General features: G+C 46.4%; 43 protein-coding genes (2 of these 43 cut by a window edge). 12 read left to right on the top strand and 31 right to left on the bottom strand.

Translation table 11 applies throughout. The annotated features are described in order from the left end of the window. The 3 genes in view from QZ331_RS01525 to QZ331_RS01515 are tightly spaced (at most 17 nt apart) and all read left to right on the top strand, a layout consistent with a single transcriptional unit that may run on beyond the window. A protein-coding gene (locus tag QZ331_RS01525) for a glycogen debranching enzyme N-terminal domain-containing protein (protein ID WP_294627404.1) crosses the window boundary here: on the top strand, positions 1-1,825 show its 3' portion. 113 nt of this gene lie to the left of the window's left edge; the window shows 1,825 of its 1,938 coding nt (coding positions 114-1,938); its start codon lies off the left edge, out of view; its stop codon occupies positions 1,823-1,825. A 17-nt stretch (positions 1,826-1,842) separates the two neighbouring features. Further along, positions 1,843-3,111, top strand: coding sequence for a glycosyltransferase family 4 protein (locus tag QZ331_RS01520; RefSeq protein ID WP_294627401.1), 1,269 nt, complete (start codon positions 1,843-1,845; stop codon positions 3,109-3,111). Positions 3,112-3,128: 17 nt separating this feature from the next. Next, entirely contained in the window at positions 3,129-4,574 is a 1,446-nt protein-coding gene (locus QZ331_RS01515) for a glycoside hydrolase family 57 protein (protein ID WP_294627399.1), read from the top strand. Positions 4,575-4,735: 161 nt separating this feature from the next. Here the strand turns inward: QZ331_RS01515 and QZ331_RS01510 are convergent, their stop codons facing one another. Together QZ331_RS01510 and QZ331_RS01505 are read right to left on the bottom strand one after the other, a co-directional pair. Next, entirely contained in the window at positions 4,736-6,409 is a 1,674-nt protein-coding gene (locus tag QZ331_RS01510; protein ID WP_294627397.1) for a DUF4270 domain-containing protein, read from the bottom strand. Between the two features lie 19 nt (positions 6,410-6,428). Continuing rightward, positions 6,429-7,265, bottom strand: coding sequence for a glycogen/starch synthase (locus QZ331_RS01505; RefSeq protein ID WP_294627395.1), 837 nt, complete (start codon positions 7,263-7,265; stop codon positions 6,429-6,431). Between the two features lie 142 nt (positions 7,266-7,407). Between QZ331_RS01505 and panC the strand changes: the two genes are divergently transcribed. Together panC and panD are read left to right on the top strand one after the other, a co-directional pair. After that, the gene (panC, locus tag QZ331_RS01500; RefSeq protein WP_294627393.1) at positions 7,408-8,253 is read left to right on the top strand and encodes a pantoate--beta-alanine ligase; all 846 of its coding nucleotides are present in this window, start codon (positions 7,408-7,410) and stop codon (positions 8,251-8,253) included. An 18-nt stretch (positions 8,254-8,271) separates the two neighbouring features. Continuing rightward, positions 8,272-8,625, top strand: coding sequence for an aspartate 1-decarboxylase (gene panD, locus QZ331_RS01495; protein WP_294627391.1), 354 nt, complete (start codon positions 8,272-8,274; stop codon positions 8,623-8,625). Between the two features lie 87 nt (positions 8,626-8,712). Here panD and QZ331_RS01490 read toward each other — a convergent pair whose 3' ends face one another. The 20 genes from QZ331_RS01490 to QZ331_RS01395 form a co-directional block, all read right to left on the bottom strand. Further along, entirely contained in the window at positions 8,713-11,013 is a 2,301-nt protein-coding gene (locus QZ331_RS01490; protein ID WP_294627390.1) for a bifunctional dihydroorotate dehydrogenase B NAD binding subunit/NADPH-dependent glutamate synthase, read from the bottom strand. Between the two features lie 147 nt (positions 11,014-11,160). Continuing rightward, entirely contained in the window at positions 11,161-12,372 is a 1,212-nt protein-coding gene (locus QZ331_RS01485; protein WP_294627389.1) for an MFS transporter, read from the bottom strand. 138 nt (positions 12,373-12,510) lie between these two features. Then, complete coding sequence (gene serS, locus QZ331_RS01480) at positions 12,511-13,785, bottom strand: serine--tRNA ligase (RefSeq protein ID WP_294627387.1); 1,275 nt, start codon at positions 13,783-13,785, stop codon at positions 12,511-12,513. A gap of 146 nt (positions 13,786-13,931) precedes the next feature. Further along, positions 13,932-14,195 carry a 50S ribosomal protein L27 gene (gene rpmA / locus QZ331_RS01475; RefSeq protein ID WP_065537887.1) on the bottom strand — a complete coding sequence of 88 codons (264 nt, stop codon included), beginning with the start codon at positions 14,193-14,195 and terminating at the stop codon, positions 13,932-13,934. Between the two features lie 22 nt (positions 14,196-14,217). Further along, positions 14,218-14,535, bottom strand: a complete 318-nt coding sequence (gene rplU, locus QZ331_RS01470) for a 50S ribosomal protein L21 (RefSeq protein WP_294627384.1) — start codon at positions 14,533-14,535, stop codon at positions 14,218-14,220. An 845-nt stretch (positions 14,536-15,380) separates the two neighbouring features. Beyond that, entirely contained in the window at positions 15,381-15,893 is a 513-nt protein-coding gene (locus tag QZ331_RS01465; RefSeq protein WP_294627501.1) for an NlpC/P60 family protein, read from the bottom strand. A 25-nt stretch (positions 15,894-15,918) separates the two neighbouring features. Beyond that, entirely contained in the window at positions 15,919-16,623 is a 705-nt protein-coding gene (locus QZ331_RS01460; protein WP_294627382.1) for an ABC transporter ATP-binding protein, read from the bottom strand. Positions 16,624-16,661: 38 nt separating this feature from the next. Then, on the bottom strand, positions 16,662-18,155 hold the full coding sequence (locus QZ331_RS01455; RefSeq protein WP_294627380.1) for a DUF5687 family protein: 1,494 nt from the start codon (positions 18,153-18,155) through the stop codon (positions 16,662-16,664). Between the two features lie 22 nt (positions 18,156-18,177). After that, complete coding sequence (locus QZ331_RS01450) at positions 18,178-21,015, bottom strand: M16 family metallopeptidase (RefSeq protein ID WP_294627378.1); 2,838 nt, start codon at positions 21,013-21,015, stop codon at positions 18,178-18,180. An 81-nt stretch (positions 21,016-21,096) separates the two neighbouring features. After that, positions 21,097-21,897 (bottom strand): 3-deoxy-8-phosphooctulonate synthase, encoded by an 801-nt coding sequence (kdsA, locus tag QZ331_RS01445; protein WP_294627376.1) that lies wholly within the window; start codon positions 21,895-21,897, stop codon positions 21,097-21,099. Positions 21,898-21,910: 13 nt separating this feature from the next. Next, the gene (locus tag QZ331_RS01440; RefSeq protein ID WP_294627374.1) at positions 21,911-22,837 is read right to left on the bottom strand and encodes a YegS/Rv2252/BmrU family lipid kinase; all 927 of its coding nucleotides are present in this window, start codon (positions 22,835-22,837) and stop codon (positions 21,911-21,913) included. A gap of 52 nt (positions 22,838-22,889) precedes the next feature. Further along, positions 22,890-23,810, bottom strand: a complete 921-nt coding sequence (gene miaA, locus QZ331_RS01435) for a tRNA (adenosine(37)-N6)-dimethylallyltransferase MiaA (protein ID WP_294627372.1) — start codon at positions 23,808-23,810, stop codon at positions 22,890-22,892. Positions 23,811-23,925: 115 nt separating this feature from the next. After that, positions 23,926-25,131, bottom strand: a complete 1,206-nt coding sequence (locus QZ331_RS01430; protein WP_294627370.1) for an ABC transporter permease — start codon at positions 25,129-25,131, stop codon at positions 23,926-23,928. Between the two features lie 62 nt (positions 25,132-25,193). After that, complete coding sequence (locus QZ331_RS01425) at positions 25,194-25,838, bottom strand: ATP-binding cassette domain-containing protein (RefSeq protein WP_294627368.1); 645 nt, start codon at positions 25,836-25,838, stop codon at positions 25,194-25,196. Positions 25,839-25,847: 9 nt separating this feature from the next. Continuing rightward, positions 25,848-27,416, bottom strand: a complete 1,569-nt coding sequence (locus QZ331_RS01420) for a DUF4836 family protein (protein ID WP_294627366.1) — start codon at positions 27,414-27,416, stop codon at positions 25,848-25,850. Between the two features lie 53 nt (positions 27,417-27,469). Next, a complete protein-coding gene (locus tag QZ331_RS01415) occupies positions 27,470-28,168 on the bottom strand; it encodes a 16S rRNA (uracil(1498)-N(3))-methyltransferase (protein ID WP_294627365.1) in 699 nt (232 codons plus the stop codon). A gap of 24 nt (positions 28,169-28,192) precedes the next feature. Further along, entirely contained in the window at positions 28,193-29,443 is a 1,251-nt protein-coding gene (locus QZ331_RS01410) for a nucleoside permease (protein ID WP_294627363.1), read from the bottom strand. 714 nt (positions 29,444-30,157) lie between these two features. Further along, positions 30,158-31,336 carry a class I SAM-dependent rRNA methyltransferase gene (locus QZ331_RS01405; RefSeq protein WP_294627361.1) on the bottom strand — a complete coding sequence of 393 codons (1,179 nt, stop codon included), beginning with the start codon at positions 31,334-31,336 and terminating at the stop codon, positions 30,158-30,160. Positions 31,337-31,376: 40 nt separating this feature from the next. Then, complete coding sequence (locus tag QZ331_RS01400; RefSeq protein ID WP_294627359.1) at positions 31,377-31,979, bottom strand: 3'-5' exonuclease; 603 nt, start codon at positions 31,977-31,979, stop codon at positions 31,377-31,379. A gap of 9 nt (positions 31,980-31,988) precedes the next feature. Beyond that, positions 31,989-32,600: a DUF5063 domain-containing protein gene (locus QZ331_RS01395; protein ID WP_294627357.1), complete on the bottom strand. Its 612-nt coding sequence runs from the start codon at positions 32,598-32,600 to the stop codon at positions 31,989-31,991. A 124-nt stretch (positions 32,601-32,724) separates the two neighbouring features. Here QZ331_RS01395 and QZ331_RS01390 point away from each other — a divergent pair, with 124 nt between their 5' ends. The 3 genes from QZ331_RS01390 to trxB are packed head-to-tail and all read left to right on the top strand — an operon-like array spanning position 32,725 to position 36,920. Continuing rightward, positions 32,725-35,247 carry a DNA translocase FtsK gene (locus tag QZ331_RS01390; protein ID WP_294627356.1) on the top strand — a complete coding sequence of 841 codons (2,523 nt, stop codon included), beginning with the start codon at positions 32,725-32,727 and terminating at the stop codon, positions 35,245-35,247. Positions 35,248-35,283: 36 nt separating this feature from the next. Continuing rightward, complete coding sequence (locus tag QZ331_RS01385) at positions 35,284-35,928, top strand: LolA-like putative outer membrane lipoprotein chaperone (protein ID WP_294627354.1); 645 nt, start codon at positions 35,284-35,286, stop codon at positions 35,926-35,928. 41 nt (positions 35,929-35,969) lie between these two features. Beyond that, positions 35,970-36,920 (top strand): thioredoxin-disulfide reductase, encoded by a 951-nt coding sequence (trxB, locus tag QZ331_RS01380; protein WP_294627352.1) that lies wholly within the window; start codon positions 35,970-35,972, stop codon positions 36,918-36,920. 110 nt (positions 36,921-37,030) lie between these two features. Here the strand turns inward: trxB and QZ331_RS01375 are convergent, their stop codons facing one another. Then, entirely contained in the window at positions 37,031-37,732 is a 702-nt protein-coding gene (locus QZ331_RS01375; RefSeq protein ID WP_294627350.1) for a Crp/Fnr family transcriptional regulator, read from the bottom strand. A gap of 116 nt (positions 37,733-37,848) precedes the next feature. After that, positions 37,849-40,038, bottom strand: coding sequence for a glutamine synthetase III (locus QZ331_RS01370; RefSeq protein ID WP_294627348.1), 2,190 nt, complete (start codon positions 40,036-40,038; stop codon positions 37,849-37,851). Positions 40,039-40,376: 338 nt separating this feature from the next. Here QZ331_RS01370 and QZ331_RS01365 point away from each other — a divergent pair, with 338 nt between their 5' ends. Next, positions 40,377-42,488: a DUF5686 family protein gene (locus QZ331_RS01365; RefSeq protein WP_294627499.1), complete on the top strand. Its 2,112-nt coding sequence runs from the start codon at positions 40,377-40,379 to the stop codon at positions 42,486-42,488. 59 nt (positions 42,489-42,547) lie between these two features. On the opposite strand, the gene QZ331_RS01360 is transcribed toward QZ331_RS01365, so the two are convergent. From QZ331_RS01360 to QZ331_RS01330, 7 genes are all read right to left on the bottom strand, one after another. Continuing rightward, positions 42,548-44,023, bottom strand: coding sequence for a thioredoxin family protein (locus QZ331_RS01360; RefSeq protein WP_294627346.1), 1,476 nt, complete (start codon positions 44,021-44,023; stop codon positions 42,548-42,550). Between the two features lie 20 nt (positions 44,024-44,043). Next, entirely contained in the window at positions 44,044-45,105 is a 1,062-nt protein-coding gene (locus QZ331_RS01355) for an FISUMP domain-containing protein (protein ID WP_294627344.1), read from the bottom strand. Between the two features lie 23 nt (positions 45,106-45,128). Beyond that, positions 45,129-46,157, bottom strand: coding sequence for a hypothetical protein (locus QZ331_RS01350; RefSeq protein ID WP_294627342.1), 1,029 nt, complete (start codon positions 46,155-46,157; stop codon positions 45,129-45,131). Positions 46,158-46,192: 35 nt separating this feature from the next. Beyond that, a complete protein-coding gene (locus QZ331_RS01345; protein ID WP_294627340.1) occupies positions 46,193-47,776 on the bottom strand; it encodes a RagB/SusD family nutrient uptake outer membrane protein in 1,584 nt (527 codons plus the stop codon). Positions 47,777-47,788: 12 nt separating this feature from the next. After that, the gene (locus tag QZ331_RS01340; RefSeq protein ID WP_294627338.1) at positions 47,789-51,382 is read right to left on the bottom strand and encodes a SusC/RagA family TonB-linked outer membrane protein; all 3,594 of its coding nucleotides are present in this window, start codon (positions 51,380-51,382) and stop codon (positions 47,789-47,791) included. 7 nt (positions 51,383-51,389) lie between these two features. Beyond that, the gene (locus tag QZ331_RS01335; protein WP_294627336.1) at positions 51,390-52,526 is read right to left on the bottom strand and encodes a FecR family protein; all 1,137 of its coding nucleotides are present in this window, start codon (positions 52,524-52,526) and stop codon (positions 51,390-51,392) included. 291 nt (positions 52,527-52,817) lie between these two features. Beyond that, positions 52,818-53,381, bottom strand: coding sequence for a sigma-70 family RNA polymerase sigma factor (locus QZ331_RS01330; RefSeq protein WP_294627334.1), 564 nt, complete (start codon positions 53,379-53,381; stop codon positions 52,818-52,820). Between the two features lie 269 nt (positions 53,382-53,650). Here QZ331_RS01330 and rpsA point away from each other — a divergent pair, with 269 nt between their 5' ends. From rpsA to QZ331_RS01315, 3 genes are all read left to right on the top strand, one after another. Beyond that, the gene (gene rpsA / locus QZ331_RS01325; RefSeq protein ID WP_294627333.1) at positions 53,651-55,447 is read left to right on the top strand and encodes a 30S ribosomal protein S1; all 1,797 of its coding nucleotides are present in this window, start codon (positions 53,651-53,653) and stop codon (positions 55,445-55,447) included. 229 nt (positions 55,448-55,676) lie between these two features. Further along, positions 55,677-56,612 (top strand): ribonuclease Z, encoded by a 936-nt coding sequence (locus QZ331_RS01320; protein WP_294627331.1) that lies wholly within the window; start codon positions 55,677-55,679, stop codon positions 56,610-56,612. Then, positions 56,609-57,671, top strand: the 5' portion of a protein-coding gene (locus QZ331_RS01315; RefSeq protein WP_294627330.1) for a L,D-transpeptidase family protein. The gene runs 488 nt beyond the window's last position; only the first 1,063 of its 1,551 coding nucleotides appear in the window; its start codon is at positions 56,609-56,611; the stop codon falls past the right edge of the window. The genes QZ331_RS01320 and QZ331_RS01315 overlap by 4 nt, the downstream gene beginning before the upstream one ends.

Genomic DNA, 57,671 nt, shown 5'->3' with positions numbered 1-57,671 from the left:
TTGTAACACACGCAAATATCACGGACTGTTGGTAATTCCAATTCCCAATCTCGATGATGAAAATCATGTGCTGCTATCTTCTCTTGATGAAACGGTAATTCAACACGGTGCGGAGTTTAACTTGGGATTGCATAAATATCAGGGAAACAATTTCAGTCCTAACGGACACAAATATATCCGTGAGTTTGATTGCGAACATATTCCGGCGACAACTTATCGTGTTGGAGGCGTGGTTCTCCGCAAAGAAAAAATCTTTGTACATCATGAAAACAGAATCCTGATTCGTTATACGCTGCTCGACGCACATTCGGCAACGACGTTGCGCTTCCGCCCCTTCCTCGCTTTCAGAAGCGTGCGCGAGTACACGCACGAAAACGCGCAGGCAAGCCGCGACTACCAGCTTGTGGAGAACGGTATAAAGACCTGTATGTATCCCGGCTATCCGGAACTTTATATGCAGTTGAACAAAAAATGTGAGTTTCACTTCCAGCCCGACTGGTATCGGGGCATTGAATATCCGAAGGAACAGGAACGGGGCTATGACTTCAACGAAGATTTGTATGTGCCCGGCTATTTCGAGGTCGATATAAAGAAAGGAGAGAGCATTGTTTTCTCTGCCGGAATCTCCGAAACCACTCCCCGAAAACTCAAACAGACTTTTGAAGCCGAAGTGGCCGACCGTACGCCGCGCGACAGTTTCTACCACTGTCTGAAGAACTCCGCCCATCAGTTCCACAACCGGCAGGAGGGCGAGCATTATATCCTCGCCGGTTATCCCTGGTTCAAATGCCGTGCACGCGATATGTTCATTGCTTTGCCGGGACTCACACTTGCCATTGATGAAGTGGAAGAGTTTGAAGATGTGATGAAAACGGCCGAAAAGGCGATTCGTAATTTCATGAAAGAAGAGCCGGTCGGCTACAGGATTTACGAAATGGAGCATCCCGATGTATTGCTTTGGGCCGTTTGGGCTTTGCAACAATATGCTAAGGAGACCTCCCGTGAGCAGTGCCGTCAGAAGTACGGCGAACTGTTGAAGGACATCATGGAATTTATCCGTCAACGGAAGCATGATAACCTCTTCCTTCACGAAAACGGATTGCTTTATGCCAATGGAACAGAGAAAGCGATTACGTGGATGAACTCCACCGTCAACGGCCATCCGGTAATTCCGCGTACAGGATACATTGTTGAATTTAATGCTTTGTGGTACAATGCACTGCGTTTTACAGCCGATTTGCTGTGTGAAGGCGGTGAGGTGCACTTGGCCGACGCGCTTGACGCACAGGCGGAAGTGACCGGCAAATCGTTTGTCGATGTGTTCCGCAACGAATACGGATATCTGCTCGACTATGTCGACGGCAATATGATGGACTGGAGCGTACGTCCCAATATGATATTTGCCGCCGCATTCGATTACTCTCCGTTAGACCGGGCGCAAAAGAAACAGGTGCTCGATATCGTGACCAAAGAACTGCTCACTCCGAAAGGAATCCGTTCTTTAAGTCCGAAGAGTGGGGGATACAATCCGAACTACGTTGGGCCGCAGGTGCAGCGCGACTATGCATATCATCAGGGAACGGCCTGGCCCTGGCTGATGGGATTCTATCTCGAAGCCTATCTCCGCATCTATAAAATGAGCGGACTGTCGTTTGTAGAGCGTCAGTTGATTGGATATGATGACGAAATGACAAGTCACTGTATCGCTTCCATTGCCGAACTGTTTGACGGGAATCCGCCGTTCAGAGGTCGGGGAGCCGTCTCTTTTGCAATGAATACGGCCGAAATCCTGCGTGTTTTGAAGCTGCTGTCTAAATATTATTAAAGAAAGGAGGAACGAAGATGAAAGTTTTGATGTTTGGTTGGGAATTTCCCCCGAAAATATATGGTGGTCTTGCAGTTGCTTCTTACGGAATAACCAAAGGGTTGAGCTTGCAGGGTGACATGGAGACTATCTTCTGTATGCCCAAACCCACAGGCGAAGAAGAACAGTTCTTGAAAATTGTCGGTATGAACCAAGTGCCTGTCGTATGGCGCGATGTTCACTACGATTACCTGAAATCCCGCTTGCAGGCAAATATGTCGCCCGAAGAATACTACTCTTACCGCGACCATATCTATGCCGATTTCTCTTATATGAATGTCAACGACTTGGGATGTATGGAGTTTGCCGGCGGTTATCCCGGAAATCTGCACGAAGAGATTAACAACTTTTCCATTATCGCCGGTGTGGTGGCTCGTCGGGAGCAATTCGACATTATTCATGCGCACGACTGGCTGACCTATCCTGCCGGAGTACACGCTAAGATGGTGAGCGGAAAGCCGCTTTGCATTCATGTTCATGCAACGGATTTCGACCGTTCGCGCGGGAAGGTCAATCCCACCGTTTATGCCATCGAGAAGAATGGTATGGATCATGCCGATTGCATCATGTGTGTGTCCGAACTTACCCGCCGCACGGTTATCAACGAGTATCATCAGGACCCGCGCAAGGTATTTGCCATGCACAATGCCGTCTATCCGTTGTCGCAGGAATTGTTGGATATTCCGCGTCCCGAGCATACGAAAGAGAAAGTGGTTACTTTCCTCGGACGTATCACCATGCAGAAAGGCCCCGAATACTTTGTGGAGGCTGCCGCACTTGTGTTGCAACGCACCCGTAACATCCGTTTTGTGATGGCAGGCTCAGGCGATATGCTGAATGCAATGATTAATTTGGCTGCCGAACGCGGTATTGCCGACCGTTTCCATTTCCCGGGCTTTATGAAAGGCCGGCAAGTGTATGAGGTTTACAAGAACAGTGATGTGTTTGTTATGCCATCTGTCTCCGAACCTTTCGGTATTGCTCCGTTGGAAGCCATGCAGTGTGGAACGCCTTCCATTATATCGAAGCAATCGGGATGTGGCGAAATTCTCGACAAGGTGATTAAAACCGATTACTGGGATATTCATGCTATGGCCGACGCCATTTATTCCATCTGTACCAATCCGTCGCTTTTCAGTTATCTGCAGGATGAAGGAAAGAAGGAAGTTGACGGAATTACTTGGGAGAAGGTCGGTCTGAGAATCCGTGCTCTCTACGAGGATGTGTTAAGAAACTATGGTAAATAACGAAACAATATATAAAAATGAGAACTATCTGTCTTTATTTTGAGATACATCAAATTATACATTTGAAACGTTATCGCTTCTTCGATATCGGTAACGACCATTACTATTACGATGATTATGCCAACGAAACGGGAATGAATGAGGTGGCCGAACGTTCCTATATCCCCGCTCTCAGCACTTTGATTGAGATGGCGAAGAATTCGGGCGGTGCTTTCAAGGTTGCATTGTCTATTTCGGGAGTGGCGTTGGAACAGCTCGAAATTCATGCTCCGGCAGTGATTGATTTGCTGCATCAGTTGAATGATACCGGTTGCTGCGAGTTCTTGTGCGAACCCTATTCGCATGGTCTGTCTTCGTTGGCCAATGAAGATTGCTTCCGTGAGGAAGTGCTTCGCCAGCGCGACAAGCTGAAACAGATGTTTGGAAAAGAACCGAAAGTATTCCGCAATTCCAGTCTGATTTATTCGGACGAGATTGGTGGTCTGGTGGCTTCTATGGGCTTCAAGGGTATGTTGACCGAAGGAGCCAAGCACGTGTTGGGATGGAAGAGCCCGCATTACGTGTACCACTGCAATCAGGCTCCGGGCCTCAAACTCCTGTTGAGGGACTTCAAATTGTCGGATGATGTAAGTTTGCGTTTTTCCAATTCGGATTGGGCGGAATATCCTTTGTTTGCCGATAAATACATCAGTTGGATTGATGCGCTCCCGCAGGAGGAACAGGTTATCAATATCTTTATGGAATTGAGTGCGCTGGGTATGGCCCAACCGTTGTCTTCCAATATTCTTGAGTTCCTGAAGGCTTTGCCTGAGTGTGCGAAAGCGAAAGGCATTACTTTCGCTACACCGACCGAAATCGTGACAAAGTTGAAATCTGTCTCTCAGCTCGATGTTCCCTATCCGTTGTCATGGATAGACGAGGAAAGAGATACGAGCTGCTGGTTGGGTAATGTGATGCAGCGTGAAGCCTTCAATAAGTTATATAGCGTGGCCGAACGGGTTCATTTGAGCGGCGACCGCCGCATCAAGCAGGACTGGGATTATTTGCAGGCAAGCAACAATTTCCGTTTTATGACTACGAAGAACAACGGTATGTGGTTGAATCGCGGTATTTATGATTCTCCTTACGATGCCTTCACTAATTATATGAATATTCTGGCCGACTTTATCAAGCGGGTAGATTCGTTGTATCCTGCGGATGTTGATAGCGAAGAACTCAATTCCTTGCTGACTACGATTAAGAACCAGGGCGACGAAATCACTGCGTTGGAGAAGGAGGTTGAGAAATTGCAGGCAAAGGTTGCAAAGGAAATGGTTAAAAAGACTACAACAAAGAAGTCTGCTGCTGCCAAAGAACCGGCTGCTAACCCCGCCGCTAAAAAAAAGGCTGCCAAATCTGCCACCGAGCCCAAGAAACCGGCTGGCAGACCCAAGAAAGCTGCTGCAAAGAAAGAAGAAAAGTAAGATAATTCTTCGTTCTCAAATAGAATAAAAAACCGTGAACTCGATTTCTATTGAGTTCACGGTTTTTATTATGTCTGCATCCATTTGGCTGCAATCAAAAAAATAACGCGGATTACATCAGGCAATCCGCGTTATTTTTTATATGGAAATCTCTATTGTTCTTATTTTGACTTTGTTCCGAAGTTGGTAGATACAACCTCAACTTTTAGTACGTTATTCGAATTCTTACCACCTTTCAAGCGTGCATAACTCGGTTTCAAATCATGTTGTATGCTGATAATCTGGCTGGAACTACTGCCATAGCCGTAATAGTTGTCACTTGAAGAAGAATCTTTGGTGACAAGTACGGGAATAAGTACAAATTTATTCCATTCGGTTAATTCTTTCCAAATTTCAATACTCTCAACTTTCCGTTCTGTTTTGGCACTTCCCGAATTGTCCGAATTCGGTACGGCGACCATTACAAAACCTTTATCGTCTATCTCTTTCTGTGCTGCCGTACTATCTGCCAGACATTTATTGATCATTTGGGTGATGTTGTTGAATGTATATTGCGTAAAGCTATATGACGAAGATGAATTATCACATAAAGAAGAAGTTATACCATCACTCAACTTATTGTTTTTGAAGAAATCATCCTGGTCTTTCTTATGTATTAGCAAAACGCTTTTGGGAACAGACATTCCGAACTTCTTATTATTGGTTTCATTGTAGATAGGGAAATCCAACTTGACGGCATTCAAAGTATCTCCTTGAAGTCGTTCGTTTATTTCACCGACAGGCAGCGTTACTTGAGTGAATATTCCCGCCGGACTTTTCAGATAAGTCAAGTTAGGATCATCAATGCATTTTTGAATGGCCGCTTTATCGTTTTGCAAACGATTGGCTTGAATGACTTCACGGGTAGAGGTAAACGAACGTCCGTTGTAGACAATCGAGTCTTTACCAGTATATGTATGCAATAATCCACCAGTCACACTGTCTACGGCGTGCTCTAAGAATGCTACGTCCATTTGTACAGCTTTGATGTAGAGAATGGTACCGTCTCCATAATCGCTTTTTACATACAATCCGGGGAATATGTCTTTGAATTTGTCGTATAAATCAGAATTCCGTCCTTCTTTTAAGAGTTTTTGTCCCAATTCTTGGGTTTTTGATGGGTCTAATGTGATTCTGACATAAGGAGTATACGTCGAAAGATTACGTATAGAGTCGCTAACGGACAAATCGACTGCCGTATAGGATTTGTTGCCTAACAGACTTTCTGCTTCATCATAATATTTCGTTGGGTCAATGTCGGTATAATAGGCGTTTTCATCTTCATACCAATATTTATTGCTCAGCTTCTGGTCTAATTCATACATACTTAAACGACAGGCGGTCAGCGAATCTCCAAAATAGCTGTCATACCAAAGGTAAATATTAATCAGGCAGTTACCGATAGGAGTCTCTCCATCCTTAATAACGATGTATTTGTTCTTGATACCTTCTTCGACACGATCAAGATTTGTCATCATCTTTCCGGTTCCGCTTTTTGTATCTCCGGAGAAAGCCTTTGGAAAGGTCATTCCTTTAGGGCAATTCAACTCTGCCAAGAATCCGGCTTCATAGGTTCCGAATAGATCATCTGTGAATTTTCCCACATAACCGATATTGCTCATCGCATATATCTGACCGGCATGAACAGATTCCGTTGTAGCATGGAATGTACTCAGTTTTCCATTGATATTTTGGTCGCTTCCCGGAAACATACCCAATCCTAATCCGGCTGTGTTGTCATCACAGTTCCAGAAAGTGATTGTCAGTAAAGCTATTAAGGCGTATTTTGCTTTCATGATCGTCGTTTCTTGATTTTTATTCTTTGTTGTTATTGGAAGCACTTTCCCATACCTGGTCGTAGAACTCGTTGCAAGCGTCGGCATAGTTCTCCGGAGTCTGATGGTCGAGTACCAATTTGCCCGATTGGCGGGCGTATTCGATGATGGATTCATCTACTTTTTCGCTGTTCTGTATCACTCCGTCGGAATAATCCACAGCAAGTTTGCAGAGCGTTGAATAATTCAACGGTCCTTCGAGAGTACCCAAGTCTTTTTTGGAAATACCTTTCAGTAACAATTTTGTAGCGAAGTCGTCACTAAGGTTGTTCTTAAAATCGTCTTCATATACGGAGAAAACGACTTTGGTGTCGCGGAAAGAGGGTTCGTCCTTGTATGCTTTCTTTATATAAAGAGGTGCCAGTGCTGTCATCCAACCGTGACAATGGATTACATCCGGACACCAACGGAGTTTTTTCACTGTTTCCAATACACCGCGTGCGTAGAAGATGGCACGGCTGTCGTTGTCATCATATTCCATACCGTTCTCGTCTGTTGTTTGCAGGCGGTTTTGGAAATAATCATCGTTGTCGATGAAATAAACCTGCATACGTGCCGACTGGATGGAAGCGACTTTTATAATTAGCGGATGGTCAGTATCGTCAATAATCAGGTTCATACCGGAGAGGCGGATCACTTCGTGAAGTTGGTTTCTACGCTCGTTGATGTTTCCCCATTTGGGCATAAATGTTCTGATTTCACGGCCTTTTTCTTGTATTGCCTGTGGAAGGTTTCTACCTATATTGGCCATTTCGGATTCTGAAACGTAAGGTGTAATCTCTTGAGTAATAAATAAAACTTTATTCGCCTTTGTCATAATAGCAATAGTTCTCTATAATATTCTGCAAAGATACGAAAAAAAAGACACATTAAATAAGATATTCTTTCTTTATGTGGCAAATATTAGTTTATTTTGCAGAGTTTTTGCAAACGAGTAAAACATAAACCAATTGACGAAAATGAAAATAGTGCACACTATCAAGGACTTACAGGCGGAATTGTCTGCTCTGAAAGCCCACGGTGAAACAGTGGGACTGGTTCCTACAATGGGTGCTTTACACGCGGGCCATGCATCTCTGGTAAAGCGCAGCGTAAGTGAGAATGGTGTAACTGTTGTGAGTGTTTTTGTAAATCCCACACAGTTCAACGATAAAAATGACTTGGAGAAATATCCGCGCACATTGGATGCAGACTGTCGCTTGTTGGAAGAATGTGGGGCAGCATTCGTATTTGCTCCTTCGGTGAGTGAGATGTATCCGCAACCGGATACGCGTCAGTTCAGTTACGCTCCGTTGGATACGGTGATGGAAGGGGCGTTCCGTCCGGGACATTTCAACGGGGTTTGTCAGATTGTAAGCAAATTGTTTGATGCCGTGCAGCCGGATAAGGCTTATTTCGGTGAGAAAGATTTCCAGCAATTGGCAATTATTCGTGAGATGGTGCGGCAGTTGCAATATAAACTTGAAATAGTGGGCTGTCCGATTGTGCGCGAAGAAGATGGGCTGGCCTTGAGCAGCCGTAATCAGCGTTTGTCGGCACAGGAACGTGAAAATGCTTTAAATATTTCTCAGACCTTATTTAAAAGTCGTAACTTTGCGGCCGCTCATACGGTGAGTGAAACGCAAAAGATGGTGGAAGATGCGATTGCGGTCGCTCCGGGTTTGCGTTTGGAGTATTTTGAAATCGTAGACGGAAACACATTGCAGAAGATTGAGAATTGGGAAGATACTTCCTATGCGGTAGGATGCATCACAGTGTTCTGCGGAGAAGTCCGGCTGATTGATAACATTAAATATAAAGAATAACTAAAAGGACGAAACCTTATGATGATTGAAGTGTTGAAGTCGAAAATTCATTGTGCACGTGTTACGGAGGCTAATTTGAACTACATGGGCAGTATCACGATTGATGAAGACCTGTTGGATGCTGCGAACATGATTGCGGGTGAGAAGGTGCATATCGTTGACAATAATAATGGCGAGCGTTTTGAAACCTATATAATCAAAGGTGAACGCGGTTCGGGTAAGATTTGCCTGAATGGTGCCGCTGCCCGCAAGGTGCAACCGGACGATATTGTCATTATCATGTCTTATGCATCGATGGATTTTGAAGAGGCCAAGTCGTTCAAGCCGACTGTTATTTTCCCGGACCCTGCGACAAACAAGGTGGTGAAGTAAGAAAGTAGTTTGGACGTTTTGATAAAAAGAAAATCTCCGTCTGCCTCAGGCAAATGGAGATTTTCTTTTTATTTGCATCCGCTACAGCTATTTGCTGATGTTTTCTTTTAACTGTTCGTTCATGGCGGCGGCGGCCTTGCGTCCGTCTCCCATAGCAAGAATCACAGTAGCTCCACCACGGACAATGTCGCCACCCGCATAAATCATCGGGATGGAGGATTCCATATTCTCATTGACGGCGATGGTGCCTTTGCGTCCCAATTCCAATCCTTTGATGGAACTCGGAACAATCGGGTTGGGCGATACGCCGACACTTACGATAGCCAGGTCGATGTCAATTGTTTCCGTCTCGCCGGGGATGGCCACAGGACTGCGACGTCCGGAAGCATCCGGTTCGCCCAATTCCATCTTTTGCAGGACTACCTGCTTTACGCAACCCTGTTCGTCAGCGATGTATTCGATTGGATTATGCAGTGTCAGGAATTCCACTCCCTCTTCTTTGGCGTGTTTCACCTCTTCGATGCGCGCAGGCATTTCTTCTTCCGAGCGTCGGTAGATAATCATGGCACGTTCGGCTCCCAGGCGTTTCGCCGTGCGTACAGAGTCCATTGCAGTATTACCGCCACCGATTACCGCTACGTTCTTGCCGAAAGCTACCGGAGTGTCGGACTCTTCGCTGGCAGCATCCATCAGATTGACACGGGTAAGGTATTCGTTGGAAGACATGATATTGATGGAGTTCTCTCCCGGAATGTTCATGAAGTTGGGCAGGCCCGCACCGGAAGCTACAAAGATACCTTTGAAACCTTCCTCTTGCAACTCTTCCACGCTGATGGTCTTTCCTACGATGCAGTCTTTGACGAAGTTTACTCCCATCTTGGAAAGGTTGTCAATCTCCACATCCACAATCTTGTTGGGCAGGCGGAATTCGGGAATACCATATTTCAGTACACCGCCGATTTCGTGCAATGCTTCGAATACAGTCACATCATATCCGTATTTCGCCATATCTCCGGCAAAAGCCAGTCCGGCAGGCCCCGAACCGATAACGGCTATCTTAATGCCGTTTTTATCTGCGATGACAGGAACGGAAATCTGTCCGCTTTCACGTTCGTAGTCGGCAGCGAAGCGTTCGAGATAACCAATAGCTACCGGCTTTTCGTTCATCTTCAGATGGATACAGTTCGATTCACACTGCTTTTCCTGCGGGCAGACACGTCCGCATACGGCGGGAAGCGCACTTGTTTCTTTCAGTGTTTTGGCTGCTTCGAGGAATTCTCCGCGTTCGATGTTTTTGACGAAGCGGGGAATGTCAATGCCGACTGGACAGCCTTGCATACATCCCGGATTGGCACAGTCCAGGCAACGCTTTGCTTCCGTAACTGCCTGTTCTGCAGTCAATCCCTGGTTCACCTCTTCTTTACGGCTGTGCGAGCGGTATTCTGCGTCGAGTTCGTTCATCTCGACACGGGGAATAGCCGTGCGCTCTTTCGGTTTCATGGTTTTGCGCAGTTCTTGTCGCCATGCAGCGTTGCGGCTCTTCTCGTCGGCTTCCTTCGTTGCTTCGCACTCGGATTGCAACTTATGCATTTCTTCGCGTTCGATGTTCCTGAAGGCTCCCATGCGCTTCAGCATTTCGTCAAAGTCTACTTGGTGGCCATCGAATTCGGGTCCATCTACGCATACGAATCTTGTTTTTCCGCCTACGGTAATACGGCAAGCGCCGCACATACCTGTTCCGTCCACCATGATGGTGTTTAATGAAACATCGGTCGGAATCTCATATTTTTTAGTCAGCAAACAAACAAATTTCATCATGATGGCGGGACCGATAGCGAAACACTTGTCAACCTTTTCGCGTTTGAGGACCTCTTCCACACCTTCCGTTACCAGTCCTTTGCGACCGTACGAACCGTCGTCTGTCATGATGGTGACTTCATCGGAGCTTTCGCGCATTTCCTTTTCCAGTATAATGAGGTCTTTGTTGCGTCCTGCCAATACGGTAATCACATGATTGCCGGCAGCTTTCAAAGCCTGCACGATAGGAAGCATCGGAGCTACGCCCACACCGCCGCCGGCGCAGACTACTGTGCCAAACTTCTCGATGTGTGTGGCTTGTCCCAACGGGCCTACCACGTCGGTGATGTAGTCGCCTTCGTTCAGTTCGCACAAGCGGGTAGAAGACAAACCGACTTCCTGCACAACCAGAGTGATAGTACCTTTTTTCACATCGGAACCGGCGATGGTCAACGGCATACGTTCTCCCTTTTCGCCTACACGCACGATGACGAAGTGTCCGGCTTTACGAGATTTAGCAATTAAAGGAGCTTCAATTTCAAATTTGAATACTTTCTCCGAAAAGCGTTCTTTGCTAATGATTTTGTTCATTATCTAATTAATTTGTTGGTATTGTTACGTAACTGCTGTCAGAATGTTATAAATATCGACAAAGATACGGCTTATTTGCGAAAAAACGAAAAAGAAAAGCCACTCTTTTGCTGAGTGGCTTCTTAATAGGGGAGTGAATCTCTTTTTTTATTTCGTTCTGATTTTGTATCCGGCTACTCCATAATATAAGATGAACAGGAAGCAGGGGAGGCACAGCCAGTATGCTTGTTGAGGGCTGGCTACGTCTTTCAGCCAACCGTAGAGGGTAGGGATGATTGCTCCACCGAACATTGCCATGATAAGTAATGACGAACCGGCTTTGGTGAATTTGCCGAGGTCTGCCATAGCAAGCGGCCACAGGGCGGGCCACATCAGTGAGCAACCTAAAGCCATGAACGAGATGAAATAGATGGACGTTTCGGCAGGAGTGAGCACTACCAACAGCGAACCTGCGATGGCAAGAATGGAACAAATCTTCAAGGCTGCTGCCTGGCTGAGATATTTCGGAATAAAAATAATACCGCAGATATAACCGATGACGATGCCGATAGGAGCAATCCAAGCATAATTGGCGGCACCTTCCAAACCGAGTGCATTGGCGTAGTCTACCAATGTGCCCAACGAAACAGTCTCAACACCTACATACAAGAACAGTGCCAGACATCCCAACAGCAAGTGCGGGAACTGGAAAACGGATGTTTTGGTAGCAGCATAAGGACAGGCTTCGGCTTCGTTTTCGCTTTCATCTTCGCCGGCAGCCTTTACTTCGGGCAGTGGCGCGAAGAAAGCCATCACACCTAAGGCTACGAAAGCACATATGATGATGATGAACGGTTTGCCCAAATCTTCAATACCAATCAGGCTAACGTCTTTGCCCAACAGCCATACGATGAAGATGGCAGGGATAGGCCACGCCAGTTTGTTGCAGATACCCATGATACTGATACGTTTGGCTGCACTTTCCAATGGACCTAAAATTGTGATATACGGATTGACCGACGCCTGCAAATATGCATTGGCAGCTCCGCTGATGAAAGAAGCTAACAGGAATAACGTAAAACTTTCCTGAGAGGCCGACAGGATGAACAGATAGAAAGCCGCTGCGAAAATAAAGAATGACAACGACATGGTGCGTTTGTAACCGATTGCCTTGATGGTAAGCCCGGCAGGATAACCGAACACCAAAAACGGAATAAAGGTGGCAGCAATGATAAGGTAAGACGCCGTGTTTGAAATTCCTAATGACTTTTGTAAGACGGGAACCAATAACGAGTTAATTCCTAATGCAAAACCAATTGCAAAGAACATGATGCCGATGAATGTCAAAGGCAATACAAAACTTTTCGTGTTTTTTGTCATGGGGGTAAATGTATTTAATAGGTTATAAATATAATTTTTCACCACAGACTACACAGATTATCACAGATAAGCAAAGAATGCGTCATGCGGCTATCCGAATAAAAATCTGTGAAAATCCGTGCAATCCGTGGTGAAACTTTAGTCGATGATGTCGAAACCGCAGTACGGAACCAGCGCTTTCGGTATTCGGATACCTTCCGGAGTCTGATTGTTTTCGAGCAGGGCGGCAACGATGCGCGGCAGTGCCAAAGCTGAACCGTTCAGTGTGTGGCAAAGTTCGGTTTTCTTGTCCGCGTTGCGATAGCGGCATTTCAGACGGTTTGCCTGATAGGTGTCGAAATTGGAAACGGAACTTACTTCCAGCCAGCGTTTCTGTGCTTCCGAGTACACCTCGAAGTCGAAGCAAAGTGCGGCAGTAAAACTCATGTCGCCGCCGCAAAGGCGAAGGATGCGGTAGGGCAATTCCAATTTCTGCAACAATCCTTCTACGTGATTCAGCATTTCCTGATGCGACTGTTTGGAGTGTTCGGGTTTGTCAATGCGCACCAATTCCACTTTGGAGAATTCGTGCAGGCGATTCAATCCGCGTACGTCTTTGCCGTATGAGCCTGCTTCGCGGCGGAAACATTGTGTATAGGCACAATTCATAATCGGCAGTTGTTTCTCTTCCAGAATCACATCGCGGTAGATGTTGGTGACCGGAACCTCTGCTGTCGGAATCAGATACAAGTCGTCCGTTTCGCAGTGGTACATCTGTCCTTCTTTGTCGGGAAGTTGTCCTGTGCCATAACCGGAAGCGGCGTTGACTACTGTCGGCGGCATGATTTCGGTATATCCCGATTTGCGTGCTTCGTCGAGGAAGAAGTTGATAAGGGCACGTTGGAGTTGTGCGCCTTTGCCTTTGTACACGGGAAAGCCTGCGCCGGTGATTTTGACGCCTAAGTCGAAGTCGATTAAGTCATACTTCTTTGCCAGTTCCCAATGGGGGAGTGCGTCTTTGGGAAGTTCGGTTTCCATTCCGCCTGTCTTTTCTACAACGTTGTCTTCTGCGCCTGTACCTTCGGGCACTTCGTCGTAAGGGATATTGGGAATCGTATAGAGTACATTCTGCATATCGGTGGCAGCCTGTGTCATGGCAGCGTCAAGTTCCTTGTTGCCTTCTTTCAGTTCGGCAACGCGTGCGCGTGCTGCTTCGGCCTCTTCTTTCTTTCCCTCTTTCATCAACTGTCCGATGGTGCGTGAAAGTGAGTTGACCTCAGCTAAGTTTTTATCTAATAGGTTTTGTGTGCTACGTCTCTTGTCGTTCAGAGCGATGACTTGCTCTATCGTCTCTTTTGCATTCTTGAAATGCTTCTTTTCCAGTCCGCGGAGTACCGCTTCTGTGTTTTCTGTAATTTGTTTAATGGTAAGCATATCTATACTTTTTATGAACTTTCGTTTAATGGATGCAAAGATAAAGAAAAAACGAACAACCAAGCAATGAAAACATACATAAAAAAGAAGGGAGATGCAATCCTTTCGGATTACATCTCCCTCTCCTTGTATTTTGGGTTGTGCAATTATGCTTCGGTTGCAGGAACTACAGAAACATATCTTCTGTCTTCTCTACCAACTTTGAAACTAACTGTACCATCTACTAAAGCGAAAAGAGTGTGGTCTTTACCCATTCCGATGTTTTCACCCGGGTGGAATTCAGTACCTCTTTGACGAACGATGATGTTACCTGCTTTGCAAGCTTCGCCACCAAATATCTTAACGCCTAATCTCTTACTTTGTGATTCGCGGCCGTTCTTAGAACTACCGACACCTTTTTTATGTGCCATTTCTTCTTACTTTTTAATTTGATTAAGCTACTACTTCTGTGATTGTTAACTCAGTGAACTGCTGACGGTGACCGTTCAGTTTTCTGTAACCTTTTCTTCTTTTCTTGTGGAAAACAAGAACTTTGTCGCCTTTAACCAAGTTTGAAACAACCTGGCAAACAACTTTTGCACCTTCTACAACAGGAGCACCTACAGTTACGTTTCCCTCTTTGTCTACCAAAAGAACTTTTTCAAATTCTACTGTTGCGCCGTTTTCAGCACCTTCGATGTGGTGAACGAACAACTTTTTGCCAGCTTCTGCTTTAAACTGCTGACCGTTAATTTCTACAATTGCGTACATCTTATATATAATGTATAAGTTAGCTCCGGCGGGTGGTCTTTAATCACTTAAGGAACTCTTTATCGAACCCGTTGCGGAATAATCGGGCACAAAAGTACTGCTTTTATTTAAATCAAGCAAATATTCGCCTCTTTTTTATTCAAAGTAATTGCTGCAATGTATTTTGCGGCAAATGCGTCCTCCGTAGTGTGTGAATAAAGCCTAAATAATTAAGATTCTGTATCTTGTTGATAATAAAAAAGCTATCTTACGAAATAAAAAATATCAGTACGGAAGGTGACTATGAACAAGGAATTAATCAACAGTTTTATTTCTTATTTGAATAAGGATAAACTATCGAATGTTGTGAGTTGGGTTTGGATGGCCGGTTGGGCTGTTACCATGTTGGATGTGTTCTGTCTGCACGATAGATTTAAGTTGTTTACAATCTGTTTTTACTATTATGTAACTCCGATAGTGGCGGTGATAATCATTGTAAGGACAGTCATGTTGTTCCGGAAGTTTAAGAAGATGGTCTGAATAATCCAACAGACTGCGGCACAACGACCAATAGAAAACTTCCTTTCTATTGATACTGAACTTCTTTTCTATCAATAACAAACTTTTCGACAAGCGGATACAAACTATAAATGAAGGTTGCGTTTTTATAAACGAAGCCTTCATTTATAAAAACAAAGCCTTCATTTTTATAAATGAAAGCTTCGTTTATAGTTTTTGAGCGCTAATTTGGAATTTTGATACGGTTGCCTGAGCTGTTTTCTATGAATAGAAAACAACTTTATCATTAGTCCACTTGGGCTGTTTGAACTTATATCAGACGTTGGAGATAGGGTCTTTCGGAATGATTAACGTATTCTGCCGCCACATATCCAGTGCTTGGTGTAATAGTTTTCACTTAGTCTGCTGACGATTACTCCCCGGCTTGTACTCGAATGGATGAATTTCCCGTTTTTCAGATAGATACCTACATGGGCAACTCTCCTTTTTGAACGGTTGCTGCTGAAGAATACCAAGTCGCCCTCCCTGAGATTGCGTTTGGCCACCTTGCTGCTGTTCTTTTTCAGTTCTTCCGAGTTTCGTGGCACTTGGACGCGATACACTTTCCGGTATATCTGATGAACCATGCCCGAACAGTCGGTTCCTTTTCGCGAATCTCCGCCGCTGCGGTAGGGTGTACCTATCCAGTTGGCTGCTTCCAGGTAGAGTTTATGATTGTCTTCGAGATTGATGTCTGTGCCCAATAAAATGGAAGCCCGCGCCAAAGCCTGATAGTCCAGGCGGGGAGCGGATGTGCGGCAAGAACTGAACAAGGCAGTCAGCCCTGCCAATATGAAAAACAGCTTGAAGTTAATTTTCATCATTTCCATTCAAAAAACGTCTATTTTATTCTTCTACATTAAAATAAGTCTCCAACTCTTTCTCGGCCGAATTGTTTTCGTTGATAATATCACTGATGATTGCTCCGTGTTCCAGCAAAACGATTCGCGAACATACATCTACGGTATGATTCAGGTTGTGGCTCGAAATGAGTACCGTAGCCTGATGCTCTTCATTGTACTTTTTGAGCAGGTGTTTGATGACAGACTGCGAGCTGGGGTCGAGAAAGTTGAACGGTTCGTCCAAAATCAGTAATTGCGGATGATGAAGCATGGCAGAGATGATGCCAATCTTCTGCTTGTTGCCGGCAGAGTAGTTGCGGATGAACTTCTTGTGTCCGATGACTTCTCCGTTCATGAAGCGTTCAAAGGGGATGAGACGTTCGTCGACTTCCTCTTTCTTCAGTCCGTACATCTTGCCGATGAAGTGGAAATACTCTTCGGGAGTGAGGTAATCAATCAGAAAACCGTCGTCGATAAATGCGCCGGTAAAGGCTTTCCAGTTTTCGCTTCGGCTTACGTCAATGCCGTTCACTGTCACTGTTCCACCGTCTGCCTTCAGCAAGTCGAGCATCAACCGGAAGAGAGTCGTCTTTCCCGCACCGTTGTTGCCTACCAGTCCGAGCATATCGCCCCGGTTGATTTCATAGTGTGCTATGTCTATGGCAACCTTTTCGCCGAAAGCTTTTGTAAGTTTATCAAGGATAATCATGATGTTCAATGTTTATATGCTTAGTGTCCCGTATGCGTTTATTGGCGGCTGTCTCTGAAGCCTTCCATGTTTTCATACCTCCGCAGCATGAAGCGGTGATATACATTCTTTATCCATAAAGGAGAGGCCAGGCAGAATCCCAGTCCTGTTGCCAACAGGATAGTGTAGGTAATTGTTTCATCCAAGAGTGAGTTCAGAATGCTGTATAAGATAAGCGGCGCGCCAAACGCTCCGAAGTTTACCAGCATTTGTATTTCATTGCCGGACTGACGGTTTGCCACTTTTTCGTTCAGTGCGATGGTCTGCCTGTTGTAAACGGCCAACTGGAAAAAGCAGAAATAGATAAAGCCGATGGTGTAGAAGAACCAGGCAAAAGCGCCCAGCAGCGTGAGTTTCTCCATGACAATGGCGGGAATCATCAATAGGAAAGGGATGATTTCGCCGATGCTGTATAAGTAATATTTGGCTTTCAGCAGGCTCATAATCGACTCTTTGCGGGACATCAGACCGTCGATGTAATTGCCTTCGAACGACATAATCTGTGAAAGGATAATCATCCCGAAGGCGGCAAAGTTGTAGACACATATAAAGGTAGTCATGAATACTCCGTCGTAAACACCGGAGAAGCTGAGAGCGGCGGAGAAAGCCGCGATAAGGATGCCGACATTGCGCAGGGAGCCTTTGCAACGGCGGTTGCGCAAGAGCATTTTCAGTTCCAGTCTCATGTATTCGCCGACTTCTCCGTAGCGTTCGAAGAATTTGTATTCGGAGACATTCTTCATTTGCGTGTCGTCGGTTTTTGCCAGTTCTGCATAGATGAGTCCCGACATGATTTTCCGGTTTATCAGCCACAAAAGGAGGATAACCGACAGAGTGCCGAGGAAATAAAGTACATTCCCTGCGATGTATCCGTCTCCCAAATCCATGAAGAAATAGAAGAGCGGGCTATCTTCGGGAATGAAAAGAAGGCAGCCTATTCCACCATAGAAAGCGATGGGCAATAGAATCCACCAAATACGTTCGTTGATAAGTGTGCGGCACAGTAGGTACCAGTAATTATTGGCGATAATCAGAAGCAGGATACCGATGAGGTAGGCGAAAACACCGGATACACCGAAAAACTTGGTAATGGTAAGGAAGGAAAAAGGGACAAACAGGAACAACCAGACGAGGTTGAACAGGCTGAGTCCGGAGCGGATAAGGAGGAAGTCGATGACACGGTTCCGTTTAACCGGCAGCAAGAGGTAAGGTTTTACCTCTTGTGTCGGTGTTTTTTGGAACGGAACACGCAACAGGAAGTCGAGTGCGAGAATGAATATCAGTACCACTGCGTTCATTACATGATATGGTTCCCGGTTGGGAACCATATCTGCAAAGCCGAACGCGAACGTCGTACCGAAAAATATCAGGTAACCCGCCCAAAACGCGCCCATGATATAACCGAGCATTTTGGCTGCTTTGTTCTTGTCATACATCGGATGCCGTTTGGCAGCGAGGCTTCCATGTTTGCGCAGTTCGTTGAATATCATCATGCTGTCGATGTGCTGGGAAAGATTATTTGTTCTCTTCCGGTGCAGTCATTACAACTTGAATTTTGTTGTTCTGTTTCAAGAGTTTGGCAAGGAAGTTCTGAACATCTTTTGCAGTGGTGTTGGCAACCAATTTTTCGTAGTCCTTCGTGTTGTCTACACCGGTGTAGAAGTATTCGTCCAGATTAGCGAGCCAATAGCCGTTTTCTTTCTGAGCGTCTTTGTACTTCTTCAACATATATTCTTTAATCTTTTGCAGATGTTCGGCAGTCGGACCTTCTTTTGCCATCTTGTTCAACTGTTCCACTACAATGTCCGACAATTTGTCTCTCTTGGCGGGGTCGGTCTGGAATACAATCTGAAGTGCGAGTTCTTCTTTCGGATATTTGCTGAGGCTTCCGTTACAACTTACACCGTATGTACCGCCTTCCTTCTCGCGGATTTCTTCCGTATAAACCATATCCAAAGCCTGGTCTAAGAAACTGAGCAGGATGTTGTTGCGCAAGTCGTATTTGCAAGTGCCGCTATAGAGGAACATGATGGTAGCCATCGGGGTTTCCTGCTTTTTGGCAAATTCATTCTTGTATGCTCCTTTGCGGATGTACATCTTGTTGTCCTTGAAAGTCTCCTTGCGGTTGATAGCCGGCAGAGCACCCAAGTATTTGGCAATCATCGGCTTCATCTCTTCTAAGTTCACGTTTCCTACCAGGTAGAAAGTAAAGTCGCTTGCATCTTTGAAGCGGTCTTTGTACATTTCGATAATCCGGTCGTAGTTGATTTGGTCTACCATGCTCTCTTTCATCTTGATAGCACGCGGATGGTTGTTGTACAACGCACGTGTTACAGTATCTTGGAATGCGGTCATCGGGTTGGCGTCCGCATTTTGCAGTTGTGCTTTCAGTCGGCTCTTGTAAGACTCGAATGCTTCGTTGTCCTTACGCGGAGAAGTGAATGTGAGGTAAGTAAGTTGCATCATGGTCTCGAAATCTTTCGGAGAGCAATTGCCCGAGATGGTTTCAGATGTATTGCCGATGCCTGCGCCTACTGCCGCACGCTTGCCGGCAAGCGCCTTACCCAAGTCTACCTTACTGAAATTACCGATTCCACCTACGAGGGCTACACCGTTCAACTGAGCAACATTGAGGATTTCTTCGTTCGGGAATATACTTGTACCACCTAAACTTACACCTTTCATGATGATTTGATCAGCCTTGAAGTCGGTCGGTTTCACATATACGGTCACACCGTTGGAGAGTACTAGTTTCGTGCTTCCGTAGATGTCGCCTTCCTTTTCGGATACAATCTTTCCTCCCTTGATTTCTTCGGAGATAAGCGGTTCGTTGGAAACCTTGTCTTCATAAGGCTTAAGGTCGAATGATTTCATCTCTTTCAGCAATGCTGCGATTTCTTCTTTGGTAGGATACTTCACACTTTCCTTTTGAGGACCGGCGAGCAGGACTACCTGATTATTGTCCGTAATCAGTTGTTGCATGAATTTGTTGACAGCTTCCACTGTGATGCTCGGGGCCATTTTGTTGATAAGCATATATTCAAACTCGATGCCCGGAATAGGCTCTTTGTCAAGGAAGTTGTTCACGTATTCGTTCACGTACGAACCATTCTTTGTTTTTTCACGTTCGTTGTAAGCAGATTCTACTGCTTGCATATAGTTGGCGCGTGCGCGCTCGTATTCGGTCGCAGTGAATCCGAAACGGCGTGCGCGTTCGGCTTCTTGCAATACGGTTCTCATGGCAAGTTCGATGCCGTCTATTTTGCTGCCTGCACTCAAACTGAATGCTTCTTTTGTTTTGGCAAGGAAAAACTCGCCGTATCCTGCACCTGCGCTGGTGAAAGGAGGGTTGGCAGTCTGTTGAAGTTCAACGAACCGGTTGTTCAGCATATTCATAGCCATGCTTAGTATGTAGTTGGTAGCATAGTAGGCGATGGTGTTTTTCAGAGAATCCGGTGTAGCTTCGTGCTTGAAGAAGATATTTACAGAAGGAGTTTTCACTTCTTTGTCAGTACCGATGTAGATAAGTGGTTCCTGATTGTCGGCTACTGGATAATAGATGCGTTCGGCAGGATTTACCGGAGCTTTCACGTCGGCAAACAGCTTTTTCAGTTTCACTTCTATCTCGTCTACGTTGATATCGCCCACAATGATGATTCCTTGCAAGTCTGTACGATACCATTTAGCATAGTAATCGCGGATGTCCTGATAGGGGAAGTTGTTGATAACGTCAATACTTCCGATAGGCATACAGTCGGCATATTTGGAGTCGGGATATAGTGTAGACTGTGCGTCTGTCATGATGCGGAGCATACCACTGTTGCGGCTTCTCCATTCTTCGCGGATAACGCCACGCTCTTTGTCGATTTCCTTGTCGGCAAGTTTGATAGCGCTCGACCAGTCGTGAAGGATAAGCAGGCAAGAGTCGACAACATTGACATTCTCTGTCGGTACGTTGCTGATGTTGTAAACGGTCTGTTCAACACCGGTATATGCATTCAGGTTGGTTCCGAACTTGATACCTTTGGTCTCACACCACGGTACGATTCCCAATCCGGTTTCGTCGCCTGGGAAATTTTTCGTTCCGTTGAAAGCCATATGTTCAAGGAAATGAGCCAGACCGCGTTGTTGCGGCTCTTCGAGGATAGCGCCTACTTTCTGGGCAATGTAGAATTCCGCACGCTTCTCGGGAAGTGCGTTGTGTCTGATGTAATAGGTAAGTCCGTTTTCCAACTTGCCGATACGGACATTCTTGTCCACAGGCAGTTGTTGCATGGGCTGTGCAAGTACGGACTGAAAATTGCAGCATATGACAAGTGCGGCAATGAATAATCCATGTAATAAATGTTTCATGTTCTATTTAATTTAAATAAATGTTTTTGAATAATCTGTCGCCTTATTCCTTTGTAAATCACAAGTTGACAGGAAAAAACGTTATTTTATCGCTTCTCTTATGCGTACTAATTTAGTCAGCAACTCTTCGATCAGGTCTAATTTGAGCATATTGGCACCGTCGCTTTTGGCTACGGCAGGATTTTCGTGTGTCTCGATAAAAAGCCCGTCAGCACCTACGGCAATACCCGCTTTGGCTATGGTTTCTATCAGTTGAGGCATTCCGCCGGTCACTCCGCTGGTTTGGTTGGGTTGTTGCAAAGAGTGGGTGACGTCTAAAATAACAGGAAAACCGAAGGTCTGCATTTCGGGAATACCGCGATAGTCGACTACCAAATCCTGATAGCCGAAAGTGGTTCCGCGTTCGGTCAGCATGACGTTTTTATTTCCGGCTTCCACCACTTTGCCGGCAGCAAACTGCATCGCCGAGGGAGAGAGGAACTGGCCTTTTTTGATGTTGACGGTCTTTCCTGTCTTGGCGGCTGCAACCAGCAAGTCCGTTTGGCGGCATAAGAAAGCCGGAATCTGAAGAATATCTACATATTCGGCTACCATTTGCGCTTCTTCCGCGCTGTGGATGTCTGTCACGGTAGGAACTCCGAACGTATCACGTACTTTTTGCAGTACTTTCAGTGCATTCTCGTCTCCAATACCCGTAAATGAATCCAGGCGTGAACGGTTTGCTTTGCGGTAAGAGCCTTTGAATACATAAGGAATCTGCAATGTTTCGGTGATTTTCACCACCCGTTCGGCAATGCGCATCGCCATCTCTTCGCCTTCTATCACACACGGGCCGGCAAGTAGGAAGAAGTTGCCGGCAGGATTGTTTTTAAGTTCTATCATTTTCTTAATATTATCAGTTTGGAATAATAAGCGTCGTCTTTTCAGGAAGTATGCCCACTTCCAAAGGAAAATGTTTAGGCAATAAACGTCCGTCCAAATCCACCGATGCGTTTTGTGCCCGAAGTACTTTCACTTTCTTTGTCCGGTAGCTTTTCACTACTTTATGATTCAGGATTCTCCCTTGAATCAGCATCCACAGTCCGGAAATGATTTGCAGGAATTCGGGGCGGTAGATTACGGAAACATCCAACCATCCGTTGTAAGGTACGGCACTCGGCGTCTGTCCCCATCCCCACGCGCTGCCTACACATACGGTCATGATACGTCCGCGTATATGTTCGTCGTTGATACGCAAATGCATCCTGTATAGTTTCCGTTCGAATATCAGTGAAGACAGGGCGGCAACATACGAAAGGAATTTTACTCCCCAAAAACGTTTGGTCTGGTCGGTGATTTTTACGATTCGCGCCCCCAGCCCGATATTGACGGCATTCAGGAAATAACGGCGATGATGTTCTTTACCGTCGTAGAAGTTACAATATCCTACATCTATTTTTTTCAATCGGTGGTTGATGATACAGTCTACGGCGGATTTATATTCGGTACTGAGTCCCCAGTATTTGGCAAAGTCGTTTCCGATACCGTTCGGAATAAGTCCCAAAGCGATATTTTCCTTATCTTCGGCTTCGGATAACATAATACCGTTGATGGCATCGTTCAAAGCACCGTCGCCGCCTACAATGACAATCGTGCGATAGCCGTTGTTTGCCAATATTTTGGCGAGCCGTTCTACCGAACCGAACCCCTCGGATTGCACATAGTCATAGTCTACACCTTTACTGTCCATGTACTCCTTGATTTCTTTCCAGCGTTTTTTTACTTTTCGGGTGCCGGCTTTCGGGTTATAAATCACTCCCCATTTCTTCGGTTCTACACTCATATTTTTATCCTAACTGTATATCAAATCTCACTATAAATAACTGCCAAAGATACTAAATCCCTTCCAGTTTTTCTTTTACAAAGGCTATCTTTTCTTCCATCGGCAGTCCGGCGTTCATCCAGTGGATGGTGAATCCTCTTCTTTCCATCCCTCGAAACCAGGTCATCTGCCGTTTGGCAAACTGATGAATCGCTATTTCCAGCCCATTGAACATCTCTTCATACGTTAACTTGCCTATGACGTACAGCGTCAGATATTTGTATTCCAGTCCGTAGTATATCAAATCATCCGGTGCGAGGCCTTGTTCAATCAAATACCTCACTTCGTCCACCATACCTTCGTCCAACCGTTGTTTCAGTCTTCGGGTAATCTTTTCGCGGCGCAGTTCACGGTCTATGTCCACACCGATAATAAGACTCTTCAACTGGGGAAATTCCCGTTCGGGAACAGGGTTGGCTGCATAATACTCTTCAATTTCTATGGCGCGGATGGCACGTTTCGCCGTATCTACGTCGGTAGAGTTGTGCAACGTCTTGTATCGGCTTAATAGTTCCGTCAGTTCTTCCAAAGAATGATTGGCCAAGCGGGCGCGCAATTCCGGGTTTTCAGGCACAGGCATGAGTTTGTATCCTTTCAGTACGGATTCGAGATACATCCCTGTCCCTCCACATAAAACGGGGAGACAACCTTTTTGTTTGATTGATTCGTAAGAAATAAGGAAATCGCGTTGGTATTCAAATACATTATATTTATATCCGGGGTCGGCAATATCAATCAGGTGATAGGGAATTGTGCGTCCATTTACGGTATAATCGGCAAGGTCTTTCCCTGTGCCGAGATCCATTCCTTTGTATATCTGACGGGAATCAGCACTGATAATTTCCGTGTTGAGTTCGTAGGCCAAAGCTGCGGCAAAAGGAGTTTTCCCCGAGGCTGTAGGGCCGAGTATGGCGATTAAATCATAATCCGGCATAACTTCATTCTTTTGATATCCGCAAAAATACGAAATTAATTTTACTTGTTTGGGATTTTGCTGCTTTTTTATCAAGATAGGCGTCTTGGAAATTAGCAGGTGATTTCATACGTATCTATACTTTATGCATCCAGATGGAAAGGATTTTTCTTTTGACTGTCAGTATGTTGATTGTCGATACGCTGATAAATAGCAGGATACCCGTGCCGACTGAGGCCCATAAAGTATCTGTTTCCAGTTGCGGAAACAGCAACCTGATGTTGTCGAGGTAGTAACCGCGTAGCCACCAGACCAGTCCGACGGATAGAACGAAAACGATGATGTTCAATCCTACCGTGAGCAACTGATAGGGTAACGCTACTCTGCCGGGACTGTAACCAATCAGCAGCAGGCTTTCCAACTTGGTCGTATTCTTTTGCAATAACAGGAAAACGCTTAGCATCAGGATGTAGAATGAAAGAATGCTGATAAATAAACCGACACTCAATACAATACCCACGATAAGGCGGAGGAAATATGTTGTTTTTCCGGCGTCCAGTTTCCCGCCTTCCGTTTCATATCCTTTCTCCTGAAAATAACCGGCAATGGAAGCGTCTGCCGGATTACTGACTTTGACAATTAGTCGGGCGGGTTGAGGTGTTGTGTTCGGTGCGAAATTTTCGTTCGCCCATTTCATGAAGGCTTGGGGAACGAGAATGGTGTTGAGCCGGTTGGAGAAGCCGACAATGTTTCCTTTATACTGTTCTACCCGTCCGTTTCCGCGTATAATGATATCCATCTGTATCAGGCTCATCACTCCTTCCGACAGTTTGGGCAGGCTCCGGCTTTGCGCGAATCCGAAATTGTAAAGGTTCAGATAGTTGCGTGGGATGATAATGGGAATGGTGTGGGTGTCGCGGTCGAAATACCATTTGTCCGATTTGACATCCACAAATTCATCGGGAACCGCTTCAAAAAACATATCGGTGGAAAGATGTATCCCCGCTTCCTGCATCCCTAATCCAGCCGATACTTTGAATTGGGAAGGGGTAAACGCTCCTATGTTCTTAGCGAACGGCTGCTTTTTTAACTCGGCTATCTCTTCGGTAGTGAACGTGCTGCTCTTTCCGGCAAGCGAACCGAGCGTGCTGATTTTCTTTGTAGCGATGATGAAGTCCTGTTTCATAAAGCTGTCGCCTTCGGTGAATACAGGAATGACGTCTTTGTAAAACTGAACGCTGAGTAATACAATCGTCATACCGAATAAGTTGGCTAAAAAGAAACCGGCCAATTGACTGACACTGATATGTTGACGGAGAAGTTTCCAGACAAGGGTATTCATAACTTTATTATACTTATATGGTTAGGGCACGGATTCTGATGATAAACAGTCTCTTTGCAGCATTATAATTTGAGAACGGAACGATAAGGCAACTCTATGTGCTTGCCGATGGAAGTCGCGATGACTCCGGCTCCTTGCCTTTCGGCTTCGGCAATGATAAGCTCGCCCATGATGCGGCTGTTGTCATTGTCCAAGTGGCTGACAGGCTCATCCAAAAAGAGAAAATCGAATGGTTGGCAGAGTGCACGGATAAAGGCGACGCGCTGTTGCTGTCCGAAAGAGAGTTTTCCGGCTTTGGCGTTTATTTTGTCTGCGAGGCCTAATTGCCCGAAGAGCGTTAGGATTTCCTTTTTCTTTTTATAGCCGGTGAGATTGTTTTTCAGTTGCACGTTTTCAAGGGCAGTCAGTTCGGTGAAGATACGCAAATCCTGAAAAAGCATACTGAGTGAATGTTTTCGCAAGTCGGTCCATTGCTTCACCGAGTATGTTTTGATATTGGTATCGTCAAAATTGATAATTCCCTGATAATCGTTGCGGTATCCGTAGATGTAGCTGCACAATGACGATTTTCCGGTTCCGGAAGCAGCCTCAATCAGATACATTTCCCCTTTCCGGAAGATAAGGTCTTGATGCCATACGTCCGAACTCACCGAATTGCGGTCGGCAAACACTTGGGGAAGTGTTTGCCGTAGGTGAATGCTGTTCATATCTGTGTATTATATTCCGGCAAATTGTTTGACGAATTCCACCACCTGTTTCAGGGCGTTGGTATCTTTGTCTTTCAGGCAAAGGATGATTTCGTTGGTTTCTCCGTTCGCACTCATTGACAAATAAGAGACTTTGTTTGCCATATCAAGATAGGTCTTTGCTCCGGGACCACCCAATCCTGCCAACATCTTTACAACAGGCAGGTCAAAGATTGCATCGGCGTTGATACCCACAAACGTCGACTTGCCTTTCATTTCCGACGCATAAGGAGCTTCCTTGACAGACTTGTCGGCTGTCTTGCCTATATTCTTGTAGAGCAACTCATCGTTGGTGACATACATTTGCTTCTCTTTGATTCCGAAGAATACATTGATGTCTTTGGCGAACACATTCCTGCCTTTGATTTTGTAGACATATTCGTCTTTTCCAAGTTTCAGAATCTCTTCTCCTTTCTTCAGCCCCAATGATTCTTTCTTATTGTAAAGACTTTCAAGTACATCTCCGTTCTTAACTTCTGCGTATAGCATGAATGTAGGGACGCTGTTCATTGTAATGTTAATCAATCCTGCGGAGATATCGCCATTGAATGATTGGAACAGCTCTTTCAGCTCGTCGGCTTTGGCGATGGAGACGGTATTGCGGAACTCCTCGTTCTCACTCAACAGGTTGTAAAACTCTTCTCCTTTCAAGGCTATGTTGCAGTACAACAGTGTAGAAGCCGGGAAGTATTTGGTGAAAGTACCGTTGGGCTTTCCAAACGATTCCCTATTCTTTTTCAGTAAAGTACCTACAGTTTCGTTATCTGTATAATATTCCGTTTGAAGAGTGATTTTTCCTTTTTCCGCATTGGCTCTACCTATCAGTATGATGTCTTCCGGTTTCGCTTCGTCGGGCAGTCCCATACCTATCTGGTTGCGGTAGAGTGGCGGAAAGGTAGCCATCGACACGAAGAAACTGACATCGCTCTTCTGCTTTTCTATTTGTCGGAACACGTTGGACGCCGCAATGCTGTTGTCGGCATTTTGCTTCATCAAGGCAGTGATACCCTCTTTGGCTTTCTCTGTCGAGGATGTTCCACTCACACTCACTATTATTACAGCCGAACTATTGAAGGCAATCAAATTACCGCTCATCGTAGTGAAGCGGTAATCGGCTGTTTCATTGACCGGTTGACAGATTTGCTCTTTGGCCATTGCATCCAACAAAGTATGCAGGTTCTCTTCATTGCTCACTTTACCTATAAGGGAGGGGTATGGGAAAGAAGGTGCGGAAAATCCGTAAACCGGAGATGCTACGTCGATACCCGATTCGCCGGGATGATTAACGACCTTTTCCAGTTGTAGGAAGGTAGCGGCATTCATTCCGCTTTTGGATACTTCCAGTATTTTTTGTTTGGCAGCTTCGTTTTCCTTGTCGTTCAGTCCTGCCTTGCCGGCAAGTGATTTTAGGTCAATAGCAACCACTGCCGTGGCATCAGCCGGTATCATATGGATATAGTCCGATGTTTGGGAACAAGCTGCCAGAAAAACAGTCAGTACTGTCAGTACCAAAAGTTTCGAAATCATTCTCTTTACCATACTCATGTTATTTAAAGGTTGTATAATCATTGTTGCCGACGATTGCCGGGGTATTATTGATTCAGCAGATTCAACGTGTGGCAAGCCACCAATGCTGCCGTTTCCGTGCGCAACCGCGATTTCCCCAGGCTGATAGGGACAAATCCCCGTCCGATGGCTTTCTTCACCTCCTCTTCGCTGAAGTCCCCTTCGGGGCCTATCAGTACAAGAGCGTCTTTTCCCGGTTGCAGAATCTCTTTTAATAAAGGTTTCTCCCCTTCATAGCAGTGGGCTATAAACTTCTGTCCTTCAAACTCCTGGGCGATGAATTCATCGAAACTTGTCATCTCGTTCAGTTTGGGCAGACGGGCTTTGAGCGATTGCTTGATTGCCGAAACGAGGATTTTCTCAATCCGTTCGGTCTTGATGACTTTACGCTCGGAGAAGCGGCAGTTGAGAAAAGTCAGCTCGTCGAACCCTATTTCGGTTGCTTTTTCTGCAAACCATTCGTTGCGGTCCATGTTCTTGGTCGGCGCCACGGCAATGTGCAAATGGCAGGGCCAAAGCGGCTGCTGGAAAATAGTCTCCTTGATGGCTACCTGGCAACGCTTGTTGGTGGCAGCCGTGATTTCAGCTTTATAGAAATTGCCCTTGCCGTCGGTGAGGGTGATTTCGTCTCCGATACTCAACCGTAAGACGCGGGTGCAATGCTGCGCCTCTTCTTCCGGCAGTTCGTTGCTTCTTTGTATATCGGGCGTATAGAATACGTGCATAATAATTTGTTGACTGTTTCTTACTTAATTAGTTTGACTCTCCCGTTGATGTTTGTATTTGAATACCAAAGCAAACAGCACACCGATGACCAGTGCATAAGTGGCAAACAGCAGCCAGATATCCGTCCATTCGCGGCTCACTAATTTGCCGTCGGCATATACGGAGAATGCATCCACCACCGCACCGCTGGCATATCCGCCGATGATGGCTCCCAATCCGTTGGTCATCATAAAGAACAATCCCTGTGCGCTGGCGCGGATGGAAGAGTTGGTTTCCTGTTCAACAAACAATGAGCCGGAAATGTTGAAGAAATCAAACGCCATACCGTAAACAATCATCGAGAGAATAAGCATCCACAATCCGTTGCCGGGGTCGCCGAAGCCGAACAGACCGAAGCGGAACACCCATGCAAACATACTGATGAGCATCACTTGCTTGATACCGAAATGTCTCAGGAAGAAGGGGATGGCAAGAATGAACAGCGTTTCGGACATTTGTGAGATGGACAGCAGGATGACAGAGTGTTTCACGCCGAAAGAATCCGCAAACTCGGGAATGCTGGCAAAACTGCCTAAAAACAGGTCGCCGTATGTATTGGTAATCTGCAACGCCGCTCCCAAAAGCATGGAGAAAAAGAAGAAAACAGCCATCTTCTTTCTTTTGAACAGTACCAGTGCATCCAGCCCGAAAGCGGAAAGCAGTGATTTGTTTTCCGATTTGGCAGGGCGGCACGCTGGCAAGGTGAAAGAGTATAATCCGAGGAATAGTGCGGAGGCTGCGCTTACATAGAGTTGTGCGCTTGAGTTTTTGAATCCGGTAAGGTCGACCGCCCACATGGCACAGATGAATCCGATGGTTCCCCACACGCGGATAGGGGGGAAGTCCTTGATTAAATCGCATTTATATTGTTCCAGAGAATTGTACGACACCGTATTGGCGAGTGATAGCGTTGGCATATATACCAGCAGGTTGAGCAGCATCGCCCAGTACATCTGGTCGTAAGTTGTCGCCGTAGAAGCATAGAAAAGGCAGGCGGCGCCTATGATGTGGCAAAGTCCGTATAACCGTTCTGCGTTAAACCATTTGTCGGCAATAATACCGATGATACCCGGCATTATCAAAGATGCAATACCCATTGTGGCGAAAATGGCTCCGATTTGTCCACCTTCGAAATGGAGCTCTCTTCCCATATAGCCTCCTAATGATATTAACCACGCTCCCCAAACAAAGAATTGCAGGAAGTTCATAATAATCAAACGCACTTTTATACTCATGACTTTAATAATTTGTGTTTCTCTTTTTTTTATTAATAATAGGTGCAAATATAGTATTTTAGTTGATTAGGTGAATAAGTAAACGGATAAAAAGGAGAGAAAATGGAATAATTCGGACTCATTAGGAATGAGGTATGCGAGGGCAGCAAAGGGAAAACGTATGCAAACGACAGGTCGTTTGTCTTCAAAGTACTAATAATAAAGTTGTTATGACTTAATCGCAAACTTCTCATCTCTTATATCTAAAGTTGTATTCGATTGCCCATAAACTATAAACGCAAGTTTCATTTATATAAACGAAGCTTTCATTTTTATAAATGAAGCCTTCATTTATAAAAACAAAGCCTTCGTTTATAGTTTGTAATTGGTAAAAACAAAGATTGTTGTTGTTTTCCGAAAAGTTTATCTATCATAGAGAATAACTTTACAATTAATCGTCTGAGAGTGGGATAGCGGTCGATTGAAGTGCGAGTGCCGCACGATTGCCACGGGAAATGACAAGGTAGTACGATGAAGCTATGTGGAACTGATTATGATTATGAGGGGTAGGTATATAAAAAAAGAAGGCTATCTATCCCAGACAGCCAATCTTTATTAACCTTAAATCTAATACCATGAAAAACACAGTGCAAAGATAAAGGGTTTTATGTTATACAACATACAGTTTTACTGTAAATCTTCTGTTTATTAACGCTAATTAACGTTATTGGGCGCTTATTCTACATAAAGTACCAATCCTTTGAGGTATTCTCCTTCGGGATGATAGATATTCACCGGATGGTCGGCAGGTTGGGTGAGTTGGTGCAGGATGCGCACGCTGCGTCCCGACATGGCGGCTGCGGTAAACACGGCAGTACGGAAATTGTCTTTCGTCACTACCTGCGAGCAGGAGAAGGTGAACAGGATACCGCCCGGTTTGATTTTCTCGAATGCTTTGGCGTTGAGTTTGCGGTAGCCTTGCAGGGCATTGCGCAAAGTATCCTTGTGTTTGGCAAAGGCGGGAGGATCGAGTATGATTAAGTCGTACTGGTCGCCCATGCGGTCAAGATACTTGAAGGCATCTTCGGCAAAAGCCTCGTGGCGCGGGTCGCCGGCAAAGTTCAGTTCTACATTCTTGTTGGTCAGGTCAATCGCTTTGGCGGAACTGTCGACGGAATGGACGAGTTTCGCGCCGCCGCGCATGGCGTAGAAGGAGAATCCGCCGGTGTAGCAGAACATATTCAGTACCGATCGGTCTTTGGCGTAGCGTTCCAGCAGGGAACGGTTTTCGCGCTGGTCGACAAAGAAGCCGGTTTTCTGTCCTTTCAGCCAGTCGACGTGGAATTTCAAGCCGTATTCTTGTGCGATGTTGTCGCTGCTTCCCCCTTTCAGGAAACCGTTTTCGGGGAAAAGGTCGGCTTTGAAAGGAAGAGTGGTTTCCGACTTGTAATAGATGTTTTCAATTTTATCGCCCATTACTTCGGATAGTGCGTCGGCAATGGCCATACGGTCTACGTGCATTCCTGCCGAGTGTGCCTGCATGACGGCGGTTTTCGCATAAACGTCGATAACCAGTCCCGGAAGATTGTCACCTTCGCCGTGTACAAGGCGGTAGGTGTCGTTCGTCGGATTGGTGGCGATGCCGATGCTGCGCCGCATATCGTACGCAATTTCCAGTTTGCGCTTCCAGAAATCGTGGTCTATGGGTTCCTGCCGGAACGAAAGCACGCGCACGGCGATGCTTCCGATTTGGAAATGTCCTTCGGCGATGAATTCCTTTTTGGAGGTGTACACCTCTACTACTTCGCCTTCTTCGGGTTCGCCGTCGAAACGGGCGATTGCACCGGAGAATATCCAGGGGTGAAATCTTTTGAGAGATTCTTCTTTGCTGGGTTTGAGGTAGACTTTATGCATGATGATAGTGATTGGTTTTTAAGTGATTGGTGATAGGTGATTAATCGTTTTCGTAATCGCCCGTCTGTTTCAGCTCTTCCAGCAGGTGGTAGATGTTGAGGCAAGCCCAGGCGTCGGTAGCGGCATATTGCTTTTGTCCGTCGCTCAGCACATCGGCTTCCCAGTTGGAAAGGCGTTGCGATTTGGAAATCTTTTCCTTGAACAGAATGGCGTAAATCTTTTGCAGGCTTTTGTCCTGAATACCGAACTGGCGTACATAATCTTGTAGTTCGATGCAGCTTTGCTGGCGAAAGGGTGCCCGTTTGTGCAGCATCATAAAGTCGTCCTTTAGGGAAAGGCCGACTTTTATCACGTCCGGATTTTCCAACAGCCCGACCAATGACGGGGTAAGTCCCGTCATGTTGAGGCGGAATAGGAAGCAGCACTCCTCGGAAGATATTTGCAGAAGGGCTACTTTGTGCGATTGTCCTTTGGTGAAGGAAGGGCGCGTTTCGCTGTCGAGGCCTACCACCGGGCGCGATTGCAAATAGGCTACCGCCTTCTCCGTTTCCGCTTCCGACTGGATGACGTAGATTCGTCCCGGAAAAACCGCTTTCGGGAACTCCTTCACTTCGTCTTTATCTATGGTTCTTCTTACAATCATTTTAGTTATCTATTCGTCTTCATGGCAGTGGCAGCCGTCATCGCAACAATCGTCATCGTGGCAATAGCAACCCTCTTCGTCATCGTTTTCCGCTTCGTCTTCTTCCTGCTGATTGTACTTCACGTCGTGGAGTGCGCGCAGCGTGTTTACAAGCTTTTGCCCCCACAGCATTCCGAAGTTCTCCTGGCAGAGAGCCAGTGAATCGTTCATCGTTTCGTTCAGTCCTAACTGGAATACGAAGATAAAATCCTTGATGTCCTGATAGATATCTGCCAAATCTTCCGAAATGGATTTTTTGATGGGTTGGTCGCTGTAAACCATATCCTGCACGAATACATCCAAATAATCGTCCTTGTCGCCCATCAGTTCCGAAAGGTTGATACGTAGGATTTCGTAGATTTCTTCTGTGACGTATGTTTCAAGGATTTCGTCCCCGATGGTCTCGCATTTGGGCAGCATGGATGCTTTGAGGTAGAGCAGGGGAAGTATTTTCAGGGAGGTATCGACGAAGTCGCTGCGCTTCGTGCGTTCGGCACGTTCGAGGAATGCGCAGAATTCGGCGGCTACCGTTACGAACTCAATTACATTTTTATCAAATATCGTTTGGCTTTCTTTTTCCATAATCAGCATTGATTTTGAAACGCAAAGGTAAGAAAAAGGATTGAATGAGCGTAGTGCTCGTTATTTTTTTATTATTTTTGCGGCTCAGAATCCGATTCCAATTTTATAAAAAGAATAAAGACTCATGGCAAAGAAGAAATTAGATAAGGAGACGGAATACGCTCCCTCTTCCCTAAGCAAAATCGTTGAAATATGGAAGAATGAAACCATGCATTTTGTCATCGGACTGATGCTGGTTATCTTCTCCGTTTATTTGTTGTTGGCTTTTTCCTCGTTCTTCTTTACGGGAGCGGCAGACCAAAGTATAATAGACAGTGGAAACCCGGCGGACTTGTCCGTAGTAGACAATCAGGTGAAGAACTATGCGGGTTCGCGTGGGGCACAGTTGGCGAGTTATCTGATTAATGACTGTTTTGGTATTTCCTCTTTCCTTATCCTCGTCTTTTTGGCGGTGGCAGGGTTGAAGTTGATGCGCGTGCGTGTGGTGCGGTTGTGGAAGTGGTTTATAGGATGTACGTTGCTGCTCGTTTGGTTCTCCGTGTTCTTCGGGTTTGCTTTTATGAGCCATTATGAGGATTCCTTCATCTATTTGGGCGGTATGCATGGATACAACGTGAGCCGATGGCTGATTTCGCAGGTCGGTGTGCCGGGGGTATGGCTGATTCTGTTGGTTACGGCTATCTGCTTCTTCATCTATATAAGCGCACGTACGATTGTCTGGTTGCGCCAGCTTTTCGCACTGAGTTTCCTGAAACGTATGAAGAAGGAGAAGAAGGAAAAGGTGGAAACAGCTCCAGAGGAGGAAGTTACCGCTCCCGAACCTGTTGTTCCCCAAACACAGGAAGTTGCACCGAAACCCGCGCCGACCTACGAACCTGCACCGTCTGCGCCGATAATGGAATCACAGGTTGATGGACCCGACGAACCCGAAGAGGACTTCCCGGCATACGAACCGGCAGGGATGGACGAGCCCGTCTATCCGTCCGACGAAACTGCCGGCGTGACGATGGTGTTTGAACAGGCTGTTTCCGAACCCGCTATGGTAGTGTCGCAACCGGTAAATATGACTGAGGACGAAGAGCCCGGATTTGAGGTCGAGCCTGCTACGCCGGAAGAAGAGTATCAAGGTCCGGAACTGGAACCTTATAATCCTACCAAAGATTTGGAAAACTACCATTTCCCTACAATCGATCTGATGAAGCATTTCGACAACGACGACCCCACGATTGATATGGACGAGCAGAATGCCAATAAAGACCGTATCATCAGTACGTTGCGCAGCTTCGGTATCGAAATCAGTACGATTAAGGCAACGGTAGGTCCTACGGTCACGCTGTATGAAATCACTCCCGAACAGGGTGTGCGTATCTCCAAGATTCGCGGGCTGGAAGACGATATCGCGCTGAGCCTTTCTGCCGACGGTATCCGTATCATTGCGCCGATACCGGGCAAGGGAACCATCGGTATCGAAGTGCCCAACAAGAATCCGAAGATTGTATCCGGACAGAGTGTTATCGGCAGCAGGAAATTCCAGGAATCCACATTCGACTTGCCTATCGTATTGGGTAAGACTATTACGAATGAGGTCTTTATGTTCGACCTTTGCAAGATGCCTCACGTATTGGTGGCGGGTGCGACCGGCCAGGGTAAGTCTGTCGGCCTGAATGCGATTATCACCTCCTTATTATATAAGAAACATCCTGCCGAATTGAAGTTTGTGCTGGTCGACCCGAAGAAGGTAGAGTTCAGCATCTATTCGGTCATCGAAAATCATTTCCTTGCCAAACTTCCCGACGGCGGCGAACCGATTATCACGGACGTGACTAAGGTAGTGCAGACGCTCAATTCGGTCTGTGTGGAAATGGATACCCGTTACGACTTGCTCAAAATGGCTCATGTGCGTAATGTAAGAGAGTACAACGATAAGTTTATCAACCGCCGTCTGAATCCGGAGAAGGGACATCGCTTCATGCCGTATATCGTTGTCGTCATCGACGAGTTCGGTGATTTGATTATGACGGCGGGCAAGGAGGTGGAACTTCCGATTGCACGTATCGCCCAGTTGGCACGTGCCGTCGGTATTCATATGATTATCGCCACGCAGCGTCCTACTACCAATATTATCACAGGTACGATTAAAGCCAACTTCCCTGCCCGTATCGCTTTCCGTGTGTCGGCCATGATGGACTCGCGCACGATTCTCGACCGTCCGGGTGCTAACCGTCTGATTGGTAAGGGAGATATGCTCTTCTTGCAGGGAGCCGACCCGGTGCGTGTGCAGTGTGCCTTTATCGATACGCCCGAAGTGGAGGAGATTACGAAATTTATATCTCGCCAGCAGGGATATCCTACGCCGTTCTTCCTGCCCGAGTATGTGAGCGAGGATAGCGGCAATGATGTGGGAGAAGTTGACATGGGACGCCTTGACCCCTTGTTTGAAGAGGCCGCACGGTTGGTTGTTATTCACCAGCAAGGTTCCACTTCGTTGATTCAGCGTAAATTCTCTATCGGTTACAATCGTGCCGGACGTATTATGGACCAGCTCGAAAAGGCGGGTATCGTCGGTCCTACACAGGGAAGCAAGGCGCGCGACGTGCTTTGCGTAGACGATAACGACCTCGAAATGCGCTTGAACAATTTGCAGTAACCCGCCGTTTATAGTAATCAATCACTTATGAATCGAATGGGAAAATACATTTTTACATTTTTAATCGTTTTACTATCATTGCCTGTGAGTGCTCAGCAGCAGTCGCAGGCTAAGGTTGTTCTTGACAAGACGGCTGAGGCCTTCCGCAAAGCGGGCGGTGTGCAAGCCGATTTTGTTGTAAAGACCGTCACGAACGGACTTGCAGAAGGGGCGGAGAGCGGAACTGTCCGGCTGAAAGGGGAGAAGTTTGTGCTGAAAGTTGCCGGTTTGGCCACTTGGTTTGACGGAAAGACGCAGTGGAGCTATGTGGCGAAGAACGACGAAGTGAACGTTAGTAACCCGACTCCGGAAGAGTTGCAGCAAATCAATCCATACACATTTCTGTACATTTATCAAAAAGGATTCTCTTACCGATTGGGAGAGACGAAAACGTTTCGTGGAAAAGCCGTTTGGGAAGTCATCCTGACGGCTAAAGATAAAAGACAGGAGTTGGAACGAATCACGCTTTTTGTGACGAAGGATGCTTACGAACCTCTCTATATGCTGCTTCAACAGCGCGGGCAACAGACGCGTAGTGAAATAACCGTTACGAACTATCAGACCCGGCAGCATTACGCGGATACGCTCTTTGTGTTCGACCCCAAGCAATATCCGGGTGCAGAGATTATTGATTTGAGATAAAGTGTTTTTTCTGAATAACAGAACAATTAAAGTATAATAAAATGGCAGAAATAGAAAAAGTGAAGTGCCTGATTATCGGTTCAGGACCTGCCGGGTACACGGCAGCGATTTATGCAGGACGTGCCAACTTGGCTCCGGTGCTTTATGAAGGATTGCAACCTGGTGGTCAGTTGACCACGACTACGGATGTGGAGAACTTCCCCGGTTATCCCGAAGGTATTAGCGGCCCGCAGTTGATGGAAGACTTGCGTGCACAGGCAAACCGCTTCGGAGCAGATATGCGTTTCGGAATAGCAACGGCAGCCGATTTGAGTAAGGCTCCTTATAAGATTACGATTGACGGAGAAAAAGAGATTGAAACGGAAGCGTTGATTATCGCTACCGGTGCGACAGCCAAGTATCTGGGACTGGAGGACGAAAAGAAATATGCCGGTATGGGTGTCAGTGCGTGTGCTACTTGCGACGGTTTCTTCTACCGTAAGAAAGTGGTTGCCGTTGTTGGTGGCGGTGATACGGCTTGTGAAGAAGCGGTTTATCTGGCAGGACTTGCATCGAAGGTATATCTCATTGTCCGCAAGCCTTTCTTGCGTGCTTCGAAGATTATGCAGGAGCGTGTGATGAATCACGAGAAGATTGAAGTGCTGTTTGAACACAATGCGGAAGGATTGTTCGGAGACAATGGCGTGGAAGGTGTGAAATTGGTGAAACGTCTGGGCGAACCGGACGAGGAACACTACAGCTTGCCTATCGACGGTTTCTTCCTGGCTATCGGTCATAAACCGAATTCCGATATATTCAAGGATTATATCGATACGGACGAGGTAGGGTATATCGTTACAGACGGTGGCAGTCCGCGTACGAAAGTTCCCGGGGTGTTTGCTGCCGGCGACGTTGCCGATCCTCATTATCGGCAGGCTATTACGGCGGCAGGTAGTGGTTGTAAGGCAGCTATTGAGGCAGAACGTTATCTTTCTGCAAAAGGGTTGATTTAAAGATTGGATACATGATACGAATAAGAGGGGACATTTTTGTGAAGTGTTCCCTCTTTTATTCATAATAAACATCTCAGAAAATCATCTCTTGACTGATGTTTACAAATCTATTATCCAATTTTGCTTATTTTCTTCAACTTCTCCTCTTCAATGATTTTTATTTTTCTTCCGTCGATGGTTATCAGTCTTTCCGTTGCAAACTGAGACAGCGTGCGGATGGCATTTGAAGTGGTCATGTTCGAGAGGTTTGCCAAGTCTTCCCGCGACAGGTAGATACTCAAGGTCGAGCCGTCCTCTTCCAGTCCATAGTTTTCTTTCAGGAAAATCAGAGACTCTGCCAAACGTCCGCGGATATGTTTTTGAGTCAGGTTGACGGTACGTTCGTCGGAGATACCGAGGTCGATGGAGAGCTGGCGGATAAAGAACATCGCCAGGTTGTTGTTTTGTACAATCAGGGTAGTAATGGCACTCATGGGGATGAGGCAGACAACGGAAGGCTCGAAAGCGGCTGCGGCAGTCACAAAATCCTGCTTGGCGAAATAGGCACGGTAAGCAAAGTATTCGCATGGTTTAATCATGCGGATAATCTGGCTTCTACCTCCTACACCGTCTTTGAAGATTTTGACCTTGCCGCTGATAAGACACATCAGATGCGAAGGTGTTTCTCCTTCACAATAGATGGTTTCATTTTTTTTGTAGGTCTGTATTGTGTAATTGTTCATCAGAAACTCCTTTTGTTCATTGTTCAAAGGAGCTAACATATCGGACAGCGGCTCCGAAATATCGATGTCTGACATATTCATTTTTACCATATATGCTACAAAACTGTGTTATACAGCACAAAAGTAAAAATAAAAAATGAAAAAAAGCACGTATTTATAAAAAGATTGCACAAAAGTGAAACCTTTCGTGCAATCCTGAAGACGTTTTATTTGGTAAATAACAGCTCCCTGTATTTGGGCAACGGCCATATTTCGTCGTCCACTTCCATTTCCAAATGGTCGATGTGGTCGCGTATCTGATCGAGATACGGGCGTACTTTTTCTTCGTAGGCAAAGGCGCGTTCCTTGTAGCTTTCGAGACGGTTGGCTACCTTTCTTGCTTCGGTCATTTCACGAACCAATACTTTGATGGAAGTCACCCGGTGCGAAATCTCACGAATCAGTTCCTTGCGGTCGGCGCTCAGCACTTCGTACTCTTCGGCGGAGAATATCTCTTTCAGTCCGCGAAGGTTTTCGAGCAATCGGTTCTGATAGGCAACGGCTGTCGGCACGATGTGGTTGATGGCGAGGTCGCCCAATACGCGGCCTTCAATCTGCACTTTCATGGTGTATTTTTCCAGTTCCACTTCCAGGCGGCTGTTCAACTCTGTCTCGTTGAAGATACGTTCGCCGATAAGTACGGCTTTCGATTGGTTGTCAACGTAGTGCATCAGGGCTTCGGGGACGTGGCAAATGTTGGTCAATCCGCGACGTGCAGCCTCCTGTTTCCATTCTTCGGAGTAGCCGTCGCCTTCAAAACGGATTGGTTCGGAGGCGATGATTGTCTCTTTCAGTAATCGGAAGATGGCTTCGTCCTTGCCTACTCCTTCTTCCATCAGTTTCTCTACCGATGCACGGAATTCGTTCAGTTGGTTTGCCATAGCGGCGTTGATGGCAATCATCGAGGCGGCACAGTTGGAAGAAGAGCCTGCGGCACGGAATTCAAACCGGTTGCCGGTGAAGGCGAAGGGCGAAGTACGGTTGCGGTCGGTCGTGTCGAGCAAGATTTCGGGGATGCGTCCGATACCTAATTTCAATGTCGTTTTTTCTTCGGGCGTCATCTTCTCGTTGCCTACTTGGCGTACGATGTCGTCAAGGGTTGCCGACAGTTGCGAGCCTAAGAAGCAGGAGAGGATGGCGGGCGGCGCTTCGTTGGCTCCTAAGCGGTGGCTGTTGCTGGCGCTCGTGATGGAAGCACGCAGCAGGTTTTGGTTTTTGTAAACCATCATCAGTACATTGACCAAGAAGGTGAGGAAGAGCATATTTCCTTTCGGATTCTTGCCCGGTGCAAACAGGTTGATGCCTGTGTCGGTGCAGAGCGACCAGTTGTTGTGCTTGCCCGAACCATTGACGCCACTGTAAGGCTTTTCGTGCAGAAGCACGTTGAAGTGATGCTTGCGGGCGATGCGTTTCATCAAGTCCATGAAAAGTTGGTTGTGGTCGTTTGCCAGGTTGCAATTTTCGAAGATGGGAGCTAACTCGAATTGGTTGGGTGCTACCTCATTGTGGCGGGTTTTGGCAGGAATGCCCAATTTGTGGCACTCTATTTCGAGTTCCTTCATAAATGCCGTGACGCGCGGAGGGATGGAACCGAAATAGTGGTCTTCCAACTGCTGGTCTTTGGCGGAAGAGTGTCCCATCAGTGTGCGTCCTGTGAGGCAGAGGTCGGGGCGTGCATTATATAAGGAAGAGTCGACAAGGAAATATTCCTGTTCCCAGCCCAAATTTGTATAGACACGGGTCACGTTCTTGTCGAACAGTTGGCAGACCTCCGTGGCCGCTTTGTCTACGGCGGCGAGTGCTTTCAATAGCGGAGTTTTGTAATCCAGTGCTTCGCCTGTGTAAGAGATGAAGATGGTAGGGATACAAAGCGTTGTATCTACCACAAAAGCGGGTGATGAAACATCCCAAGCCGTATAGCCGCGTGCTTCGAAAGTGTTGCGAATACCGCCGTTGGGAAAAGAAGAAGCGTCCGGTTCCTGCTGGATGAGCAGTTTTCCGGAAAAGCGTTCGATAACTCCGCTGTCTTCGCCGAACTCGATAAAACCGTCATGTTTTTCGGCAGTTCCGTCTGTCAGAGGTTGGAACCAGTGTGTGTAGTGGGTGACGTTGAGTGACTTTGCCCAGCTCTTCATGCCGTTGGCTACAAGGTCTGCCACTTCGCGGCTGATAGGCGTACCCTTTTCGATTGCATCAATCACAGCCTTGTAGGCCTCTTTCGGAAGATATTCCTGCATCTTCTTGCGGTCGAACACGTGGCTGCCATAATAATCGGAGAGTTTGGTGGAAGGAGCAGTTACTTCCAAAGGTTTCCGGTTGGAAAGTTCTTGTAATGCGAAAAATCTCATTTTAGACATAGATGGTCTGTTTTTTATTGGTTTATGGTGCAAAATTATGTGTTTTTTCTGAAAGTACCCCTATTTTGAAGGGGTATTTTGAAAAAAATAATCTATTTTTTTGAGGGGGTACCCTGAAATGGATTTTGATATCTTATTGTTGATGCGGATGCAAAGGTCGAAAAATAAAATGGGTGCGGCGAAATAAAATCGGGCAGTGGATGATAGGTCAATATTCTTTTTTATATTTGCCTACGTTAATGAAGGAGAAACAGCGATTGAGAAGTAAAATACTGATAGGATGCATGGTACTGTGTCTGTTTTCTTTTATATCAAAGGGAACGGCCGCCAACGGTGTGATGACTTCTTATGCCTATCGGGGTATCTCGGCCGACTCCGTCATCGAGCGCGTCATGACCTTCGCACCTTTCTACGAAACGATAGTTAGCGATTACCGTGCTAGTCTGTATATAAAAGGTAAGATGGACATTCAGAAACATAATTTTATTCTCCGCTATGTGCCTTCCATGTTCCGTTTGCAGAAAGGGGTGAACGAATATTTGCTCGAAACCTACAGCGACCTCCATTATACCGCTCCCAATATATACGACCAGAAAGTGAAAGCCTCGCAGGGAACGGTGAGGGGAAATAGGGGATTGCCGGGACTGCTCGAATATTTCAATGTGAACATCTACTCCTCCTCATTGCTGAATGACGAACGGCTGCTGTCGCCGTTGGCCAAGAACGGGCGGAAATATTACAGGTATCAGATAGACAGCGTGATGGGAGACCACAATAATCCCGACTACCGGATACGTTTTATCCCCCGCACAAAGAGTGACCAGTTGGTGGGCGGCTATATGATTGTCAGTGGTAATGTATGGAGTGTACGTGAAATCCGTTTCTCGGGACGGTCGGAACTGATTACGTTCACCTGTCGGATTAAGATGGGGGAGGTGGGAAAGAAAAACGAATTTCTGCCTGTGCGCTATGATATGGAAGCGCTCTTCAAATTCCTCGGAAACAGGGTCGGCGGCAACTACACCGCTTCTTTGGACTATAAATCCATCGAACTCAAAGAAAAGAAAACACGTAGGAAAGAAAAGAAGAAGTATAATCTGTCGGAATCGTTTTCCTTGAAGTGTGACACGAACGCTTACAAGACGGATGCTTCGACCTTTGCCGTCATGCGCCACATCCCTTTGGAGGAGAGTGAGAAGAAATTGTACCGCGACTATAAACTGAGGCGGGATACGGCCACCGTGCGAAAGCCTTCGAAAAGCCAGACTTTCTGGGGAACAATGGGAGACCTGATGCTTGAAGATTATAAATTCAACTGGTCTAATATCGGAAGCGTCCGTTTTTCTCCGTTTATCAATCCGCTCCTGTTCAGTTATAGCGGAAGCAATGGTTTGTCCTATCGGCAGGATTTTCGTTACAACCGTCTGTTTGCGGGAGACAAGGTGCTCCGTGTCGTGCCCAAGCTCGGTTATAATTTCACCCGGAAGGAGTTCTACTGGTCGGTGAATGCCGATTTTGAGTATTGGCCGCAGAAGCGCGGATTCTTTCGTCTGAACGTGGGCAACGGCAACCGCATTTACAGCAGCAAAGTGCTTGACGAACTGAAAGCCATGCCCGACAGTATCTTCGACTTCAATCAGATTCATCTTGATTATTTCAAGGACTTGTATTTCAATTTCCGCCATACGCTGGAGGTGGTCAACGGTCTGGATATCGGTCTGGGTTTCTCCGCCCATAAGAGAACTGCCGTCAAACCTTCCCGTTTTGTGATAATCGGCGATTATCCCATGCCGCCTCCCGAATTTATGGAGAGATTCAAGAATACCTACATCAGTTTTGCTCCCCGCATCCGGGTGGAATGGACGCCGCGCCTCTATTATTATATGAACGGCAAGCGGAAGATAAACCTGCGTTCGTTCTATCCTACCTTCTCCGTCGACTACGAGCGGGGATTCAAAGGTGTATTTAAAAGCACGGGCGAATATGAGCGGATAGAGTTCGACCTCCAACACCGAATCCGGTTGGGGCTGATGCGCAATATCTGTTATCGTTTCGGGTGCGGTGCATTCACCAATCAGAACGAACTCTATTTTGTGGACTTTGTAAACTTCTCGCGCCGTAACCTTCCTGTGGGATGGAACGATGAAATCGGCGGCGTGTTTCAGTTGCTCGACGGACGGTGGTATAACTCCTCGCGCCGTTACGTACGCGGACATTTCACTTACGAGGCTCCGTTTCTCGCTCTCCGACATCTGATGAAATATACACGTTATGTACAAAATGAGCGTATCTATGTCAGTGCCCTCTCCATGCCCCATCTTCATCCTTATATGGAAGTGGGATATGGTGTAGGTACGCATATCTTTGATTTTGGAGTTTTTGTGAGCAGTGAGAACTGGAGATTCGGGAAGATAGGGTGCAAGTTTACGTTTGAGTTGTTTAACCGGTAGTGATTATATAATTTGTGGGCGGTGAGTTTTGCCACACCGCCCACAAGATACAGAAACGATTAGTCGTTGCCTTTCACAGACTTCGCCCATTCCAGTAATTTCTCCGTGCTTTGGGCGCCTACCATTCGTTCTACGATGTTGCCTTCGTGGTCTATCATCAGTAGGGTGGGGAAGGCACGCACTTCGTACTTCTTAGCCAGGTCTTTGCCTTCACCCTTCTCCATGTTGATTTTGACATTGATGAAGTGGGCGTTGAAATAGTCGCCTACTTCCGGACGGGTAAACACATTGTTTGCCATCATGCGGCAAGGACCGCACCAGGAAGTGTAGCAATCTACAAATACCAGTTTCTTTTCCTCTTTGGCTTTTGCCAACAGGCTGGCGAAAGGAGCGTGCTGGAAGTCGATACCTTGCGAGGTATTCTTTTCGAGCTGTTCAATCAACTCCTTCAGACGTCGTGAAGTCGTTCCTTTTTCCCGTTCCGATGCACGTTGCAGATAGCTGATAAGTTCTTGCTTCTCTGCATCCTTCATGCCCGGCTGGGGGAGGCTCAACTCAACGAGCGAACGTATTCCCCGGTGGTTGTCCAAGTATTTGCCGTTTTCGTTCAGATATTGCAGAAGGTCGTGCATTTTTCTTTCACCGCGCAGCAAGGCCACGTTGTAAAGAATCTCACAAGCACAGGTGTCAGGCAATGCCGCTTCGCGCATTTCGCCGTGCAGGCGGTTGAGTGCTTCCGCATCGTATTCGGTGCTGCCGGTAGCGTAGCTCAATATCTCCGAGCTGAACAAAGAGGTAAGATAGCCGTTGACCTGTTTCTCGCCCACGTTCTTTATGAATAACGGTTTGTTGGCAACCATATACCGGTAGTAGGCGCCCTGGCGGTTTTTGTGGAGATGGGCGAATATCCAGTTTTCCGGTTGTGCATATTCCTTTTCCTCCATCATTGCCATATATTCTTTGGCAAGCGATTTGAATAGCGAGTCGGACCCTGCCACTCGAAGCGCTTTCAAGTAGTTGTAAAGGTCTTTTTTGGAGTATTTGCCGCTCTCGTATTTGAGACGGGTTCCTGCCAGCGACGTTTTCTTGTTGAGCGACAAGTCTACCATCTCTTTAAACTCCGGCAGCTTGCTTCCTCCTTGTATGCGCTGTATCACTTCCCCCTTGTAGTTGAGTATCAGATATTGCGCGAATACGTCTACGCCATACTCTTTTCTTATTTCCTTCCCTTCGGGCGAAGACATATCTACAAACAGGTTGACGAACGTTTTGTCCATGTGGCGGCAAAACTCCTCGTCGCTGAACACAAACTGGTTCATACCCAGGCAGGGAGCCGCCCAGTCTGCATGGCAGTTGACGAATATCAGCTTCTTTTGACGATAAGCATCTTTGCAGGCCTGCTCCAACGAATGTACATAATTCATTTTCACTTCACGGGTTTCGTCTCCGTACATTTCCCGTTGACGGTTTTGTGCGTATCCTGTCCATGAAGCCAGCAAGCACACGGTTAATAAAGTCAATACTTTTAATTTCATATTAAAATAGTTTGTTAAAATTATCTTGCATCTTTTACGCAACGTACGCTGTAGCATACTGGGCGTCCGTTGCTGTCCAACCGGGTAGTTCCGCGCCATATCATCGGTGAGTAGAGAGCTACTTGGCGTATGATACCTTGTCTTACGTTTTCCTGGCTGCTACCTTCGTTGTCGTCCGAATTGGTATTATTGCCGACATGGACGGTAGTCCACTCTTCGTCGGTCCAGAAGTAGCCGCATTCTCCCTGATGAATGTATTGGTGGCTTGAACTCGACCAGGCATTGCAACCGCCCATCTTGGCTTCGAATAGGGCGGAACCGCCTGCCTTGATGAAGTCTCCGCAACCGTCTCCACGCCATGCGTCTATCTTTTCCAGTTCGGAGGCAGGCATACCCAATGTGGTTTCCAGCTTCATCCAGTCTTTGTCCGAAGGTAGTCTCCAGCCTTCGGGCACCGCCTTTCTGGCTGCATCCAATGAGTAGAGCAGTCCGTATGTTTTTGAATATTCGCCGTTGGTGGCTTCTGCATCCCTTAAATGCGCTTTGGCTGCTTCTTTGATGAATTGCGGTTTGAGTTTTTCTTTTTCTTCGGATATTTTTTCGTTTAATAGGTTGAAAAATACGGTGTATCTTCTTGTTACTGATAAAACAAGAGATTGTGTATATCCTGCTGCACCATTTTCCAGGTTGTTGAGATAACCTCTCATTTTATTGATGTCCATATTCGGTTGTTGCACACTCCAGTCATGATTGGGGCTGTCTAATAAATCGCCATAGATTTTGATGAATTGCTGATTGGTAATCGAAATTGTTATTTTATTAAAATCAAAAATCAATTCATCCCAAGTAAAGCATCCTTCGTAAGAACCTTTGTCCAGGTGGTAGGCAAGATTGTCCATCATCCATATCTGGTCGCCTATTTGTACACATCTGTACACGTGTCCGTCGCGTTCGTCTACAAAGTCTTCCACCTGTCCGACTTTGGATGTGTCGAATGAAATTGCATCGTCATTGTTGCACGCACTTACTAATAGAAGTGATAGCAGTGACATGAGTATTTTAGTATTTATTATTCTTTTCATAATCATAATTTTTTTGTCGGGAATTAAAATTTGATGCCTAATACATTATTAATATAATTGGCAAGAATTGTGTATTTCTTCATTACTAAGGGAGACTCTCCATAACGTCCTAGAAACTCTTCGCTACCGATTTCGAGCATTTGATCTATGTAATAAGCTATATCTTCGTCGACTTTTTCCGGAGAATTTGAGTGGTCGAGACTCTTGCTGTAATTACCGCAAATGAATCCGAACCGACCTATTTGTTGAAATACAATCGTACGTTCTTTTTCAAAATCTTCAACGGAATTTATTCCTGTTTTGAATCCCCACCTTATATATTCTTCACACGTGCCTTCTTTATAGAGAACTGTGGGGCCCCAGTAAGTTCCAGGGTGTTCCCTTCCCCATTTACAGCCCAACTCTTCTACCCATTCTTTACCATAATATTTGTTTTTATCGGAAACCTCTCCGAATTGGCTGATAATATCCGCGTTTGCCATCACTTTAGCTTTTACCATACCAAGCAGGACTGACGGAATTGTCTCTATAGCCATATTGGGAACTTTGGGGATTACAAGTGTGCGGAAACCGAACCAGAATTCGGGCTTTTCAATTGTATTTTTATTTAGGTCTTTTATAGTTAACATACTTGGCAGGAAAATGGAAAAGGGGCGCATCGGCTTGGAAGATTGTTCCAGAAACACTTCTATAAACTCCAGCCCTTTCATTTGGAGTTCCGGGTCGGTATAATAATCGACAGTGTATTGGATTGCTCGGTTAGTGTGCGAAGAGAAACTCCAGTTCAGGTCGAGGGTTTCATAACGGTAGACAGGTTTTCCATCGTTATCGTTGTAGATAAATGTCTTTGATATAGTATCATTAAAAAACACAGGAATCCCATATTTCTGAAAAATCAGATAACGACGATGCTGTATAGGGTCGTTAGGGTTGTCTTCAATGACGTATGGAGAGGAAAAATCAATTTTGTTTTCCAATATCTCTGTGTCGTCGCACGCTATTAGCAGGACAGACAGTAAAAAAAGGCTGTATATGATATGTATGTATTTCATAATTCTATGCTGTTTTTAATGAAAGACTGTTGATGTTATTGTTCGGGTGTCTCCGTTTCTTCTTCGGTGTCGGCTTTCAGTGGTTCTCTGCTGTCGCGGGGGTTGTCTTCCATCGGTACATTATCGAACTGGATGACAGATTCCGGCAGGGCAAACGTGTAGGCCTTGTCGTTTTTCTCCAAACGGAATGTCTGTGTATGAGATACTCCCTTGTCGCCGCAGACGTGATATACGTGGATGATTTCTTTGGAGTAAGGATAAGACTCACATACAGCATATCGCCGCAAGTCGAACCAGCGATGTCCCTCAAAACAAAGTTCTTTCCGACGTTCGTTGCGTATCTGGCTTACCAATTCTTCGCCGGTGTAGCTTTGTGGAGTGTACCCTTCGATGCGTTGTTTGCGAAGGGCGTTCAGCGTTTGATTGGCTTCCTCTGTTTTCCCTTGTATGGCGCAGGCTTCCGCTTTGTTCAGATAGGCTTCTGCCATTCGGAGGGTGAATACATCGGAGATATGAGAAACCATACTTCCTTTTTCGTATTTATTTTTCATGATGATGCTATCGCCGGTTGCCAATAGCTTACCGAAGAAGCAGTCGCGGCGGCAGTCGTTTTCGTCATACATATCATACAACTCTTTTGTCACGCAGAAATCACCCGGTCTTGCCATGAATACAAGATCGGTGACGAGCGAGTTGTGTCCTTGCGAGAAGAGAATCTCCGGATTGTCTTCCGTCAGGAAGGCCTTGTCAGAAGTAAAGGTTTGGATGGAACTCAGTGTAGCTGCTGTGCTTTTCATCACTTCGTCCGCCTCTTTTTCTGCCTTTTCCCACTCTTGCATATACAGATAGACACGGCTGAGCAACAGTTCTGCAGATTCTACCGATGCACGGTGCAGGCGGTGGTGGTCGGCTTGGGGACTACGGGTCAGACACTCTTTTGCTTGGAGCAGGTCGGCGATGATTTGGGCATATACTTCCTTGAGTGTAGCCCGGTGAAACTGTGTGTCCTTGTTTTTATCGTGTTCAACGTAAGGAGTCAGTTTCAGAGGCACGCAGAGTTTGGTGTTGCAGGTGGCCGGTGTATATGCATCGCCGTAGAGATTGGCAAGCATGAAATAGAATTGGGCGCGCAGGAAGTAGGCTTCGCCGTGTATTCTTATGTAGGCAGAGAGTTCGTCGTCTGTTTCATGCGGCAGTTGTGTAATTTCATCTAAAAGGATGTTTATCACATTGATTCGGTTATACAAATCATTCCATGTCGCATTATCGTTCCGAAAATAAGAAGCATCGAAGTTGCTTCCTATGCGTAGCTGCCATGCATAAATTCCGTATATGGAAGAGAGACAGGTACCCCAGGTTTTGCTGGTTTCGTCACCAATGCTTCCGGTGTTGACATCATCATCCAGTATGTTGAGGAAACCGGCAGTCCGGTGAATGGTAGGTCCTTCGGACATCGCTTTACTTTTGATGTACACTCCTCCTAATAATACTTCGTCAAGGTCGTACACCGTTTTGGCTACTATCATCGTTTGGGAGTAGGCACTGAGGAAGTCGCTGCAAGAGGTTCCCGTCAGGATAATGGCAAGTGTTAGGGTAATTGTATATAATATTTTTTTCATATTCATCCGTTTTTAAAATGATATGTTGATGTTAAATGTATATGAAGGCCGAGTTGACATACTTACTCCGGCGAAACCGGCTTGCGTCGGGTCTTGGCCGTCCAGTTTCTTGGATGCAACAGTAAACACATTCGTAGTAGACAGGCTCATGCGCAATGCTTTGATGAAGGTTTCCTTTAACTGTTCGGGACGGAAATCGTAAGAGAATACCAGATTGCTCAGTTGCAGATAGTTGCCCGATACAACTCGCAGGTCGGAATTATCGTACATACTCCAAGTATTGCCGGCAAAAGCAGGAATCTTTTCGGTTACTTTGGCAGATGCTGTAAGACACCAGTGCGACATGGTTGATTCGTAATTCGGGTCACTGGGGCTTAGCAACACGGGAATATTGGTATGTTTTTCATCTCCCGGCTTCATCCAACGGTTTAAGAACTCTTTGCGTACGTTTTTGTCCGAAGAGATACCTTTTGAAATGGGGCTGTAGAGATTGAACAGCCGTATTTTGCTGCCGATGCGGTAGTTGAAACTTAGATTGGCAGATAGTTGCTTCCATTTCAGGGTGGTGTAGAACGAACCGGTCAGTTTCGGGTCTCGGTTGCCACTGGTTGTCATTACAAGGGGAATAACGTCTGCTAATTTCTTGTTGGCAAGCAGATGGCGGCGGTCGCGATAATCTTCAAACATCGGGATACCGGTGCTGGGATTCAGTCCCAAATACTTGTAAGAGTAGAATGTGCCTATTGCCTGTCCGTTTACTATTGCCGTTCCGTTGAGGTAATCGTCAAGGCTGAAATTTTCGTTAGTGCCCGAGCGTACCGTGTTGTCTGCCCACGAATAGCCTGTCGATAAGTACAGCGACCAGTCTTTGGTGCGTATCGGATAGCCGGAGATGTAGAACGAGTATCCTTTGTTGTCAATCGTACCGTTGTTCATTTGGTAAGATGATATTCCGTTTACAGTAGAGATATTGATAGAAGAGAAGGCATCGGTAGTATGTTTGAACCATACGTCGCCGCTCAGAGTCAGTCGTCTTTCAAACAAGGAAAGCTCCAGTCCGAGGTTTGTTGTACCGGTTTGCTCCCAGCGCAGGTTCGGGTTGGGGAAGGCTACTACTTCAGAAATGTGTTGTCCGTAATAAGCATCCATAGTACCTTGTTTGATAAGCATATTCGCCGTCTGGTTGTCGAGCATATGTCCGGTTTTGCCGTACGAGAAACGGATGTCGAAAAGATCCAGCCAGTCGCATTTGTTCAACATGGTTTCTTTCACATTCAGACGTCCGGACGCCGACCATACGGGAAGGAACTTTTCGTTGCTCCGGCTACCGAATTTGTTGGAGGCGTCGAAACGTCCGTTCATTCCCACGGTGAAGAAGTTCTTGTATTCGTAGGCAAGTGTGAGATAGCCACTGATGGTGTTGGTCTTGGCGGCGGTTATCTGTCGGTGTCCTTTGGCGAGCCAGTTTTTATAATACGGGAAGTCGTCGAGGTCGGCACCTTCCATAGTGGCATACTGCATACCGCGTTTTTGGTACAAACCGCGTGTTTCGTCGGCAATGGCATTCGACCGGTAGGCACTGGCTTCATATCCCAATGTAGCGGTGATGAGGCTGGTGTTTTCCGAGTCGAGGAAACGATGGAAGTTGGCTTGCAGACGTCCGGTGATGCTTTCGGTGATGGTGTTTGTCGTGTTGTACACACCGCCGTAAGGCAATTCACATACACCCGATTCGCCGGTTTGGGGGATGTCTTTTGCTTCGCCGTTTTTCAAAATGGCTACGTAATTGGTGTTTTCGCCGAACCATACGGACTGCGCGGTCGAGCTACGGCTGTAGGAACCTCCTGCCGTGAAATCAATCATGTCAAGCAGGTTGTACTTCACTTCTCCGCTTGCGTTGAATGTGTTGCCGGAATAGTCGCTGGAGGTATTCTCCATTTCGTTCAGTATGTTGTAGTTGTACTGATTGTTGGCCTTTTTATTTTCACCCACGCTGTAGCCGTGTTTCTGATGATAGAACAGTGAACCGTCGGGGTTGTAGGCAGGCAGGGCGCGTGTGGTTTCGTAAGCATATTGCAATGCGTTTACCTCACCCGGAAGGTGGTTCTTCTTTTGGATGTTGGCATTGATGCGGAAGTTGGTGCGCAGTTGCTTGCTGATGTTCGTGGTCAGGTTGAGGGCGGCGGTGTAGCGTTCGGTATATTCGGTATTTACCGTACCGTTTTCGCGCGTATAACCTACGGAGCTATAGTAGCGTGTGGATTCCGTACCGCCGGAGAGGCTCACCGTGTGCGAGTGCGTCACGGCATTGCGGCACATGACGTCGAACCAGTCGGTGTTGGTCGTTTCGTAGTTTTTCACTTCGTTGAGGAACTGCTCGTAGGAGATGACTCCTGTCTGGAAACGGTGGAAAGCACCTTCGTATCCCACCATCGTCATGTATTGCGGAAATACGTAATGCAGGTCGCACAGGTCTTTACCGAACTGCATACGCTCTTGCGAGTTCATCAGGTTGATGTTCTTGTCCGAGTAATGGGGGCGTACCACCAGTTTGGTCTGGTTGGAGTAACGTATCACGGGCGTACCCACGTGTCCTTTCTTCGTAGTCACCACAATCACCCCGTTGGCGGCGCGCGTACCGTATAGTGCTGTTGCTGCGGCGTCTTTCAGTACGTCGATGCGCTCGATGTCCTGCGGGTTGATACCACTGATGGCGTTACCTACGTAGTTGATGTAGTCGGGGTCGTTCAACTGCTCGATACTGACGTTGACGGGGTCTTGAAGGATGAAGCCGTCCAATACCCACAACGGCTCGCGGTTGCCCACAAGGGTCGATGTTCCGCGTACACGCAGACGTGCCGTAGCACCCACGTTGCCCGAGTTCTGCGAAAACAGAAGGTCGGGGATGCGTCCCTCTAAGGCTTGGTCGATGGTGGTCATGTCGGGCATCAGCACGTCGTCCATTTTTACAGAACTGATGGCGGCAGTTGTCTTGCGGCGGTCGATGGTCTGATAGCCCGTCACTACTACTTCGTTGATGTTTTGGGCGTCGTCTTCCATCTTGATTCTTAAGGTATTCCCTTTCCAGGTGACTACCTGCCGCTTCATCCCGATGTACGACACTACGAGCTGGATGTCTTTATTGCCGAACGATTCCAGCGCAAACCGTCCGTCGAGGTCGGTCGTCGTGCCGTGCAAAGTCCCTTTTTCCTGAATTGCCGCGCCGATAATCGGTTCGCCCTGGGCGTCTACCACCACGCCGGTGATGTCTTTCACCCCTTTCTTCTTTTTGATGATGATATTCTTGTTGTCCTCTATTTCAAAAGTCAGCATACTGCCCGTCAAACTGTAGGCAATAACCTTTGAGATAGCTACATTCTGAAAATCATAATCCTTTTTAGGCAGTGTGCTGATGGCGGAGTTGCTGTAGATAAATCCCACATTCGCCTGTTCTTTGATTTTGTCGAATACGTTCCGTAAGGAAGCGTTTTTCAACTGAACGGTTACGTTCTTGTCTGCCTGCGCCCTGCCTTCCATGACAGAGCCGCACAATAGTATCAGCAGGCATAGCCATCTGATACCGCAAAATCTGGTTCTTTCTTTCATAAAGTACTCATTTGTGGTTAATTTTATTTTCCGAAATAATTATAGTGTTGTTCTTCTTGATTTGTACCTGGAGTTCGTTCATCTTGCGGATGGTCTGCGCCAGTTTGTTGAACGTTTCATATTTGTCCATATTCATCGTGATATGGAAATCGCGGGCGGCAACATTGGCAAACGAGACGTCCATATCGTACCATCGCGCCAGTTTTTTCACGATTTGGTGGATGGGTCGGTCTTCGAATATCCAGCGGTTGTGGTGCCAGGCGGTGCATTCGGCAATGTTGGCGGCGGCTATCTTCACCTCTTCTCCCTCTCCGGCGCTGACGATACCCGTGTGTCCTGTGGGCAACTCCCGGATTATCCCCTGCGGAGTCCGCAGTTCGGCTTTTCCGTTCACCAATGTGATTCGGGTCTCCCGCTCGTCGGGATAGGCTTCCACGTTGAGTTCCGTTCCCCTCACCACGATGTCGACATCGGTGGAGTGGATGTGGAAAGGATGCAGGCTGTCTTTATGGACAACGAAATAGGCTTCGCCGGACACCGCCAGCCGGCGGTTGTAGCACGAGAAGTCTGCGGGAATGCTCAGCGACGACTCCGGCCCCAAGTGGATAAACGTGCCGTCCTCCATCTGAATCTTGTATTCGCCGCCACGGGGCACGATGATTTTCCGGTCCGGTGCGGCGCTTAATTGCGCCCGGCTCTGCGCCGGTGATAGGTCGAGAATGTAGCGGGCGTAATTCAGCACCTCCCCGTTCAGGATATACGTAGAGTCCACCGTTTGGAGAAAAGCCTTCGAACAGCCCGAGTGAATAAGCGTTTCGCGGTTCAGCAAATAAAAACCACTGCCCAACAGCAGGCAAATCATGGCCGCTATGGCTATCCACTTGCGGAAAGAGGCGGCCAGTGGGCGTACATATCCTATCTTATAATGTAGTTTCTGCCATTCCTCTTGCTGCTTTCTCTCATTTCTGTCCAGTACGGCTTGTGTCAGAAATGCTTCGGATAATATTTGTTCGATAAAGGCCTGATGCTCTTCTGCCGCATCGGCCCATTCCTGTAGCTTTATCTTTTCTTCCGGAGTGATGCTGCCGGTTATCTCTTTCAGCAGCCACTTCTTTACCTCTTCCAATTCTTGTTGTAATGCCATATGGGTCGTCTTTTTATATAATACGACCGAACTCCGCTTTTGTGTAATGGCAAACCGAAACTTTTTTTATTCCGGTGCAAATTTCTTTTCACTCCGTTGCAGTGAAGACTTGTTTCGCCTGGCACGATTGTTTCGTTCCACTACAGTTTCCCGTTCGTTCCACTATAGTGTTCCGCAGGGGAAACTATAGTGTTCCGTTCGTCCCACTATAGTGGAACGCAAAACGTGTGGCAGGAAAAAACAATCCTCTTCCTTACATTAATATATACATAGTAGCAAAAGATAGGGAGACTATCGGAAGGAGAGGATAAACAGCAAGAAGTCTTTCAGGCGTTTCCTCATATAATGGTTGGCATTGTTGATGTGCTTTTTCACCGTATTGATAGAGATGTTGAACTCCTCTGCTATCTCTTTATACGATTTTCCGTTGAGGCAGGCGGCATACACGCGGCGCGAAGCATCTGGCAAATCGTCGAATACCTGGTTGATCGCTTGGTAGATTTCGGCTTTTATGATTTTGTAACTGATTTCGGGTTCTGTCATTGCGTTTTCGCTCGACAACTTCTGGGAGTATTCCCTTACCACGTTGTTGTGCTTGATGTAATCCAGAATGCTCCGGTAAAGCCCTTGAAATAAATATTGTTTGAAGGTAGCTTCGTTGATGCGGTTCTCTTTTCTCTCCCAAATCTTCAGCCAAAGGTCTTGGATAAGGTCGCAAACCACCTCCTCATCCGCAAGATAATGCATTCCGAAATATTTCAGTTGCCTGAAATATAAGTTGTATTGCTGCTGAAATATGTGCACATCTGCTAAATTTATCCAATGAACGGTTTCTTTATTCCATATGGATTTCATTGTTAGGGCTATTTTTTTTAAAATTGCATCAAAAGTACATTCTTTAATCTTTTAATTCATATTATCTTTTAAATTTTAAGTATTATTGGCAAATAAGTGTGAGAATGAAGATGCGCCGTCGGGGAAGCCGGTGCAAAAAAAATAGAGATACAACTATCTTTTATTCAGCCATTTTTTGGTCGGTCAAGAAAATATTCCTACCTTTGTGCCCGATTTATAGATAATATAATGTCTTATTTAATTAAAGTATTAAACAACTTATTTTATTAATGGAAAACTTAAAGAACGTAGCTCCTATTGAAGATTTCAACTGGGATGCTTATGAAAACGGCGAAGCGGTAACAAGCGCAAGCCACGAAGAACTCGAAAAAGCATACGACGGTACGCTTAACAAAGTGAACGACCGTGAGGTTGTTGACGGAACCGTAATCGCAATGAACAAGCGTGAAGTAGTTGTGAACATCGGTTACAAATCAGACGGTATCATTCCTCTGAATGAATTCCGCTACAATCCCGACCTGAAAGTAGGTGATACAGTAGAGGTGTACATCGAAAACCAGGAAGACAAAAAAGGACAGCTCGTTCTGTCGCACAGAAAAGCCCGCGCTACTCGCTCTTGGGATCGTGTAAACGCTGCTTTGGAAAACGAAGAAATTATCAAGGGTTACATCAAGTGCCGCACGAAGGGCGGTATGATTGTAGACGTATTCGGCATTGAAGCATTCTTGCCGGGTTCTCAAATCGACGTTAAACCGATTCGCGACTATGATGTATTCGTTGGCAAAACAATGGAATTCAAAGTTGTTAAAATCAACCAGGAATTCAAAAACGTTGTTGTATCTCACAAAGCTCTTATCGAAGCCGAACTGGAACAACAGAAGAAAGAAATCATCGGTAAACTCGAAAAAGGACAAGTTCTCGAAGGAACTGTTAAAAATATCACATCTTACGGTGTATTCATCGACCTCGGCGGCGTAGACGGTCTGATTCACATCACCGACCTCTCTTGGGGACGCGTCAGCGATCCGAAAGAAGTGGTTGAACTGGATCAGAAACTCAACGTGGTTATCCTCGACTTCGACGACGAAAAGAAACGTATCGCTCTTGGCTTGAAGCAGTTGACTCCGCACCCCTGGGATGCGCTTGACACTGACTTGAAGGTAGGCGACAAAGTGACTGGTAAAGTTGTCGTGATGGCTGATTACGGTGCATTCATCGAAATCGCTGCCGGCGTAGAAGGTTTGATTCACGTTTCTGAAATGTCTTGGAGCCAACACCTGCGTTCTGCTCAAGACTTCATGAAGGTAGGCGACGAAGTAGAAGCTGTTGTGCTGACACTCGACCGCGAAGAACGTAAGATGTCTTTGGGTATCAAACAACTGAAACAAGATCCGTGGGAAACTATCGAAGAAAAATATCCGGTAGCTTCTAAGCACACTGCAAAAGTACGCAACTTCACTAACTTCGGTGTATTCGTAGAAATCGAAGAAGGTGTAGACGGATTGATTCACATCTCTGACCTTTCTTGGACTAAGAAAGTAAAACACCCGTCAGAATTTACTCAGATTGGTGCTGATATCGAAGTTCAGGTATTGGAAATCGACAAAGAAAACCGTCGTTTGAGCTTAGGCCACAAGCAACTCGAAGAAAATCCGTGGGATGTATTCGAAACAGTGTTCACAGTAGGTTCCGTACACGAAGGTACTATCATCGAAATGTTGGATAAGGGTGCTGTTGTAGCTCTTCCTTACGGTGTAGAAGGTTTCGCAACTCCGAAACATCTGGTAAAAGAAGACGGATCACAAGCTCAGTTGGATGAGAAACTTGAATTCAAGGTAATCGAGTTCAACAAAGACGCTAAGAGAATCATCCTGTCTCACAGCCGTATCTTCGAAGATGTTGCAAAAGCTGAAGAAAGAGCAGAAAAGAAAGCTGCTTCAAACGCTAAGAAAGCATCTAACAAGAGAGAAGAAACTCCGATGATTCAAAACCAGGCTGCTTCAACTACGCTGGGCGACATCGACGCTCTGGCTGCATTGAAAGAACAGTTGGAAGGAAAGAAATAATCCGAACAGTATATTTCTGATAAAGGCGCTCCCGCTTGGGGGCGCTTTTTTTATTTCACCACAGAGGACACAGAGTTTCACGGAGTTTTTTTATTATTAATTGTGTTAATTCTTTCAGGTTTACCGAGTGGCTGCTTTATTTTCTTCAGAAAGTTTTTTCATCGCGAAGAAAAAAACTCTGTGAGACTCTGTGTCCTCTGTGGTGAAAAATTTTCTATCTTTGCATATCATGGAAAAATTTGAGCTACATATCTTAGGATGCGGTTCCGCTTTGCCTACCACACGCCATTTTGCGACTTCCCAAGTCGTGAACTTGCGCGAAAAACTGTTTATGATTGATTGTGGAGAAGGGGCACAGATGCAGTTGCGTCGTTCCCGGCTAAAGTTTTCCCGGCTGAACCACATCTTTATTTCTCATTTGCACGGCGACCACTGTTTCGGGTTGTTGGGGCTGGTTTCAACATTCGGCCTGTTGGGGCGGACTGCCGATTTGCACATTCATTCTCCGAAAGGGCTTGAAGAATTGTTTGCCCCCATGTTTGCTTTCTTTTGCAAGACAATTCCTTATAAAGTGTTCTTCCATGAGTTTGAAACCAAAGAGCCTGCCCTCATTTACGACGACCGCTCCGTGAGCGTCACTACGATTCCGTTGAAACACCGTATTCCTTGCTGCGGCTTCCTCTTTGAAGAGAAGCCATGCCCCAATCATATTATCCGCGATATGGTGGACTTTTATAAAGTGCCGGTCTACGAACTGAACCGCATCAAGAACGGAGCCGATTTCATCACTCCCGAAGGAGAGGTAATCCCGAATGCGCGCCTGACCCGTCCCGCAGCTCCGCCACGTAAATATGCCTACTGCTCGGACACGATTTATCGTCCTGCGATTGTAGAACAAATCAGAGGAGTCGATCTGCTGTTTCACGAAGCGACCTTCGCACAGAGCGAACAGGCACGGGCAAAGGAAACCTGCCATACGACGTCTGCACAGGCTGCGCAACTTGCCGCCGAGGCCAATGTGAAGCAACTGGTAATCGGACATTTTTCCGCCCGCTATGAAGATGAATCTGTTTTATTCAAAGAAGCGTCGGCCATTTTCCCACGAACCGTTTTGGCAAAGGAAAATTTGTGCATCGACATTGACGGAGGAGGAGTTGGCCTATGAGAAGGAAACAATTACTCTGGAGTTTGATAATCGGATGCGTCTGCTGTCTGTCATCTTGTAAAAACGGAAAATCGTTCTCGCTGATACCCGCTTCGTGGAAAAATGTGCAGGAGTTGTTGAACCCCGCCTATCGGGTGAGCGAAGACAGCATTCGCCTGTTGGTTTGTTCATACATCAACCGTACTGCGACTGCTACTCCCTGGGATTCGGCGATGGTGGCCCACTATCAGGAGAAAGCGGGCGATTTCTTCTGGTTAAGCGATTCGCTCACTTCAAATCGTCCCGTTGTGCAGGCGGCAGACTCTCTGTTGTACTGGCTGGAGCATATTGCGAGCCACGGTATCAATCCGCACCTTTACCCTACGGACAGCATTCGTAGTGAGCTGCAACAACTGCATACACGGCAGCTACAGGAAGGAAAGACACTGAATCGCCTGTTGGCAGAAGTGGAATACCAGTTGACTGCCGCTTATCTTTCGTATGTGTGTCGGCTGAACTTCGGCTTTCTGCCTTTGGAGGACAGATGGAACGACTCCATCAACCGCATACCACTCAAAGACTATGATAAAGAGTTCGCCACGGCTGCCCTGAATGCCTTGCGGACAGATGCGAATGCCGCCTTCCGCAAAGCGCAGCCTTCGGCTCCGCTCTACCGGAAAATGCAGGAAGAACTGGAGCGTGTCAACGCTTGGGGCGCGACGGACACCACGGATGATTACCGCAACCGCCTGTTGGTGAACATGGAGCGGGCACGCTGGCAATATGCTTTGGATAAAGGAAAGAAATATGTGATAGCCAATGTGGCGGCGTTCATGTTACAGGCAGTCAATGAAGAGACAGACTCTATTCTTGAAATGCGCGTCTGTGTGGGAAGCGTGAAAAACAAGACACCTCTGCTGTCAAGCAAAATCTACTACATGGAATTGAATCCCTACTGGAATGTGCCTCAAAGCATCATCCGAAAAGAGATAATCCCCACTTACCGCCGCGATACGACCTACTTCACCCGCAATCGCATGAAGGTGTATGACAACCGTACCGGACTGCAAGTGAATCCTC

Origin of the sequence: uncultured Bacteroides sp. (genome assembly GCF_910586915.1) — a bacterium.
In the GTDB taxonomy this organism is placed as follows: domain Bacteria; phylum Bacteroidota; class Bacteroidia; order Bacteroidales; family Bacteroidaceae; genus Bacteroides.
The sequence above is the reverse complement of the archived record's forward strand: the minus strand, read 5'-3'. Positions and strand labels throughout refer to the sequence as shown.

Coding starts and splice junctions, on each gene's coding strand:
- QZ331_RS01520 (WP_294627401.1), top strand. CDS start 1,843: ATGAAAGTTTTGATGTTTGGTTGGGAATTTCCCCCGAAAATATATGGT.
- QZ331_RS01515 (WP_294627399.1), top strand. CDS start 3,129: ATGAGAACTATCTGTCTTTATTTTGAGATACATCAAATTATACATTTG.
- QZ331_RS01510 (WP_294627397.1), bottom strand. CDS start 6,409: ATGAAAGCAAAATACGCCTTAATAGCTTTACTGACAATCACTTTCTGG.
- QZ331_RS01505 (WP_294627395.1), bottom strand. CDS start 7,265: ATGACAAAGGCGAATAAAGTTTTATTTATTACTCAAGAGATTACACCT.
- panC (WP_294627393.1), top strand. CDS start 7,408: ATGAAAATAGTGCACACTATCAAGGACTTACAGGCGGAATTGTCTGCT.
- panD (WP_294627391.1), top strand. CDS start 8,272: ATGATGATTGAAGTGTTGAAGTCGAAAATTCATTGTGCACGTGTTACG.
- QZ331_RS01490 (WP_294627390.1), bottom strand. CDS start 11,013: ATGAACAAAATCATTAGCAAAGAACGCTTTTCGGAGAAAGTATTCAAA.
- QZ331_RS01485 (WP_294627389.1), bottom strand. CDS start 12,372: ATGACAAAAAACACGAAAAGTTTTGTATTGCCTTTGACATTCATCGGC.
- serS (WP_294627387.1), bottom strand. CDS start 13,785: ATGCTTACCATTAAACAAATTACAGAAAACACAGAAGCGGTACTCCGC.
- rpmA (WP_065537887.1), bottom strand. CDS start 14,195: ATGGCACATAAAAAAGGTGTCGGTAGTTCTAAGAACGGCCGCGAATCA.
- rplU (WP_294627384.1), bottom strand. CDS start 14,535: ATGTACGCAATTGTAGAAATTAACGGTCAGCAGTTTAAAGCAGAAGCT.
- QZ331_RS01465 (WP_294627501.1), bottom strand. CDS start 15,893: ATGAAAATTAACTTCAAGCTGTTTTTCATATTGGCAGGGCTGACTGCC.
- QZ331_RS01460 (WP_294627382.1), bottom strand. CDS start 16,623: ATGATTATCCTTGATAAACTTACAAAAGCTTTCGGCGAAAAGGTTGCC.
- QZ331_RS01455 (WP_294627380.1), bottom strand. CDS start 18,155: ATGATGATATTCAACGAACTGCGCAAACATGGAAGCCTCGCTGCCAAA.
- QZ331_RS01450 (WP_294627378.1), bottom strand. CDS start 21,015: ATGAAACATTTATTACATGGATTATTCATTGCCGCACTTGTCATATGC.
- kdsA (WP_294627376.1), bottom strand. CDS start 21,897: ATGATAGAACTTAAAAACAATCCTGCCGGCAACTTCTTCCTACTTGCC.
- QZ331_RS01440 (WP_294627374.1), bottom strand. CDS start 22,837: ATGAGTGTAGAACCGAAGAAATGGGGAGTGATTTATAACCCGAAAGCC.
- miaA (WP_294627372.1), bottom strand. CDS start 23,810: ATGCCGGATTATGATTTAATCGCCATACTCGGCCCTACAGCCTCGGGG.
- QZ331_RS01430 (WP_294627370.1), bottom strand. CDS start 25,131: ATGAATACCCTTGTCTGGAAACTTCTCCGTCAACATATCAGTGTCAGT.
- QZ331_RS01425 (WP_294627368.1), bottom strand. CDS start 25,838: ATGAACAGCATTCACCTACGGCAAACACTTCCCCAAGTGTTTGCCGAC.
- QZ331_RS01420 (WP_294627366.1), bottom strand. CDS start 27,416: ATGGTAAAGAGAATGATTTCGAAACTTTTGGTACTGACAGTACTGACT.
- QZ331_RS01415 (WP_294627365.1), bottom strand. CDS start 28,168: ATGCACGTATTCTATACGCCCGATATACAAAGAAGCAACGAACTGCCG.
- QZ331_RS01410 (WP_294627363.1), bottom strand. CDS start 29,443: ATGAGTATAAAAGTGCGTTTGATTATTATGAACTTCCTGCAATTCTTT.
- QZ331_RS01405 (WP_294627361.1), bottom strand. CDS start 31,336: ATGCATAAAGTCTACCTCAAACCCAGCAAAGAAGAATCTCTCAAAAGA.
- QZ331_RS01400 (WP_294627359.1), bottom strand. CDS start 31,979: ATGATTGTAAGAAGAACCATAGATAAAGACGAAGTGAAGGAGTTCCCG.
- QZ331_RS01395 (WP_294627357.1), bottom strand. CDS start 32,600: ATGGAAAAAGAAAGCCAAACGATATTTGATAAAAATGTAATTGAGTTC.
- QZ331_RS01390 (WP_294627356.1), top strand. CDS start 32,725: ATGGCAAAGAAGAAATTAGATAAGGAGACGGAATACGCTCCCTCTTCC.
- QZ331_RS01385 (WP_294627354.1), top strand. CDS start 35,284: ATGGGAAAATACATTTTTACATTTTTAATCGTTTTACTATCATTGCCT.
- trxB (WP_294627352.1), top strand. CDS start 35,970: ATGGCAGAAATAGAAAAAGTGAAGTGCCTGATTATCGGTTCAGGACCT.
- QZ331_RS01375 (WP_294627350.1), bottom strand. CDS start 37,732: ATGGTAAAAATGAATATGTCAGACATCGATATTTCGGAGCCGCTGTCC.
- QZ331_RS01370 (WP_294627348.1), bottom strand. CDS start 40,038: ATGTCTAAAATGAGATTTTTCGCATTACAAGAACTTTCCAACCGGAAA.
- QZ331_RS01365 (WP_294627499.1), top strand. CDS start 40,377: ATGACTTCTTATGCCTATCGGGGTATCTCGGCCGACTCCGTCATCGAG.
- QZ331_RS01360 (WP_294627346.1), bottom strand. CDS start 44,023: ATGAAATTAAAAGTATTGACTTTATTAACCGTGTGCTTGCTGGCTTCA.
- QZ331_RS01355 (WP_294627344.1), bottom strand. CDS start 45,105: ATGAAAAGAATAATAAATACTAAAATACTCATGTCACTGCTATCACTT.
- QZ331_RS01350 (WP_294627342.1), bottom strand. CDS start 46,157: ATGAAATACATACATATCATATACAGCCTTTTTTTACTGTCTGTCCTG.
- QZ331_RS01345 (WP_294627340.1), bottom strand. CDS start 47,776: ATGAAAAAAATATTATATACAATTACCCTAACACTTGCCATTATCCTG.
- QZ331_RS01340 (WP_294627338.1), bottom strand. CDS start 51,382: ATGAAAGAAAGAACCAGATTTTGCGGTATCAGATGGCTATGCCTGCTG.
- QZ331_RS01335 (WP_294627336.1), bottom strand. CDS start 52,526: ATGGCATTACAACAAGAATTGGAAGAGGTAAAGAAGTGGCTGCTGAAA.
- QZ331_RS01330 (WP_294627334.1), bottom strand. CDS start 53,381: ATGAAATCCATATGGAATAAAGAAACCGTTCATTGGATAAATTTAGCA.
- rpsA (WP_294627333.1), top strand. CDS start 53,651: ATGGAAAACTTAAAGAACGTAGCTCCTATTGAAGATTTCAACTGGGAT.
- QZ331_RS01320 (WP_294627331.1), top strand. CDS start 55,677: ATGGAAAAATTTGAGCTACATATCTTAGGATGCGGTTCCGCTTTGCCT.